Source organism: Chitinophaga oryziterrae, from assembly GCF_009758125.1.
Taxonomy (GTDB): Bacteria; Bacteroidota; Bacteroidia; order Chitinophagales; family Chitinophagaceae; genus Chitinophaga; species Chitinophaga oryziterrae.
The window spans coordinates 57,672-115,342 of sequence record NZ_WRXO01000006.1 but is presented as its reverse complement, the minus strand read 5'-3'; the positions used below and the strand labels follow the sequence as shown (position 1 = coordinate 115,342).

Genomic DNA, 57,671 nt, shown 5'->3' with positions numbered 1-57,671 from the left:
CCTATCCCGCTCATACCCATTCCCATCAGAAACCACAAGCCGAAAAACAGCCATAGGTTACCCGCCCCTACGCCGGTAACCATCAGTACATACGGCACAAAATATAAGGCCAGCATCACAATTGTCTTTACCCACATCTCCGTATTAGCATAAGGAGAAACCTGATGAACTTCAAAGTAAGCAGCAACTTTTGTTACTACTGCGTCGTAAAAGCTGTCTTCCCCTTTAGGTGCAAAACGAACAATATTCAATTTATCCGCTTTCATAAGAAATAATATATCAATGAATAAAATATCTCTTAAAAAAGCCGGCAAAAATCCTGCAAACGAGCTCTTATTTGATTAACGGCGCGGTTTCCATTATATCATTTATGCCTAGTAGCTTCTGTAAAGCAATAGCAGAATCACGGTGTTTGCGTAACATTGCCAGGCTGTTATTAGCGAAAGTCATTACTTGCGGATCAGCTCCCTTTTTCCCTTCTTTTTCGAATTCATTAATGTCCTTTTTATGATTGCTGACCATTATGCGGATATAAGTCTTATCGAATTCTGCCCCCTTTTTCTTCTGCAGATTGTCTATTACTTTCTGTTGACGATTGGATACAGTAGCCGGAAGGGTCACCCTCTTCGCAGCAGCAAGGTCTTTCAATGTTATACTTCCTTCACCATGATCTTTAATCATCATGGTCCCAAATGCTTTTACCCCCTGATTAGTGGAATGACTTTGCGCCAGTTGGCCCAATTGCACATCCATCATTCCCCTACTGGCAGCATTCACCAGAAAATCAGCATCTGCTTTGGATGGAACTGCTGCAAGCGAATCTCCGGGGCTCTCTGCGCCTTTTCGACTTTCAATCTTTGCAGCGTTGGAATCTTTTGCATTTTTTACACTATCAGAAGAGGGGCTATTATTACAACTAATAAAGAGAAAGATAAATGCCAGGCCCAGATAAAAATCAAGTAACTTTTTCATAGTGCCATTTTTCAGAAGAGCACAAAACTTATGCCATCCGAATAATAAATATTTGCTCTCTTTTGACAATCAACGAGTCCAATAATTTGCCCATATAAACAGAGATTAATTTCCTCAAACTGCTTTTATTTTTCCTCACCTGGAAGAATATTCCTCTTAAAAAATCGCTAAGAAAGCGGGGAACAGAAATGGCACAATTTTTATGGTTTTATTGTTAGAAGTTTCTTATAGGGGTGGTCTTAAAACAAGATCTGAGAATATACCCAATTAACCTGATCTGGGTAATGCCAGCGTAGGAAAAAAAGAAACAGCTAAGGGCTCCGGATACAAACGGAGCCTTTTTTATTAAGTATATTAAGGAAGAGCCCTTTAGGAAGATTTGATCTAAATCTTATTGTTCAGTCTGTGTACAGGTACTCAGGAGCAATGGTGTAAAGCTGTGTAAGCGACTTTAAATCCTTATTTTTATAAGGTCACGTTATTATATTCATTACATTAAGCATTAACCTATGATCAAACCCATTAACCCATCTGTTAAGAAGGCAGCGGTGTGCCTACCCTTGCTTCTGTTATTCATCATGCCCTCAATGGCCCAGATAACATGGCCATCCGGTCAACTCCTTCCCTCCTTTCCTTCATCAGCGCAAACGCAGGACCTGATCATTCTTCGTGAAACGTCCTCCCGTTGGGAAGGCGAAGGCCCCTCTCTTGGTCATAAAACAGGACGGTTAGAGACTGATGGCTGGCTTTGCCAGACCGGCATCGATGCCCCAAATGACCATATGATTTATGGCCCCTATGACACTAATGTCCCGGCAGGACCAAATGTAGCTGAGTTCAGGATGAAAATAGACAACAATACAGCCAATAACGACCCTGTGGTGGACATAGATGTCAGAAATGCTACAAGCGGCCAGATTCTGGCCTCCCAGACGATTACACGTCAACAGTTCCCAATAGCTGCAGACTACACAAGTTTTACGTTGCCCTTTACCATGCCGGCAGATAATCAATCAATAGAGCTACGCGTATATTGGCGGGGTAGCGCTTATACGAAGGTGGATTGGGTCGGCGTACAGCAGAATAACTCCTCTCCCGAGATGTATCTGTTTGCATCGTTGAAAGGCATCGTTAACAGGACACAACCGCGCATCTTCTCTTATGAAGGGGATGCGTTTGCAGAAGGACAATATACCTGGTTGCAGTCGCTGGGATTGAACTGGTCTGAGCCTGCAGACAAGTGGGACCTTATCACTAAATATCGCAGTGAGATATCCGGTCTGATCGTTTACGACCCTGCTCAGATACATACCGTTAACCTGGCCACAATGCTTGCAAAAGACCGGAAAGCGCTCATTGCCTCTCCATCCCTGTTATCACGGTTAACGTCCGCTCCGTATAATTTACCTGTGCTGCTCGATTTACGCGGTCAGTTTACCAGTAAGTTGCAGGTATATCAGACGATATATAACTCTTATTGGCCCAACGTTGATCACCGTATATTAATAGGGTTAAACCCGGAAGTACATAAAGCGGCCCTACGTGAATATGCAACAGCATTGGGTGCCGCGGTTATATGGCTGGACCCTACGGTATCTGGTGAAAGTGAACTACTGAACAGCTTTTTATCGGCTATGCCAGCTGGTTCAAACTTCATGGGATGGTGGCCGGAAGAAGGAGCAGGCGTAGGAAGGGCGTCTACCTATGGCATTGCAACCGTTGCGAGCGACTGGGGTACAAACCTGACAATGCATAGTGGTATGCCCAGAACAGTAAATATTAAACCAACGCCTCCGAAACCGGCACTGCAAAACAAGATTTATGTGGCTTTCATATTAAGTGATGGAGACAACCTGCAGTATGTAGAACATCTGATGCGCAAGCTGTGGAATAACCCTGACCGTGGCTCTGTTCCAATGGGATGGACGCTTTCACCTGCCATGCTTGATGCAATGCCCGGAGCGCTCAACTATTACTGGCAGACATCCACCGCTAATGACAATCTGATTTCAGGTCCCTCTGGCTATGGTTACACTTATCCCAACAGTTGGCCCAATCAAAGTTTGCTGAACCAGTTCGTTGCTAAAACAGATGAATATAATCAGCGTGCCGGCTTCAGGGTTATTACCGTCTGGAATACTATTACTGGCGGGATTAATCAAAGTGTTGGACAAACCTATGCCAGCTATGCACCATCATTGCTGGGTGTAACGGCTCAGAATACCGGCGGTGGGCTTACGATCTACAATAATAAACTTCCCGGAATGGCGCTTTCCTGCAACTACTGCACAAATGAGCAGGCTATGAAGGACCACATTGCCTCTGCGGCTTCCGGATGGAATGGCACTTCACCACGGTTCATTATCATACAGGCTCAGCCCTGGCAGAATGTGACACCTACAAGTTTTAAGAATGTCGCCAATTCCCTTAACACAGATTATATAGTGGTGCGTCCTGATCATATTTTCCAGCTTATCCGCGAAGCAAATGGCCTTTCAGTGGATGCTGCTATGAGCAATTTATTGAAGTTATCACAAGCCATGAGGGGAGCAATACCCCCTGATCATCAAACACCTCCTTCCTGCCAGTAAATACGGCAAAAAAAGCCCGCAGACGTTGTGTCTGCGGGCTTTTTTTTACATATGCTCATTTCGCTGCAACAGGCGCCTTATGCTACAAAAGCAGCAATAAATATAAAAACGATATTTAACCCGATTACGGAAGCTTCTCTATGGCAGACGTTATCCAGCCAGTGATACCCCAATTAATTTACCTATTCCAAAAGTAATAGCTGCGGCTATCAGTCCAAATATTACCTGCCGGAAACCAGAATACCAGATGCTTTTCCCTGTAAATAATGTGATTGCGGACCCGATCAGAAATAATCCGGTAGCACTGGATGCCACACTTACTGCTATAGCCGTAGCACCTTTGGTAAAAAAGAAAGGCAACACCGGGATAACAGCTCCAATAGCAAATAGTATAAAGGAGTATACAGCCGCTTCTATTGCAGAACCTTTTAGTTCTTCAGGATTAATGCCCAACTCTTCTTTTACCAACATCTCATGTGCGTGTTCTGTATTCAGCATTAAATCCGATGCCATCTTATGTGCCTGCTCTTCCGGGATACCTTTTGCCATGTAAATAAGTGCCAACTCCCTTTCCTCTCCTTCCGGGTTAGTTTCTATTTCTTCCTTCTCCAGTTCCATCTGATTCTCATATAGTTCCTGCGAACTTTTCACGGATATCCATTCGCCCAAAGCCATAGATAAAGCTCCTGCAAGCAAACCCGCCACCCCCGCCAACAAAACCCCGCTTTGCCCTGAGGTAGCTCCTGCTATACCCATTACGAGGCTGAAATTAGATACTAATCCATCGTTCCCACCCAATACAGCAGCCCTTAACGCATTTCCTCCCACAGAACGATGCCTGCTCTCAAATTTGGCCAGATTTGCTCCGGTTACTTTAGATTCATTATCCAGTAGTGCGCGCAATATTTTAACGTGATTGGTTTCGCTGCCTGTTATAATGGCACCGCTCTGTTTCTTTGCATGGATCATCGCATTGGAGATGCTTTTTTCAGTATCCATCAATACTCCAAGTACATAATCGTAGCCAAATATCTTTCCTATCCGGTTCAGTATCCTGGCCCTGAAGGACGGCGGAGGTAAAATAGCGGACCCCGTATTCAGTTTCTTCAAAAATACTTCGGCATGTCCCTTTTCTATATCACTCATTTGCCTGAATACATCGGCAACGGTTTTGTCCTCCTCTGTTTCGGCCAGTCTTTTGTATAAGTAGCTGGCATCTACTTCCGTTTGAAGGTTTTTTGTTTGCAAAATTGGGGTGATTTTATGATACTTTAAGATACTACCTCTTTCATTAAAGGACCAATACTATAAGATGCCCATTGACAACGGGCATGCAGTTAGTCCTGCTCTTTCCCGCCATTTGCCGGCAGAGTAGTATTAGTCGTGCTGTTATCCAGCTCCGTATGCCTGATCTTCCCACCCAAATATCCGGTCCTGCTAACTAAGCCAAAACTAACCAGTGCGATCAGCAGTATAACAATTGAAACAATTCTGGTCAATGGGGATTTTTTGACGGTAAGAAATATCCCGATAAGTGAGGCGATACCCAGAACAATTAGTGAGACCAGCGCTATCATTGCAAAATCTTCATGTGCATCAATCCTGTTCTTTGCCACACCCTGAATATTTTTAACCGTCTCTTCTGCGGCTTCTCCCGTGAGATATGCGATTCCGGCACCAATAGCTGAAATGATAAAAACATTATATGCGGCTATTGTCGTCTGGTTACTTTTGGTCCAAATTCCATGCAGGAGAACCAACCCACCCAATATTGAACCGAAAATCGGAAGGTGGGTTATTAACAGGTGAATGTATGTCTGATCCATACTTGCGTGTTTTCGTACAAGATCACGATTACATTACTTATTTTAACTGATTTTAGTCATCACTACATATGATTTTCATATGGTATCCGCACTTACCAGCCTGAGCAAATATCCGGTAATAAGTTATACTCATGATTTGTCAATTCCGTTCAGATGGGCACAAAGTAGTCTTGCTTCCTCCATTACAGCTTCTATCCTGGCCGGACTTACTCTTGCCTCTTCCAGCAAATGCTTATTATTATTCAGTTCAAGACAGAGTACGATCTTTTTTTCAAGTAAGATTGTTTTTTCGTGCCCGGTCAATGATGTAAGACAAGTAATCGGGTAAAGCCCCAATGTGTCTATCATGTCTTTCAGGCTACCTTTTGCCGGATAATTCCAACCTATTAATTTCAAACCGGCACAAGTTCCATATTGAATGGCATCATCAGAAAATCTGGTGTTGGTCACCACCCATCCCTGGTAAGAAATAGCTTTATTCTTTGAGAATTTCAGCCACTGGGCCTCGATATCTTTAAACCTGGAATGTATATATAGCGGTATCTTGACGTCGCAAATTGTCCCGGGTGAATTATGGTATTTGCATTCGATCATTAGCTGCAAATGATCCACAATAGCCACGACATCCACCTCATGCTGCACACATTGACCTTGCACAATTTCACCAACTTTAACCCCATATCCCTGGTGACGAAGGATTTCACCAAAATATTTTTCAAACGGAAAGCCGGAAGGACCCAATTCCATTATTGCCGCTTTCAAACGATATTTTGCAGCCAGAGGTCTTGCACTTCCCTGCAATAGACCATATGCCATTTTGTATATTTTCTTTGTAGAAATACCCGGATATAGTTTCTTTGAAATTTCCTTTACTACATTGTCAATTTGCTCATTCGTGGCACCTGAATGCTGCAATGAACTCCGTAGTTTGCTTTCTGAAAATTTCGCGGCCTCACCCGATGCTTTTGTTATAATTAATTCTGAATCCATAGATAAACATATTGACGATATGACTGCTACTAATGTGACGTTGCTTATTCATCGGAATATCCTGCCAGAGGCATGTACAAATTTAAGTTGTCCTATGAAATATGGGGTTTTTATTTTACATTAGAGAAAACCCTCGAAATATGCTATCCCGCTTCCTTAATCATTAAAACTCCATATTATGAAAAAGCTGATATCCATTTTACTAGCCTGTTTTCCCTTGTTCGTTATTGCCCAGCACCACCAACTAGAAAAGATATGGCAAACGGATACCATTGTGGCCGTTCCTGAGTCTGTACTACCCGATTTCAAGAAAGGTATCCTGTATATTTCATTGATTGATGGCGGCGGATGGGATGCCGACGGCAAAGGTGGTGTAGGTAAACTGAACATGGATGGAACGAACTATACCGGCAATTGGGTATCTGGCCTGAATGCTCCCAAAGGGCTTGGCAGATATGGCAACAGGTTGTACGTTGCTGATATTACGGATGTGGTAGTAATAGATATCGCAACAGGAAAAGTAACAAAAAAAATTCCGGTAAATAGTGCAACTGCGCTTAATGACATCACTGTCACAGATAAGGGGATCGTATTTGTTTCAGATTCCAGGCAAGGGCGGATATGGCGCATTGAAAACGATGTACCCTCTCTTTACCTTGATAAAGTAAAAGGTGCTAATGGTTTAAAAGCCAGCGGGCAGGGCCTTGTTTATGCCGAAGGTAAACTGCTGAAAAAAGCAAATGCGCAAAAGCAAATCACGCAAATTGCGGAAGTACCGGAAAATATTGATGGTATAGAGCCAGTGGGTAACGGGGATTATATAGTTACCGCCTGGGTAGGTTATATTTTTTATGTTACTGCCAATGGCCAGGTTGAAACCTTGCTGGACAGTCATGCAGAAAAGATGAACACGGCCGATATCGGGTTTGACCCTGTCCGGCGAATAGTATTCGTACCTACTTTTAATGCAAAAAAAGTAGTAGCGTATCGATTAAAATAAATGGAAATCCTTAAACTATCTGATTTAATTGGACAGGAAATAGCCGAAGTACGTTATCGTTACATGAAGAAGAATTTTTGAAAGAAAAGCACAGGTTAGCTAAATTGAATATTGATATCTGTTCTTTTCTAAAGAACAAAGAAGAACTTCTTTAAACATGAAATGGCATAACTAAGTATTATCTGGGTTAAAATAGCCTTGTCGAATTCATTTTTAAAATGATATATCCTTCTTTATGAAAGATTAAAAATTTGTTTACTCAATTCAATTAAAAACAGCCAAAAATACAACACCAACACCAATCTTCTGGCACTTCACTGCAAGGGAAATTCAGCGTTAAAACATGCCGCTGTAATAAAGTGATTGATTCTTTTCAAGATAACCAGGAATACTGTCATTTTTTTTTGGTGTATTAAATTTGTTTACTAAATTACGTCGTCTGTAAATAAATACTATATTTTGTAATTAATCCTAATACTACCCATATAACAGTGAAGGTTATATTGAACAAAAAAAAAAGTTATCAGCCGGTAACATTATAGTAACCATGAGGTTACAGCCATTCTTTTATGATTTTGGAACCCGATCATCTTCTTTTATAATATATTATTGTTAGCCATGTACTTACATTAGCGATAGCTATATCTGCAGAACAAAACAAATTATCATTTACGTATTATCAGTTGCCAAATTATTTGCTTCCCCTACCCTTTCACAGCAGGGCTAAGCAAAAATTTTAAAAGATTATTTTCAGTTGGAAAAAACATTGATGTCCTGAAATCCCTCTACAGATTCTCCTTAATAATTAATCCTTTTTTGTCTGCCCATTGCGGGAGGTTTATGCCTTATCCGCAGGAAACTATCCAAATTATCACGAAAAACTAATTCCCCATTGGAAACCCAAATAAACAGATATGTCACTAGAACTGGTACCACTACATCCATCACAATATGATGTTTATATAGATCAGCTTATTAATACGGAAAGTACTTACTATAATATCGGCGGTTATACGAAAATACAAGGACCGCTTCAAATAGCGGTATTTACCACTGTTATCAATTCAATGCCTACCGTTTTTGACGCGTTCCGTATGCGGTTTGATGCCACTGCAGAACAAGCAGGCGTTTACTTTGACGATGATTACCACCACCTGGAACTTATCATCCTTGATTTTAGCCATCAGTCACAGGAAGCAGTCATTGATTGGATGAATGAAGTAGTTAATACTTCATTTGAAATGAAAAGGAACGTATTGCTATCCGAACACTATCTATTGAAAATATCTGCTACAGAACACTGGCACTTTTTCAAATATCATCATCTTATAACAGATGGCTTTGGCATTTCCGCCCAACAACAGTATATTTCCCAAAAGTATACTTCTTTAGTAACAGGAAATACGGTTTCTTTCCGTTTCCCCTCCTACCAGAAAGAATCCATTCAGGCCAATGCTTACCGGCAGAGTTCTATATATCAGCAGCATGCTATATATTGGCAACAACGGATCGCTCAGCGACCATCAAAATTATTTCAACCACGCTATCCTGCAGCTGGGAACAATAAGAAAAGCAATACTGTTATCATTGATCCTACACCTGCGCAACAGCATGTGCTGGAAGCATTGCTGGCACAAACAGGATATAGTCTGCAACAATTAACCATTGCAGCACTGACCTTATACTTCGCTCGTACCACCGGGCAATCCTCCTTCACGATTGGTACTCCTTTGCATAAGCGCCGCAATAAACAACTACGGGGCATTGTGGGTATGTTCACTGGTATTCTGCCCTTTCTGGGCAGTTATACCCCTCAGTTAACAGTGGCTGCATTGATGAAACAGACAGTTGTACAGGCAAGGGAAGATTATCGTCATCAGGCCTATCTGATAGGTGATTTAAGCAGACATTACAAAATAAATGCTGCTGAGGATCATCTTCTGGAAGTAGTTGTAAACTATGCAGCTTTAGACCTCTCTTTGTATCTTGGAGAAGGGCTCTCCGCTGTCACTTATGATATCCCTGCCCACTATGGCAGGTATCCGTTGGAATTATGGTGGCGGGATTATGGTGCACAACAACCTTTACAGCTGAGAATAGATTGGAATATGCGTTATTTTTCTGCTGTTGAAATAAATATGCTTGCACAAAGACTGTTCTTTATTTTTGAACAATTCCTGTACCGCCCGGATGCATTGTTGGAAGAGATAATGGTGATACCTCCTGCAGAGCAATCATTAATCCAGGCCTTCAACACTACCCCTACACCTTTTGATAATCATACGCTTATTGATTTATTTGAGGCACAGGTGCAAAAGACACCAGATGCAATAGCTGTACAATTTGAAGCAGAATCGCTTACCTATCAGCAGCTGTCAGATACCACTGCACAACTGGCACATCTGCTCAGGCAAAAAGGAGTGGCACCAGATGTAATGGTACCGGTGTGCCTGGAACGTTCCCTCAATATGATCATCAGCATACTGGGTATATTAAAAGCAGGTGGAGCCTATGTTCCTATAGATCCGGCATATCCGGTTTCCCGCATTGATTTCATGCTGGAAGACACACAGGCCGGCCTGTTAATTACAGAAAGGAAGTACGAAGATCGTTTCACTGCGGTAACGCCTGTACTTTTCTTCATGGATGAACAACAACAAATAATTGCACAGCAACCGATCATACCGCCGGTTGTTGATATACAGCCTCATCATCTGGCGTATGTTATCTATACTTCAGGGTCTACCGGAACTCCTAAAGGCGTCCTGAATGAGCATGGCGGAATAGTAAACCGTTTGCTATGGATGCAGAATTATTTCGGCATGAATAGCAACGATGCTATACTGCAAAAAACAACTTTCTGTTTTGATGTGTCTGCATGGGAATTACTGTGTCCATTGATGACAGGAGGGAGACTGGTATTTGCTTTACCGGAAGGACAAAAAGACACTGAATATCTGAAAACCGTCATCAACCACTTTCATATTACCACCCTGCATTTTGTCCCTTCCATGTTGAACATGTTCCTGGAAAATATTCTACCCGGAACAGTTCCCTCTCTGAAACGTGTTATCTGCAGCGGGGAGGCATTACAGCCACAACAGGTAATTTCATTCCGGAACACATTACCAGAAGCCGAACTATATAATTTATACGGGCCAACTGAAGCTGCGATTGAAGTTACCTGCTGGCACGCGGACAAGGGCTTACAGGAACTCCAGATAGTGCCGATAGGTAAACCCATAACCAATACACAACTTTATATACTGGACAAATCAGGAAACCCCAGCCCCATAGGAGTAGCCGGGGAATTACATATCGGAGGGGTACAGGTAGCCCGCGGGTATCTTAACCGCGCCGCCTTAACTGCAGAGAAATTTATCAATGATCCGTTTAATACGCTCCCTGGCAGCAGATTATATCGTACGGGCGACTTATGCCAGTGGCTGCCTGATGGCAATATTGAATACTTGGGAAGAATGGATGAACAGGTAAAGATCCGTGGCTTCCGGGTAGAATTAGGAGAGATTGAAAACCTGTTATTAAAGCATTCACAAATTCGCCAGGCAGCAGTGACAGTGAATCATGACAAGCAGGGAAACAAACGTCTGATAGCTTACGTAGTAACGGCAGATGTCTTTGATAAAGAAAATGTACTTCTTTTCCTGCGAGCGCAGCTGCCGGAATATATGATCCCCTCTTTATTAATGGAACTAAACGAACTTCCACTGACACCCAGCGGTAAAATCAATAAAAAAGCCTTGCCGGATCCTCAAATGGAAGTGACTGCCCGGCAAATATATGTAGCTCCCCGCAATGAAACAGAAGCAAGACTGATTGACATCTGGCAGGAACTGCTGGACATTCCCCGTATAGGTGTTTATGATAATTTCTTTGAGCTGGGTGGTGATTCTATCAATACTTTGCAGATTATCAGCCGCGTCCGCAAGTTTGGATATCAATTACAACCGAAAGATATTTTTACCTATCAGCACATTGCTGCACTTGCGAATATAATACATGATCAGACTGAAACACCAGTTATCGGAGAACAGGGAACGTTAACAGGTAACTGTGGATGGCTGCCTGTACAACAGTGGTACCTGGAGCATGCACAATCCGGACAGGCAATGCTTACCCAGTATGCCACGATAGATATAAACAGGACTATCACTGCACCTGTCATTTCCCTGGCACTAGACCAACTGCTGCTGCAACATGATTCCCTGCGTTTCTATTACGCCGCCAATGAACAATACTACGGAACCCCCACTAAAACAGAAGTGGTCACCTTTATTCCGGAAAACAACACGGAAGACGCCATTCAGGATACTGTTGCTACCTATGCCAGCTTATTGTCAGATCAGCTGGATATTCAACATGGACAACTGCTTTCTGCTATTCTATTCATTACAGGAACCAGCCGGAACAAATTACTGCTGGTAATTCATCACCTGGCGGTAGATGGCATATCATGGCGGATTCTGACAGAAGACCTGTTTGCTATCCTGTCGCAATCTACTTCTACTATCGCCGGCACTCCAAAGACGGCCTCCTACCGCCAGTGGCAGCAGGCTCTGACAGCCGCACCGCTGCAACCACGCTTCCTGTCACAACTGCCCTGGTGGGAGTTGGTGATGGCAAAATATCAGCCATTACCTACCGACAGGATTTATTCACCAGAACTAACAGCAAAGGATACACACAAAATAACCACCCGGTTAAATCCGGCCATTACCCGGCTTCTGTCACAGGAAGCTCCACTGGCCTATCACACGAATATCAGCGACGTCCTTCTTACCGCCTTACTATTGGCCCTCTCCGACTGGAAACAAATAAACCAGGTTGTAATCGGGTTAGAAGGTCATGGCCGCGAGGACAGCATAACAGAACTGAATGTGAGCCGTACCACAGGTTGGTTTACCTCTATGTTTCCCGTAGCGCTGTCTCTTCCTCCTAATATTACACCAGGTAAGGCTGTCAGAGAGATAAAAGAACAATTACGGAAGACTCCAGATAAAGGCATCGGCTACGGTCTGCTCCGTTATACATATCAACAACCTTCCCTGCAGGCATCCACTCCATGGGATATTGTGTTTAACTACCTGGGACAAATGGATAAGGCCGTCGCCCTGGGAGCATATACACACGAAGACTTTATTATAAAAGAGAAGATCAGCATCAATAGCATTATAGCCGGTGATACACTTCAATTACAATGGCAATACAGCACTAAACACTTCCATGAAGCCAGCATCCGGTCACTTACAACACTGTTTGAACAAAAACTTACAACACTTATCCATCATTGTGCAGAACAGGCCGGCATAAGCGCCGTATATACACCGGCAGATTTCGATCTTGGTGATGTACTAACCAACGAAGAACTGGATCAATTTCTGGACAGCACCTGGATGAACAGCACCAGACGACAGCATGTAACAGGGCTTTACCGGTTGAGTGCCTTACAGGAGGGCATGTTATTTCATAGCCTATACCATCAGAATGCCGGAACTTATATAGATCAACTATCAGCCAGCATTCCAAAGCTTCAGCAGGATATCTTTCTGCAAAGCTGGGAACTCCTCCTGCAAAAACATAGCGCACTTCGTACGACATTTCATCATGACTTCACCAGTATCCCACTGCAGGTTGTTCATGATAAAATAAACCTGCCTGTTTTCTTTGAAGACTTCCGCCAGCTTGATCCGGAGGCACAGGATACCGCTATAACCACCTACACTGCAAAAGACCGTCAAAAGGGCTTTATGCTGCAGGAGGCATTACCCATGCGCATAACGCTTATCCGTACCAGCGACAGCAGCTATCATCTGCTGTGGACCTTCCATCATATCTTATTGGATGGCTGGTCTGTAGCTGTTTTGTTGCAGGAACTCCTGCAAACATATGAGCTGCTCTTCAGACAGCAGCCACTTATACCACAAATGCCGGACAATCATGCAGACTTCCTCCGATACCTGCAGCATCGTCCGATACAGCAAGAATGGCAGTATTGGAAGACAACCCTGCAAAATTTCAGTACCCCGGTTTTATTACCTTTTATCCCGGCATCGGCCAGCCGCAACATGGGTACCGGCCAATACTATGTACACACGCTGGATATAAACGCACAAACAACAGCACACATTCAGCAATATATTCAGCAAAAGCACATCACTCTCAATACGCTCGTACAAGGCATATGGGCATATCTGTTATACCGCTATACCGGCAATAAGGAAGTGATATATGGTATCACAGTTTCCGGCAGACCAGCACAACTGACACAAGTAGAACAAAGAGCCGGGCTTTTTATCAACACCATTCCCTTCTGTATCACGGTGGATGAGCAAAGCTCGACTGATACCTGGTTACAGGGTATTCAACAGCAGCAGCTGCAGCATTATAAATATCAGCATATCTCCCTCTCCGACGTTCAGCGTATCACCGGTATACAGGGAGAAATCTTTGACACCCTCCTGGTATTTGAAAATTATCCGGTAAATAAAATTATTACTGCAAAAGACTGGCAGCTGTCTTTACAACAAATTGCAGTAACAGAGCAAAGTAATTACCCTCTCACCATCAATGTGACTGCAGGTAACAGCTTGCAGTTTCAATTCAGTTATAATGCATCTCTGCTAAGGGATGAATATATACAGGCTATAGCAGGGCATCTGCAGGAAATGCTTAACCAGTTTGCCATAGCACCTGCGCAACAATTAAAAGACATCTCCTGGATAACCACACAGGAACAGCAACTGATCGTGGAAAGCTTCAACAATACTGATGTTGATTATGAAGCAACTACTTTACCTGACTTGTTCCAGGCACAGGTAGCACTTACTCCCGATGCTCCTGCTGTTCTTTTTGAAGAGGAGGTACTGACCTATGCGCAGTTACAGGAAAAAGTCTCGCATCTTGCGTTATATCTGCAACATAAAGGAGTAGGGCCTGATGTCCTTGTTCCCTTATGTCTGGAACGGTCTCCTGATATGATTATCAGCATTCTTGCCATTCTCCAGGCAGGAGGAGCTTATGTACCTGTAGATCCGGATTTTCCGGCGGCCCGTATTATCTTCATGCTGAAAGATACACAGGCCCGTCTACTGATCACTCATACAAAACATCTGCCGGCATTAGGTTATCTGACAGAAGATATTGAAATAGTTCTTCCACAGGAGTTGCCTCCAGCCAACACCCTTCTTCCACAGGCTCCCGCCAACGTGCAGGCACATCACCTGGCATATGTTATCTATACCTCCGGTTCCACCGGCCAGCCCAAAGGAGTCATGAATGAACATCGTGGTATTGTAAACAGGTTGCGCTGGATGCAGGATTATTTTGGTCTGGAAGCTACTGACAGCGTACTACAAAAAACAACATACAGCTTTGACGTATCCGTATGGGAATTGCTATGGCCCTTAGTTACAGGCGCACAGTTGGTATTTGCCAAGCCACAGGGGCATAAAGATGCAGCATATTTAAAAGCGGCTATCCTTTACTATAATATTACAACCATCCATTTTGTACCTTCCATGCTGCAAGTTTTTCTGGAAACTGTTGCCCCGGAAGACAAGCTCCCACTGCAACGCATCATATGCAGCGGAGAAGCCTTAAGAGCGCAGCAGGTACTGGATGTACATTATAATATTCCTGCAGCAACATTATATAATCTCTATGGCCCTACTGAAGCGGCCATAGATGTTACCTGCTGGTGTGCACCAAAACAGGTCGCCATTGACCTGGTGCCGATCGGCAAACCAATCAGCAATACCCGGCTTTATATCCTGGACAAAGCCGGCAAAGTATTGCCGGTAGGCGTTACAGGCGAACTCCATATAGGCGGCGTTCAGGTATCCAGAGGATATCTGAACAGAGCAGCACTCAATATAGAGAAATTCATAACAGATAGCTTCCGGCCTGATATAGCCGGCAGATTATATAAAACCGGTGACTATGCCAGATGGATGCCGGATGGAAATATTGAATACCTCGGAAGAATTGATGACCAGGTAAAAATACGGGGATTCAGAATAGAGATCGGTGAAATTGAAAGTGTACTGCTACGCAGTCCTCTCGTAAAAGAAGCTGTTGTTATAGCAGATAAAGACACACAAAACAATCCACGGCTGCTGGCTTACCTCGTACCGGAAGGAATATTTAACAGGGAAGCCTTACTAACCGATCTGCAATCTGCACTACCTGAATATATGGTGCCTTCCCTGTTGATTGCGCTGGATCAGCTACCCCTTACTTCAAATGGTAAAATAGACAGAAAGGAATTGCCTGCTCCTACCCTGGCCTTATCTGACCAACCCTGGGTAGCAGCACGGAATCAGACTGAAATGACAATAGCCGCCATATGGACCGGACTTTTAGGCATCAAACAGCCAGGAATATACGATGATTTCTTCGCAACAGGTGGCAATAGCCTGCTCTCCATGCGGCTGGTAGCCGCTTTCCGCAAAACCTTTGCCATAGAAGTACCAATAAAGGCAATATTTGAACAACGAACTATTTCCCAACAGGCCTTGTTTATTCAGCAAAAAGCAACTACAGACCTGCTGCCTCCGCTAACTGTACAAACAAGACCATCACATATTCCATTATCCTTTGGACAGGAACGTTTGTGGTTTATCGATCAAATGGAAGGAAGTACCCATTATCATATCACCGGAGCTGTCAGATTATCCGGAAACCTCGATAAACCAGCACTGTTGGCTGCATTCCGTACTATCGTGAACAGACACGAAGTATTACGCACGGTCATTGCAGAAAAAGACGGCAACGCTTATCAACAGATATTACCAAAAGATCTGTGGGAATGGGAGGAATACGAATACCCCGCTGATGAAATTACGATCCAGGCATGGGCAGATCGTCCTTTCAATCTAAAAGAAGATCATATGCTGCGGGTACAACTCACCCGGCAGGATACTGCACAATATCTGCTATTACTTACGATTCATCATATTGCAGGAGACGGATGGTCCACCGGGATCCTGATCCAGGAACTGACTGTCTTATACAATGCATTCAGTACCGGTCAGCTTCCTGCATTAAAAGACCCTGTAATTCAATATGCCGACTATGCAATCTGGCAACGGTCTTACCTGTCTGGAGATCTGAAAGATAAGCAACTTCAATACTGGAAACAGCAATTGGCTGCGGTGGCACCTTTGGAATTACCAACAGATTATCCGCGGCCCCCCATACAGAGTACCCGTGGAGCAACGCATACAACCAGATTGTCTCCTGTTATATCAGACGCACTCCGTACCCTGGGGCGTCAGGAAGGCGTTACTATTTTCACCACCCTGCTCACTGCCTTCAAAGTATTGTTATACCGTTATTCCGGCCAGACAGATATTTGCGTGGGGACGCCTGTTGCCGGCAGAACAAGTGATGAAGCGGCTGCGCTAATCGGTTTCTTTACCAATACCGTAGCCTTGCGGACATCATTACAGGCATCATCATCTTTTATAAACAATCTGCGGCAGGTAAATCATACGATCCTATCCGCCTTCGACCATCAGGATATTTCTTTTGAAAAAGTAGTAGAAGCGTTGGCTGCAGGCAAACAAACAGGCCGCCATCCATTATTCCAGGTAATGTTTACGCTGGAGAATACCCCGGAATTGGACCACCTTCAGATAGGTCAGATGAAAGCCTTCTCTGAACCGCTGCAAAATAAAACGTCTAAATTTGATCTGACATTCTCGCTCAGAGAAACCGCAAGCGGCCTTCAGTTAGCCATAGAATATTGCACTGATCTGTTTACGGCTGTTGCCATAGAACAAATGAGCTGTTACTATGAGCAATTACTGCGCGCCATCATTGATGATCCTCAAGTTAATATCGGCCAGTTATCCTTATCTGATCAGGAAAACCGCCATGTATTGATTCATTCCTTTAATGATACACAAAGAGATTACCCCGTCAATTCCTCTATTATTGACCTTTTTCTGCAACAGGTAGCGATATATCCGGATGCCATTGCCGTAGTAGCAGGCGACAACACGCTCAGTTACAGAGCATTGGATATGCAGTCTTCCCGGCTGGCAGCCTGTTTAATACAACAGGGGATAAAACCGGGTACCCTCATTCCGATTATCATACCCCGCTCCCTGGATATGATGATCGCATTGCTCGCGGTACTTAAAGCGGGAGCTGCCTATGCCCCCATTGATGCAGCTTATCCGGATGAAAGAATCACCTTTATGCTGGAGGATTTAGGCAGTACTGTCATCCTCACCAGCAACAGATTTGCAGAAAGAATAAGCGCTAAACATACATCTGTCCGGATTATTAATGTTGATGAATTAAAGGAATTGACTGATGCTGCGACTCTTCACCATCCTGTGCAACCTGCAGACCTTGCGTATGTGATGTACACTTCAGGATCCACAGGGCGCCCCAAAGGAGTGCTGGTAACACACCGCAATGTAACCAGCCTGGTCTGCGAACCGGGTTATATGAGCTTTCATCCGGAAGATGCGGTATTGTCCGCAGGGTCTGTAGCTTTTGACGCCACAACATTTGAATACTGGGGCATGCTGCTGAATGGTGGTAAACTGGTGCTGAGTGAAGAACAGGAATTACTGGACGTGAACGTATTGAAAACAATTCTCCAAAAGAATACTATCACCAAAATGTTCTTTACTACCAGCTGGTTTAATCAACTGATAGATACTGACATTACTGTATTCTCCACATTAAAGAATATTTTATCCGGAGGGGAAAAATTATCCGAAAAACATGTCAAACAACTAATTGCAGCATATCCCCATATTGAAGTCCGTAATATTTACGGTCCTACGGAAAACACCACCTTCTCCTTAAGCTATCTTATAAAACCGGAAAATCTTCCGGTACAAATACCTATAGGTAAACCATTACATAACCGGACTGCGTACATTCTTGATAGTTATTTACAGCCGGTACCCATTGGTATTCCGGGAGAATTATATGTAGGTGGCGCAGGTGTTGCCAGCGGCTATCTCAATAGACCGGAACTAACGGCGCAGGTCTTTATTCCGCATCCCTTCCGGGCTGGAGAACGGTTATACAAAACCGGCGACCTTGCAAGATGGGAAGCAGATGGAAACATCCTCTTCGCAGGCCGTACAGATGATCAGATCAAGATCCGTGGCTATCGTATTGAACCCGGTGAAATAGAACAGGTATTGCATGGTTATGCCGGCATTATACAAGTATATGTTACAATTCACCTCCATCCGGCAGCAGGCAAACAACTGGTTGCCTATATTGTGCCCGCAGCAGATTACGATCACGATACCTTCCAACTATTCATGCATCAGCAGTTGCCTGAATATATGATCCCATCGTATATAGTCCCGCTGGCTAATCTGCCGCTGAATGCAAATGGTAAAATTGACAGAGCCGCACTGCCACCAGTAACTGGTATGTCTACACGGCAGAGTTATGCAGCACCTTCCGGCACTATAGAAAAGACATTGGAAAACATATGGACAACATTACTGCATATCGACAGGATCAGTGCAACAGATAGCTTTTTTGAGTTGGGAGGACATTCTCTTCTGGCAATGAGGGCTACAGCGGCCATCCGGAAAGGATTGTCAGTAGAACTATCTGTAAAAGACCTGTTCCACAACCCTACGATACAACAACTGGCCGCTTTCATTCACGAGAAGGCACCCCTAACGGCAATGCCAGCCATCACGGCTACTATGCGCCCTGCGCTGATCCCATTATCCTTTAATCAGGAACGGCTATGGTTCCTGGATCAACTAACCGGCAGCACACAGTTCCATATGCCAGCCATTCTGGAATTGAATGGAGCATTGAATGTAACAGCGTTGGAAGATGCATTACGCAGCATTGTTGCAAGGCATGAAGCATTACGAACCATCATTCATACAACTGACGGCATTCCCTTTCAACAGGTGCAACCGGCTGACAACTGGAAAATATCCCATTTAGGTAACATCCCCGACCAGACAGCAATATATCAATTCATCAATCAACCGTTTGATCTTGCCCGTGACTATCTGCTGCGTGCACAATTAAGCCGACATGCACCTGACCGGCACACACTGGTACTTACCTTGCATCACATCGCAGCAGATGGATGGTCAGTAAGCATACTGGTGAAAGAACTCATTGCCTTGTATGAAGCGGGCATTAACCAGCAGGCCGTTCAGCTGCCTACGCTATCTGTACAATACCCCGATTATGCCATCTGGCAGCGAAACCAGTTAGCCGCTGATCATATCAGTAACGGGTTAACCTACTGGCAACAAAAACTCACCGGCGTAGCTGTACTGGAATTGCCTACAGACTACCCCCGCCCCGCCGAACAAAGTTCCCGTGGCGCCATGTATCATTTTACCCTCGACAAGGCATCACTGGATGCATTACACCGTTTTTCACTGGCGCATGACAGTACCTTATTCATGACCTTGCTCAGTGCATTTAAAATACTACTACACCGGTATAGCGGAGAAACAGACATCTGTATAGGCACACCTGTAGCTGGCAGAACACACCAGGAAACAGAAAGCCTGATTGGATTCTTTGTCAATACCCTGGCATTAAGGAGCAATCTGTCAGGCAATCTATCTTTTGAACAACTGCTGCAACAAGTAAAACAAACTACACTAGATGCCTGGGAGCATCAGGATATTCCATTTGAAAAAATTGTTGACAAAGTGGTGACTGCGCGCAACATGAGTCACAGCCCCATCTTTCAGGTGCTTTTCGCCTTACAAAATACACCTCCGGTACCCACCATACAATTAGGTACAATAGCATTAAAAGAACAACCTGTTTTACGGAATACGACACAATACGACCTTACCTTATCTCTAAATGAAACATCAGACGGGTTAAATGGCAGTATTGAATATTGCACAGACCTGTTCCGGCCTGCTACCATTCGCCGTATGGCACTACACTTCAAAATATTGCTGCAAGCCATATTACAACAACCTGTTGCAGATATTGCCTCCTTAAACCTATTACCACAGGAAGAAATAAAGCTGCTGACACAACACTTCAATAACACAACAGTATCTTACCCGCTGTCGCAAAGTATCCCTGATAAATTTGCACAACAGGTGCTCCTTACACCGGATGACATTGCATTGGTGTTTGCAAAAGAGACGATGACCTACCTGGAACTGGATAAACGCTCTACACAATTGGCCCGTTACCTGTGCAGCCAGGGGATTACTTCAGAAACGCTTGTTCCACTATGTATAGAACGTTCCACAGGCATGATTGTAGCTATATTGGCTATTCTGAAGGCAGGAGGAGCTTATGTACCTATAGATCCGGATTATCCGGATGAAAGAATCCGGTACATGCTTTCGGATACAGCTGCAACCATTGCAGTCTGCAGCGATCATTGTGCGGACCGCTTACCAGCTGATATCTCGCGTATCTGTTTAGATCAGGACTGGCCACACATTGCCGATGCTTCGTCTCCTTTACCCGCTACCGCTGCTACACAACTTGCTTACGTCATCTATACCTCGGGATCGACAGGCCAGCCTAAAGGCGTATTGGTGCCACACAGAGGTATCGTAAATCTGGCTTACTCACAGAAAGATCTTCTGCAGATCAATACCGGCACCCCTGTTTTACAATTTGCTTCCTTTGGATTTGATGGCAGTTGTTACGAAATATTCAACACTCTCTTAAATGGAGGTTTGCTGGTACTTGCCACCAAAGAAACATTATTATCTGCTGAACTACTGACCACACTTATTCATCAACACAAGGTAGAAGTGGCGGCCCTTCCCCCATCTTACCTGCATACCATCAGGGATGTACTGGGTTCGTTGAAAACTGTTCTTTCAGTTGGAGAAGTCTTTAACCGGGAGGATGGACGCTATATCCTCAGCAAAGGTATTCGTATACTGAATGGGTATGGCCCTACCGAAAACACAGTGACGGTGAGCATTGCACAGCAACCGGTATTGGAGGATAATACGGTGGTGATAGGTAAACCCATTCCCAATGTAAAAATTCATATCATTGATACACACGGTAACTTATCTCCTATTGGCGTACCCGGCGAAATCTGTATCAGCGGCGCTGCTCTGGCGCGTGGCTATCTGAACAGACCTGCATTGACAGCCGAACGTTTTGTGCATAATCCTTTTGACGGGACATGGGGAGAACGAATGTACAAAACCGGAGATGTAGGCCGGTGGCTTGATAGCGGAGATATTGAATATACAGGAAGAATAGATGATCAGGTAAAAGTACGTGGATTCAGAATAGAGTTGGGTGAAATTGAGAACATCTTATCTGAACATACCCATATTGCTCAGGCAACAGTTGCTGTAAAAACAGATCATTCCTTGAATAAACGGTTGATTGGATATATCGTTCCCTTACCGGATTTCGATAAAGCAGCAGTATTCGAATACCTGAAACAGCGGCTGCCTGCATATATGCTGCCTGCGGACCTGATTACACTGGATCAATTGCCCGTTACCGTTAATGGAAAAGTGGATCGCAAAGCATTACCGTCACCTGATGGCGAATACTACTCCGGCAACAGTTACACAGCCCCCCGGAATACTATTGAAACGACCCTTGCCAGCATCTGGCAGGAATTGCTGGGCAGGCAGCAAATAGGGATCTACGACAATTTCTTCGAACTTGGTGGCGATTCCATTATTACCATTCAGGTAGTAAGCAGAGCAAACCGTGCGGGTTATACGTTTTTTCCCCGCGACCTTTTCAGATACCAGACCGTAGCCGCCCTGGCCGAATTACTGCAAACAAATATTTCTGTTCCGGCAGTAACCGGAGAACAAGGGAGGCTAACAGGAATTGCAGGTCTGCTGCCTATTCAGCAATGGTACGTATCAACCAATATGGATCAGGACGCACACTTCAATCAGCAGTTGCTGTTAGCAACAGATAAAAAGATAAGGCATGAAATACTATTTCAGGCCATCAGAGATCTATTTGATTATCATGATGCACTGCGATTCTTCTATACGAAGCAGGCTTCTTCCTGGCAGCAGCATTACGGTGATGCCACAATAACACCTGAAATAGTTGACTTAACGCAATCCGCTACCTGGGTAACTGCTTTATCAAGTGCAGGAGAAAATTATCAGCAGTCCCCGAACCCGGCGCAGGGCAGATTGTTCCGTGCAGTATTATTCCTTACACCGGCAGACGAACAATCAAATCGTTTACTGTTCATTATTCATCACCTGGTCGTAGACGGCGTATCATGGCGGATTTTACTGGAAGATTTACAACTCCTCCTTAATAACGGAAGCGCCAAAACACCAGAACAGGTATTGGGCGCCAAAACAAGCTCCTACCGGCAATTCCAGGAAGCGCTACAGTACTGGTCTGCCACACCGGCATTATTACAACAACAGCCATACTGGCAACAAATTTCTTCACAGCAGGCAGTGTTAAAAACAGATAAAATACATGCAGGCCCGGTACTCATGCGCGATACAGGAAACTACGAAATCTGCCTGAACAGCGAACATACACGGGCGCTTCTACAGGATGTGCAACAAGCTTATCATACAGACATCAATGATATACTGTTAACCGCGCTCGCGGTTACGCTCACCCGCTGGAATGCCTCAGATACTGTTACCATTGGACTTGAAGGACACGGCCGGACAAACCTGTTTAACAACATAGATACCTCCCGTACGGTAGGTTGGTTTACCAATATGTATCCTGTTCTTTTAAAACCTGGCAATAATAACGATACCGGAGACTACATAAAATCAATAAAAGAACAACTACGTAGTATTCCTGATGGAGGATTAGGTTATGGTGCATTGAAATACCTCCGGCAGTCACAGGCCCTGCAAGGGCGCGACCCATGGGAAGTGGGCTTCAATTACTTAGGTCAGACAGATCATCTGGTAGCCGGCAACGGTCGTATACAACTGGCCGGCGAAAATACAGGACACCCTGTGGGTGGACAATTCCGGGTGTTTGATAAAATTTTCATCAACGGCGCAATACAACATAATGAACTGATCTTACATTGGGGTTACAGCCGGCTCCATTTTGAAGAGGCCACTATCATCGAATTAGCAAAGGCTTTTCAGGCACAACTACTGACGATTATTGACCATTGCAGACAACAGCCGCCAGCTTTCACTCCTGCCGACTACGACCTTCATAAATGGATCACCTACCAGGAACTGGACCAATTTCTGGATACCCCTCACAATAACCGTAGCAGACGAAACCAGGTAGCTGGTATCTATCGTCTGAGCGGGTTACAGGAAGGCATGCTCTTTCATAGCCTGTACGATGAATCCGCAGGCACTTACACAGAACAATTCAGATGCACACTCAACCAGGTACAGGAAGAAGTGTTTACCCGCTGCTGGGATTATTTGCTGCAAAAACACACCATCCTGCGTAGTGCCTTTTATTATGATGCCTTCAACATACCGGTTCAGGTAGTGTATCAGCAGGTACGGCTCCCGGTAACTATACTGGATTACAGTTCTCTTTCGGAAGAAATAAAGTCACGGCAATTAAACGCATTTGAAACAGCGGACCGTTACCGGCACTTTGCATTTGAAGAAGCGCCACTGATGCGGGTAACCCTAATCAAATGGAACGCCACTCAATATCGCTTCTACTGGACTTCTCATCACATACTGCTCGATGGCTGGTCCTTCCCGCTACTGGTGCAGGAACTGCTGGAATTATATGCAGGTCTGCTGAAAGGGAATCTCCCTTCCATCCAGCAGGAAGATAAATATGAAGATTATATCAGATTTATTTATCAGCAGGATAAAACTGCAACAGATCAATATTGGAGCAGCTACCTTCAATCCGTAACAGAAAGCTGCCTGCTTCCATTTGTTGAAAGTGAAAGTAGCACAAAAAGCACCAGATCATTTAAAGAGACAGCCGTAACACTCGATACTGCGGTAACCAGCAAATTAACCCGGTGGGCACAACAGCAGCATCTCACTATGAATACCGTAATGCAGGGTGTTTGGGCATTATTGCTGCACAAGTATCTGGGTAAAGATCAGGTAATGTTTGGCATCACTGTTTCAGGCAGACCTGAAACGCTCCCTGGCATCGAAAAAAGGGTAGGATTGTACATCAATACAATACCACTTACCACCAGCCTCCATGGTGAATTACTACTGACAGATTTATTCCGCCAGATACAAACAGATCAACTGAACAGCCGTTCATGGCAGTATACAGCATTGAATGATATTCAGCGTCTGACCGGGATTACAGGCGATCTGTTTAATACCACACTTGCATTCCAGAATTATCCGGTGAGTGAAATATTACATGCAAAGGACTGGCCGATGCAAATCACGGAAGTACAGGCAGAACCAATATCCAACTATCCGTTGACGATCATCATCACCACGGGTGAAAAAATTAAATTGCTATTTAACTACAATAATGATCTGCTGCAGACGACTGATATCATGCGTATTGCAGAGCATTTCAAACGGGTATTGGGACAGATAGCCGACAAACAGGTCGCCAGCGTGAAAGAGATGAGTATCCTTACTCCTGCTGAACAGCTACTGGTTTTAACCACATTCAATAACACAACAGTATCTTATCCCTCAAAAGCGAGCATTATTGATCTGTTTTTGCAGCAGGTAGAAACAAGACCGGATGCTGTTGCAGTAGTGGCAGATGGTCAGTCGCTGAGTTTCCTGGAGCTGCATACATCTTCTTCTATGCTTTCAGGATACCTTGCACAGCAAGGTGTAACCACTGGCACCCTGGTTCCACTATGTATGCACCGGTCGCTGAACATGATAGTGTCAATCATAGCTATACTTAAAGCTGGAGGTGCATATGTACCAATCGACCCCGCTTACCCGGATGAGCGTATTGCTTATGTATTATCTGATTTAGACAGTCCGGTAGCAATAACCAGCAATCGTTATAAAGACAGGCTGCAAAACATTCGTTCAACCCTACACGTTATTTGTGCAGACATGCTGACAGCAGACCTGTTAACGGCTCCTGCACCGGAGATAATACTTCAGGCAGATAGCCTGGCATATGTAATGTATACCTCCGGTTCAACAGGGCGGCCCAAGGGCGTATTGGTTACACATCAGAATGTCACCAGCCTGGTATCTGAACCAGGTTATATGGCCTTTGAGGAAACAGATGCGATCCTTTCTGCCGGCTCTGTATCTTTTGATGCTACCACCTTTGAATATTGGGGTACACTTTTAAATGGCGGTCGTCTTATCCTGAGCGGAGAACATGAGTTATTGGATGTTGCCATACTAAAAACAGCACTGGAAAATAACCAGGTAACAAAAATGTTCTTTACTACCAGTTGGTTCAATCAATTAGTTGATACGGATATAACGGTATTTGCCCATTTAAAATCGGTATTGACAGGAGGAGAAAAAATGTCTGAACGCCATGTGGCTTTACTGACAGCAACCTATCCCGATATCGCAATAAGTAATATATACGGCCCTACCGAAAACACCACGTTCTCTCTGAGTTACAGGATTGACCAGCGGGGATTGAGCACCCCAACGCCTATAGGCCGTCCGCTTAACAATCGTACTGCATATATTCTTGACCGTTATTTACAACCAGTACCAATTGGTATTGCAGGTGAATTGTATGTAGGCGGCGCTGGTATTACCAGGGGTTATCTTAACCGGCCTGAATTAACGGCCCTCGCATTTATTCCACATCCTTTCCTTCCTGGTGGACGTTTGTACAAAACAGGGGATCTTGCCCGATGGGATGAAAATGGCAATGTTATTTTTATTGGCCGTGCGGATGACCAGGTAAAAATACGTGGTTACCGTATCGAGCCGGGTGAGGTAGAAGGCGTGCTGCAACAAGCACCACAGGTAAAACAGGTGATCGTAACCGTAGTGGCAGATGAGCAAAGACATAGCAAGCAACTGGCGGCCTATATTGTACCGGAAACAACTTTCGATAAAGAAGGTATTCAACAGTACATCCGCGAACGTGTGCCAGAATACATGATCCCCGCCTTCCTGATTCCGATGGAACAATTGCCTCTCAATGCCAACGGGAAAATAGACAGGAAAGCCCTGCCGGCACCAGAAAAAGTAGTTGCGCATGCTGACAACAAAGTAACTGCGGAAGCTGAAAATCCACTTGAGAAAGAGTTGGTAAGCATCTGGCAGGATTTATTGAATATTGCTATCGTGGGAATTCACGACAATTTCTTTGAGCTGGGAGGTGATTCCATCATCGTCATACAAATGGTTAGCAGAGCCAGACGCGCCGGATTTGACCTGAAAGTAGGCCACATCTTTGATCAGCAGACCATTGCAAAAATAGCCGCGCACTTTTACGCACAGGTACAAAGTACCAATATCTCAGAGCAGGGGTTACTGAGCAACGACAGCGGCTTATTACCAGTACAGCAATGGTATTTTGAAAATTACACAGATGTATCCATTCCGTTTACACAAAGTATATCCCTGATGATAGACAAGCGGTTCGGCGCTGAGGAAATTACGGGGATATTGCATCAGCTATTCCGGTATCATGACGCATTACGTTTTGTTTATCAATGGGCAGAAGATGTCTGGAAGCAGTCGTATGGTACCTTTGAAGGAGAACTAACCATTAAAGATATACGCAATACAAATGACGATCTTCTACCAATACTGGCCGGCCTGCAGGAACAATGCGAGCGAAAGCTTGATATCAGAAAAGGTCTCCTGGGTGCTGCAGCATGGGTACAAACCCCTGATGCCGTAATGCATAACAGGTTACTGCTCGTTATACATCACCTGGTAATAGACGGGGTATCCTGGAGAATCCTGTTGGAAGATTTGAAAACATTGTTAGCAGGAGAACTACTGCAACCTAAAACCAGTTCCTACCGGGATTGGTATCAGGCATTGATCAGTTATGGAACAGGCGATGGATTATTGCAGCAACAACATTACTGGGAGCAGATAAAAGCACTCCGCTATCCCTTACGTACGGATAATGTCGCAGTCAAACCTTTGCACATGGCAGACATATCCCAGCTTACCACGATATTAGACGTCTCCCATACCCGCCAGTTATTACAGGAAGCACCGGCAGCTTATCATACCAATATAAATGACTTACTGCTGACAGCTCTTACACTGACGCTCACACGATGGAACCACCATGAACAGATAATGATCGGGCTGGAAGGCCATGGCAGAGAAGATCTGCTGACAGGTGCGGACATCAGCCGCACGGTGGGCTGGTTCACCAGCTTATATCCGATAGTATTATCAGTACCCAGCCAGATATCTTATGATACAGCCATTAAAAATGTGAAAGAGCAATTAAGGAAAATAAAGGATAAGGGAATTGGATATGGCGTATTAAAGTATCTGAATAAGGCGGAACAACTGCAGGGAAAAGATCCATGGGAAGTGATATTTAATTATCTCGGGCAAACAGATAACATGGTACAGCGGGATGCGCTGATCCAGGCAGGAGAACCGGTACCATCTGTTATCCCACAGAACTTACCGGTACATTATTTACTGGCGGTCAATGCAGTGGTAACAGGCGGCACATTAACCCTGCAATGGAACTATAGTATGCTTCATTTTAAGGATACCAGTATCCGGCATATTGCCAATGCCTTTATGCAACACCTGCAGGGAATAATTGATCAATGTCTTTCTGTCTCAAAACCGGTATTTACGCCTTCTGATTATGGTGTCGGAGATGTTATCAGCATTACGGAACTGGATCAGTTTATGGCAACATCTTATCGCGGCAGGCCACGTCACCAGCAAATAACGGGACTTTCCAGATTAAGTAATTTACAGGAGGGCATCCTCTTCCACTATGCATTTGATCAGCGGTCAGGTGCTTACATCGACCAGTTTGCATGTGAACTGACGGGGGTAAATCCGGCACGACTGGAACAAAGCTGGAATGAAGTATTACGCCATTACAGCATTTTACGTACCGGGTTTTATAATGATGTATTTGCAATTCCCGTACAATGCGCGTACAATGAAACGCCATTGAAAATTGCGGTTATTGATTATCGCGATCTTTCGCATCATCAGCAACAGGAAGCTATTAAAGCATTTGAAATAGCCGACAGAGTACGTGGGTTTGATCTCACACAGCCACCACTCATGCACATCACTCTTTTGCAACTGGAAGACAAGCTATACCGGTTACAATGGACCTTTCATCATATTGTACTGGATGGCTGGTCTATTCCTGTTGTCATGCAGGCATTGCTGGAAACATATGAATCCCTTTCCGGAAAACAACCTTTACCAGTATTTGTGGAAGATCGTTATGAAGACTATATTCATTACCTGCTTCGCAGAGATATGGTGGCAGAAAAAACCTGGTGGCAAAGCTATCTGGCCGGAATACAGGAAGGTTGTCTGCTTCCCTTCATTGCTGCCACAGAAGCAAGGAACAAAGGAGAGGGCATCTACAGGGAGCATATTATTCAGATCGATGCTACACTTATTGAGACATATGTACAGGAACATCATCTTACTCAAAATACCTTAATGCAGGGAGTGTGGTCATTACTGTTATATCGCTATACCAACAATCCGCATGTAACTTTCGGTATAACGGTATCCGGCCGCCCTGCTGAATTACCCGGTGTAGAACAAAGAGTAGGTCTTTATATCAACACGCTTCCGTTACACGCAGAAATTACAGAAGAAGAAAAGCTTGTGCAATGGTTACAGGACGTGCAAAACAAACAAAGCCAGGGTCGTAACTGGCAATATACTTCTCTGATAGACATACAGCGCTGGACGGGTATTAGTGGAGACCTGTTTGATACGCTGCTTGTATTTGAGAACTATCCGGTAAACAACCTGCTGACAGCACAGCAATGGCAATTAAAAGCCGGCAATGTGCAGATGAATGAACAAACTAACTACCCTCTCAGCCTTGCTATCTCTTCCGGGCAAAAAATCACTGTACGGTTCAGCTATAACGCATCATTATTACAGGAGGCATATGTGAACGCTATTGCAGCACATTTTGAACATGTTCTGCTGCAGATATCTTCACAAAAGGCAACAACTGCCATGGACATCCGGTTGTTAACCCCTGCGGAAGAAAAGCAACTCCTCCATACCTTTAATAATACACAGGTAAGCTATCCGGCAACTCTCACTATACTGGACCTGATAGCGCTGCAGGGCAAACATATACCGGCAGGTATTGCTATTCAGATGGAAGCCAGACAGCTATCATACAACGAACTTGAGGAGCAATCCAATCGTTTAGCCAACTACCTCCATCAGCAAGGTGTAACCAATGGCACGTTAGTGTTGCTGAGTATGGAACGCTCTATCAATATGATAGTATCTATACTCGCCATTATGAAAGCGGGTGGCGCCTATGTTCCTATGGACATCAATTATCCGGCAGACAGAGTAGAATACCTGGTGAATGATACCGGTGCTACCATTGCCATAGTAAGTCCTTTGGGCAAACAACATTTACAGTCCATTCCGGCATTACTTGTTATGGATGTGGTGGAACTAAAAGAAACGATCGGCAGGCAGGCTATTACGCGCCCACAGGTAATCGTTACGCCAGAAGATATTGCCTATGTTATTTATACATCAGGTTCTACCGGCCAGCCCAAAGGTGTTATGGTAACACATGCAGGGATGCTGAACCATCTCTTTGCCAAAGTAAATGATTTAAAACTGACATATGGCAGTAATGTAGCTTATACTGCATCTCCCACTTTTGATATCTCCGTATGGCAGATGCTGGTGGCGCTTCTTGTAGGGGGAACTACCAGTATTTACAGCGAAGAACTGGTATTGCAGCCAACAGCCTTAATGCAGCTAATCCAGGACAATCAGGTAACCATCTGGGAGGTAGTACCCTCCTATATGGCCACATTGCTGCAGGAGGAAAGAACCATCCCTTTATCTCATCTGCAATATCTGGTGGTAACAGGCGAAGTACTGCCGCGCAACCTGGTGGCCCAATGGTTTGAACATCCTCTCTACCAAAGGATTCCACTGGTTAATGCTTACGGGCCTACGGAGGCCTCTGATGATATCTGTCATCATATTATGCATACTACTCCGGAAAGTACACATATCCCATTGGGCAAGCCTTTGCAAAATATGAGTATCTATATACTGGACGGGAAAGACAGATTATGTGGAATAGGTATCACAGGAGAGTTGTGCGTAGCGGGAATCTGCGTAGCCAATGGTTATCTGAAGAGGCCAACGCTTACCGCCGCCCGTTTTGTCAACGATCCATTTCAGCCGGGTGTACGCATGTACCGCACAGGAGATCTGGCGAGATGGCTGCCGGATGGTACCATCGAATATCGCGGACGGATAGATGATCAGGTGAAGATCCGGGGATATCGTATAGAACCCGGAGAAATAGAACATCTGCTGGTACAGCATGAAGATATCCTGCAAGCAGTAGTACTGGCTAAAGATACCAGTAGCGGAAAGCAACTGGTCGTTTATCTCTCTGTCCGCCGGACATTTGATCGTGAGCGGATCATTTCCTGGCTGACACCCCAATTGCCTCCATACATGATTCCTGCTATGTGGATAGAAATGGATAACTTCCCTTTGACGTCCAATGGAAAAATCGACAAACAGGCATTACCAGCGCCAGACAGGAACTGGCAGACAACCAGCTACCAGGCACCCAGAAACCTGCAGGAGACTGCGCTCGCTGAAATATGGAGTAGTCTGTTAGACATACCACAGATAGGTATACACGATAATTTTTTTGCGCTTGGTGGTCATTCCCTGCTTGCAATGCGGTTAACCGCAGCACTGCGCAAACAGGAACAGGTAGAAGTGCCCGTTAAACAGATCTTTCAGCATCCTACCATCGCGGCACAGGCACAGTATATACTTGCTAATAACAATGCTCCATTGTCGCCGGTTACAACAACAGATCATTACCCCGATCGTATCCCACTTTCGTATAGCCAGGAACGCTTATGGTTCATTGATCAACTGGAAGGGACCATTGCGTATCATATGCCTGCCATCCTGCGGCTGGAAGGAGAATTAGATAAGTCCGCACTGAAACAGGCTTTACAAACCATCATCAACCGCCATGCAATATTGCGTACCACGATCCGCACACATGATGGCCAGCCCCACCAGCACATCCTGCCTGCCAACAGCTGGAACTGGAAAGAACTGGATAGCCAGGCCGATATAACTTCGTTGATACATGCGCCATTTGATCTGGAGAATTCACATATGCTGCGTGCTGAACTGATTCGCCTGTCTCATACAACGCACGTGCTGGTACTCACGATGCATCATATTGCTGTGGATGGATGGTCTATCAGCATTATTGTAGACGAACTCACCAGACTTTACAAATCCTACAATAACCAGGAAACACCGTCTTTAAGCACACCTGCTATTCAATATGCGGATTATGCCATCTGGCAACGCCTGCATCTGAGTGGTAAAGTACTGGAAAGGAAACTAAACTACTGGCAACAGCAACTATCCGGAATCCTTCCGCTGCAATTACCAGTAGATTATCCAAGACCAATGGTACAAACAACCAATGGAGCCGTCTGCAAAAGAATTATTCCGGTTTCATTGACAGCCTCATTGCATGCATTTTCACTACAGGAAGGTGTAACCCTTTACATGACCTTCCTCACTGCATTCAATGTTTTATTATACCATTATAGCGGACAGGAAGATATATGTGTAGGCTGCCCCATTGCCGGTAGAAATCAACAGGAAACAGAAGGATTGATCGGCTTCTTCGTCAATACATTGGCTTTACGTACAGATTTATCCGGCAATCCTGACTTCCGTACTTTACTACACCGGGTAAAGCAGACCACCCTAGATGCCTACGAACACCAGGATGCACCATTTGAGAAAGTAGTGGAGGTAGCAGGCAAAGAACGTGATTTAAGCAGAAGTCCTCTGTTCCAGGTAATGCTGGTATTACAGAATACCCCTGAAACGCCTGCACTGGAGTTAGATCAGCTGCAACTATTACCTGTGGCTGCCACACAAACTACGGCCAGATTTGATTTCACGTTCATTCTTGCAATAACCGGAACCAACATAGAAGTAAGTGTAGAATACAATGCAGACCTGTTCAAAGAAGCAACTATCAACCGTATCATTACCCACTTTGAACAGATCCTGCAGGCGGCAATAACCACACCGCAAACAGCTATTGCCTTACTTCCAATATTAACTACAACAGAAACGGAACAACTAACAACAACCTTTAACAATACTCCCGCAGGCTATAAGCTCAATGACACCGATACCATTATCGATCTGTTCTCGGCACAGGTAACATTAACGCCGGCAGCAGCAGCATTGATGTTCCGGGAAGATGTTTTGTCATACCAGGAACTGGATACAAGATCCAATCAGCTGGCCCACTATCTTCAACAAAGGGGTGTCAACAAAGAATCGTTAGTGCCTGTCTGTATTAACCGCACACCAGAGATGGTCATTGCAATACTGGCCATTTTAAAAGCAGGTGCTGCATTTGTGCCGGTAGATCCTTCATATCCTGCTGAACGCATCAATTATATGCTGTCTGATACCCAGGCTACGCTTATTATTACTAATTCCGTCACATTGCAACAATTACAGGGAGTTCATTTGCCGGAAACAATACTATTGGAATCTGCCGCCACAGCTATCGCAGCATTGCCTGTAACTGCACCACTGCAACTGCCGGCAGCAACACAACTGGCGTATGTAATTTATACCTCTGGTTCCACCGGCAAACCTAAAGGTGTAATGATAGAACATCGCGGCATTGTAAATCTTGCCCGGAGTCAGCGCGAAGCCCTGCAATTAACACCTGGTATGCGCACTTTACAGTTTGCATCGTTTAGTTTCGATGCTTCCTGTTATGAGATATTTAATACATTGTTAAGTGGTGGCACACTGGTATTACCACAGGAAGAACAACTACTCACAGTGGAAGGCTTTGCATCGCTGGTGCAGCATTACGGGATTTCACTGGTCACCTTGCCCCCTTCCTATCAAAGAATAGTCAGGGAAGTACTCGGACCGATAAAAACAATTGTATCTGCTGGAGAAACACTCCGGATTGAAGACGCAAAATACATGATGAGTAAAGGTATACGCGTCATTAATGCTTACGGACCTACGGAAAATTCAGTTTGTACATCTCTCACGGATGCACCTGTTTTACAGGACAATACCGTGGTCATTGGTAAACCCATCGCATATGTAAAGGTGTTCATATTAAATGCCTGGGGCGGACTTTGTCCTCCGGGAGTAAAAGGGGAAATATGTGTGGCCGGTCCGGGACTGGCGCGTGGATACCTGCATCGATCCGCATTAACAGATGAACGATTTGTAACCATGAATACTGGCGAACGGATATATAAAACCGGAGACACCGGCAGATGGCTGGAAGACGGGAATATTGAATATTCAGGCAGAATAGACGAGCAGGTAAAAATCCGTGGATACAGAATTGAACCTGAAGAAATCGCAAACGTGTTACAGGAACATCCTGCTGTCAGTCAGGCCGTAGTATTAGCCACATCCGACGAAAATGGTGATAAACGCCTGGTAGGGCTGATTGTACCCTCCACACATCCGGACCTCGAAGAAGTATTCACCTGGTTACGTAGTAAACTGCCACATTACATGGTACCGGCTACGCTCATCATCATTGATACATTACCTGTTACTCCAAGTGGAAAAACAGATAAGAAAGCGCTCCTGAGTATTATACCAAACCGCAAAATAGGACAATCATCTGTAGCGCCTACTAATCAAACGGAACAGGAACTTGTTAATATCTGGTTGCAATTACTTTCTCTCAAAGAAATTGGTATTCATGATAATTTCTTTGAAGCCGGCGGTCATTCCCTCCTGGCTATGCGGGTAATAGCTGCGATACAGGAGAAATTTGACATCGCCATTCCTGTGAGCACCTTCTTCAAATTGCCAACCGTTCATGCATTAGCACTGCATATTCAGGTAAATAGGCCGTCTGTAAAATCAGACGAAACAAATATCAGAACATTCAACTTATAAGTTAAAAAGCCAAGCCCATGAACGATCATCAATTAACCGATACTATCAATTTACTCAACAGGGCTAACAATAGTGGTATTAGTATTGTGTATGAAAAAGAGGAACTGCTGGTACAGGTCCATAAGGATCTGATCATTGATCCAACACTGCTGGAAGAGCTACGTTCTCACAAAGCCTCACTCCTGACATATTTCCGGGAATCAGGTATGTCCGGCAACAACATTCCGGCTCAGCCCCGTAACCAGGATAGCAGGTTACCGTTATCTTTCAATCAGGAAAGGCTATGGTTTATAGACCAACTGGAAGGAAGTGTACCCTATCATATTCCTGTTGTACTAAGGCTCAATGGAATCCTGGATGCAGCAATACTGGCTGCATCTCTACAGCAAATTATAGTCAGGCATGAGATATTAAGAACTGTGATTAAGGAAAATGCAGGTTTGCCCTATCAGCACATCCTGCCGCCGACAACCTCGTTGCTACGGTCTATCACGGCACCCGCCGGAAATGACAGCGAATGGTTGCAGCAAGAGATCACACAGCTCACCTCCACCCCATTTGACCTGGCCATTGAGCAGCCAATTAGAGCCGGACTTATCAGACTTAGCGATACAGAACATATACTCGTCATTACACTGCACCATATCGCAGCTGATGCTTGGTCCGCTGCTATCATTGTGAATGAGTTGGTTACACTTTACAACGCCGGCATACATGGTACTGCGGTGGAATTACCCATATCAGGTATCCAGTATGCAGATTTTTCCCTGTGGCAAAGGAAAAAACTAACAGATGAAGTATTAGCGGAGAAACTATCCTACTGGAAAAAAAAGCTGATGGGAACAGCTACACTGCAACTACCTGTGGACTTCGCAAGACCTGCTGTACAGCAGTTCAACGGTACTGTGCATCATTTTACAATAGACAATGATACTACCGCACAATTGAAACAGCTATCCCGGCAACAGGGAACTACTTTATTCATGACCATGCTGGCTGCATTCAATGTATTACTGTACCGTTATACCCATCAGGAAGATATTTGTGTAGGCAGCCCTATTGCCGGAAGGCAGCACCGCCAATTAGAAGGACTGGTGGGTTTTTTCGTCAATACACTTGTATTACGCAACACTGTAAATCCCGATCAGTCATTTAATCAATTACTACAGGATGTAAAACTCAGCACACTTGCCGCATTTGATCACCAGGATGTACCAGTGGAAAAAATTGTAGAAGCAGTGGTTAAAGAACGTGATATCAGCAGAAGTCCGCTTTTCCAGGTAATGTTTGCCCTTCAGAATACTCCTGCAGTGGAGACTATTCAGTTAGGTGACGTGACACTAACCCATGAAAACGGTGATCCTGCAACTGCCAAATTTGACCTTACCTGTTCTCTTCAGGAAGCCGAAAATATTATCAACGGAAGTTTCGAATACGCTACCGATCTGTTCAGAGCATCCACAATTTCAAGGATGGCATTGCATTATCAACAGCTGCTGCGCTCAATCATTGAAAACCCAGAAATGCCCATAGACCGGTTAATTATGATAAGCTGCGATGAACAGAGAATCCTGCTCTACGATTTCAATAATACAGCTGTTCCTTATCCGGCCGATTCCACCATTATTGATCTGTTACAGTTGCAGGTATCGCGGTACCCGGATAATATTGCTGTAGCTGAAGGCGAAAAATTACTCAGTTACCGGCAGCTGGATAACCGGTCCTCACAACTGGCTGTCTACCTGCAACAGCGAGGTGTCCGGACCGGCCATTTTATTCCTGTGTGCATGCCCAGGTCGCTGGATATGATAGTAGCGCTAATAGCCATACTTAAGGCAGGTGGGGCATATGCACCAATAGATCCCAATTGGCCGGATGACCGCATCCGCTTTGTATTATCGGATTTAAACAATACAATGAGTATTACCCATAGTAATTATGCAAACAGATTTAAAACAATTGCGGAAACCACTACTATTATTTGTACAGATGAAATTGATTTTTCTCCATTACAACAAACAAATCTGTCTGTCTTAATACAGCCCGAAGACCTGGCATATGTCATGTATACATCCGGTTCCACAGGCCGTCCCAAAGGGGTACAGGTGGAACACCGTAATGTAACCAGTTTGATTTATGCACCCAATTATATTACCCTCACTCCTGCCGATGCCATTTTATCCGCAGGTTCCGTTGCTTTTGATGCTACCACGTTTGAATACTGGGGCACTTTACTAAATGGTGGCAAACTTGTGCTGAGCGGAGAAGATGAGCTGCTGGATATTAATGTTCTGAAAACTACATTACAGGTACATCATGTAAATAAAATGTTTTTCACAACAGGATGGTTCAATCAATTGGCAGACACAGATATCAGCATTTTTTCCGGGTTGGATGCTGTGTTGACTGGTGGTGAAAAAATGTCGGAAAAACATGTGGCCAAAGTAATTGCCTCTTGTCCCGGGATCGCCATCAGCAACATTTATGGCCCAACTGAAAATACCACATTTTCTTTAAGTTACCGCATAGATATTCATGGATTAACAGATCATACCCCCATAGGAATCCCTTTAAATAACCGGACTGCGTATATTCTTGATCATTATCTACAGCTGGTACCCCCAGGGATAACAGGCGAACTATATGTAGGTGGAGCAGGGACTACCCGCGGGTATCTGAACCGTCCGGAGCTGACAGCAAAATCATTTATTCCCCATCCATTTATACCAGGCGAACGGCTTTATAAAACCGGTGATCTTGCACGATGGAATGAAGCAGGTCATGTTGTCTTTCTTGGGCGTGCGGATGATCAGGTGAAAATAAGAGGCCATCGTATTGAACCCGGAGAAATAGAAAGTGTGTTAAGGGAATTTCCTGCTGTTGAAAAAGCACTGGTCATCGTACACGATCACCCCAATGCAGGAAAACAACTCCTGGGTTATGTGGTACCCAAACCAGATTATGACAGCATACAACTGCAGTCGTTTCTGCAACAGCGTCTTCCGGCATATATGATTCCAGCCGTTATTATCACCATGGACCAGTTTCCGCTTAATGCCAATGGTAAAGTAGATAAATCCGCATTGCCCGTTAATACGACAAACATAAATAGCCATGAGTATGTAGCTCCCAGCGGCAGCATTGCCGTAACACTTACAGCAATCTGGCAGCATTTACTGGGAGTGGATCGTATAGGCATCCATGATAACTTCTTTGAACTGGGAGGGCATTCTTTACTGGCCATGCGTGTGACCGCCGCTGTTCGTACAGAATTATCCATTACTTTGTCTGTAAAGGAATTATTTCTTCATCCTACTGTTGAACAACTGACTGCTGTTATATCGGAGAAAGTACCTGGGGAAATTGTACCATTGATTTCCGCCAGCACGCGGCCTGTAAATATTCCCCTTTCCTTCAACCAGGAAAGGTTGTGGTTTATTGATAAACTGAGCGGCAGCGTACAATTCCATATGCCTGCCATTTTGAAGTTGAAAGGATCATTAGATCTGATTGTACTGGAAAATGCAATACGTACCGTTATATCCCGGCATGAGGTATTACGTACTGTTATCAGATCAGTAAACGGGCAGGCAACACAGGTAATCCGGACAACTGCAGAGTGGCAGCTGATTACTATCAATGGCCCGTTATCTGAAGAAAATATCCGGACGCTTATCAACCAACCCTTTGATCTGTCTGCCGATTATATGTTACGTGCCCACCTGGTAATAAATGAAGCGGAAAGTTTTACGCTGATACTTACCCTACATCATATTGCGGCAGACGGGTGGTCTGCCGGCATCCTGGTACAGGAGCTTACTACCTTATATGCAACATTAGCAGAAGGTAATCCTTCCCCCTTACCGAATTTGCCATTACAATATGCAGATTTTGCTTTGTGGCAGCGTTCCTGTCTCACCGCTGAAAAGCTGGCATCACAACTAGCATACTGGCAGGATCAATTAAAAACATGCAGCACGTTACAGTTGCCCATCGATTTCAGTCGTCCTGCGATACAAAGCAATGCCGGTGCTGCCTGTACCTGTCTTTTACCTGCAACATTAACCACCGCTATCAAAGAATTATCACAATCGCAGGGGGCCTCTGTGTTCATGACTTTACTGGCTGCATTTAAAGTACTCCTATATCGTTATTCCGGACAAACGGATATTTGTGTGGGTACATCCGCTGCCGGACGTCAGCAACAGGAACTGGAAGGCCTGATCGGCTTTTTCATCAATACCCTTCCATTAAGAACAAAGCTGGACAATCATCTTACTTTTACAGCATTGCTGCAACAGGTAAAACAGGTTACTTTATCAGCATTTGAGCACCAGGATGTGCCATTTGAGAAAATAGTAGAAGCAGTAGTAGAGGAACGAAATACAGTACAGCACCCACTGTTCCAGGTTATTTTCGGAATGCCTAATTTGCCTGTGGCCCCAGACTTGCAGCTAGGCAACGTTGCATTGGAAGGTTTGCCGGTATTGCGGGATACCACACAGTTTGACATTAACTGGTCTGTACTCGAAACCCGGGAAGGACTCGTATTTAGTGTAGAATACCGCAGTGATTTATGGCTCGCTGATACTATGGAACGCATGATGCAGCACTACCAGGTATTGCTGACAGGCATAGTTCAGGACCCAATAATGCCTGTCGGCAACCTGCCGTTGTTAACTGCTGCAGAAAAGAAACAGTTACTCGCTGAAAAGAATTACACAGACACTAACTCAAACAACCATACGGTATTATCACTATTAGCTGTTCAGGTACAACAAACACCCGGGGCAACGGCCCTGATTGCAAAAGATACTTCGCTAACCTATGCTGAATTCTATGAACAGGTAAATTATCTGGCTGCACACCTCCGCCAACAGGGAATTCAAACAGGCGATATGGTACCCTTGTATCTGGAGAGAAGCATAGATATGGTGATAGCAATATGGGCAGTATTGAAAGCAGGTGCTGCATTTGTGCCTATAGACACCACCTTTCCTGCCGCGCGCATCACACATATACTGCAGGAAACTGCTGCCAGATTGATACTCTGCAACAACAGCTCCGCCAGGCAGCTTCCTGTAACAATAAAATATATTACAGTGGAAGAAGGTATAGTATCACATGAGCATATAAACGAAAACCCGGGACCTGCAGATATGGCTTATGTGATCTATACATCCGGTAGTACAGGTATCCCCAAGGGTGTTATGCTCAGCCATGCTAATCTGTTACACTATATCACTAACGAAAAAACCAGTTACATCAACCGGGAAAGCAGTGATAATGGCAGTTTCATACATCTATCCTATACATTTGACGCAGCTATCACAGCCTTGTTTATGCCCTTGCTGGCAGGTAAAGCTGTTGCGATCAGCAATTATCCGCAGTCTACCGTATTTGAAGATCCCTTGTTTTGGGAATATGCGCCTTATGACTTTATTAAACTGACTCCAGCGCATTTGCCATTGCTGCACACTGCTATGCAACAGCGAAAAGAAAAATGCCCTGCTGCTACATTGGTTATAGGAGGAGAAGCATTGTTGCCTGCGCATGTAAACTTTCTGATCAATTCACCCACAACAATTGTAAATGAATATGGGCCAACAGAAGCCTCGGTAGGCTGTACAACGTATGTCTTCCAGGTCACGGACAATACGGTCATTCATATTGGTCAACCTATTGATCAGATCAATATCTATATCCTGGATAGCAACGGGCAACCAGTTCCCCCCGGCATACCCGGAGAAATCTGCATTGCAGGCGCTGGCCTTGCACAAGGATACCTGCATCGCCCGGAACTTACCTCTGACAAGTTCATCACAGCATCTTTCCGGCAGCAAAGACAGGAAAAAATATATCGCACAGGTGATCTTGGTAAATGGTTACCAGATGGCAATCTTGCCTACTTAGGACGTATCGATGAACAATTGAAGATACGGGGCTATCGCATTGAACCAGCGGAAATTGTTCATGTATTGCAGCAATCGCCTGACATTCACCAGGCGGTGGTAATAGCGGCGCAGCAAAAACTCATCGCATATGTTACATGCTCCGGTGTTTTTGCAGAAGAAAAACTCCTGGATCATCTAAAAAAACATTTGCCTAACTATATGGTTCCGGATCATATTATCTTACTGGAAGCCATCCCATTGACCAATAACGGCAAAGTAGACAGGAAGGCACTTCCAGGCCCGGATCAGCTGCAGCAGGATCAATACACTCCACCACAAACTATGCTGCAGGCTGCTTTGGCAAAAATCTGGAAACAGGTGCTGGAAGTAGAATGGATAGGCATATACGACAACTTCTTTACACTTGGAGGTCACTCTCTGCTGACCATATCATTAATTGGAGCTATCAAAAAAAGTCTGGGGCTTAACATCGCTGTCAGCGATATATTTGATCATCCTACGATTAAAGCATTATCAGATTTCCTGGGAGATAATAGTATACCTGTAATAACCCAAACTTCTCCACATATACTGCCGCTTGCAAGCGGCGCTGCTGCCCCTGTCTTCCTCTTGCCCGGATCAGGTGGTGCAAGCGAAGGATATGCAGCGCTGGCAAAAGGATTCAGTAAAATGGGAACAGTATATGGATTACAGATGATGGGGATATATGAAAACGAACAACCAATGAATGAGATGCAGGCTATCGCACAACAGCATATTACCTGGATTAAAACACAGCAGCCTGCAGGTCCGTATCGCTTCATAGCTCATTCATTCGGGTGTTTTGTAGCTTATGAAATTATTCAGCAACTAGAGGCGGCCGGGGAAATAGTTCAATGGGCCGTTTTTATAGATACCCCTCCGGATGCACGCAAATCTTTGCAGCAGCTGCAACCGCTGGCAGATCAATTAATTGATGGCATGTTGTTTTATCTATCAGAACATCAACTGATTCCTTCTCCGGCACCTGCATGGATAAGTGTACTACGCAATATTGACAAAGGAATATCCCTTACAGCAGCAGCAGATTTAATCAGGAGCACTATCACTACCCATATAGCAGAAAGCAGTCAGTCCTTGTCTTTGGCATTACGCGTACTTGACCTGGAATTGGCGAGCATAATGATTCCTTACCAGGTACATGGAAATATTCAGGCAACTTTGTTACTGATTCAGGCCTCGTCAGGTGAATATAGCGAAGAGGATATCCGGAAATGGAAGCAGTATGCTCACAGCAGTATATCCTTTACAATACCCGGAGATCACAACAGTATTGTAAAATCACCGGGCGCAGCGTTACTGGCTGCTGCTATACTACCTTATGTAACTAAATAGTATACAAAACATCATCCTATGCAATATAGACTTTCCCTTTCCCTTTGTTTACTTTGTTTGCAGGTAGTTGCACAGTCCCCGACGGATGCCAGAAAGGTGTATTCGCCGCGGCATGCGGACATTCTGTGGGATACCTTCGGGGTGCCACATATCTACGGAAAAGATATCAGCAGCATGTATTATGCATTTGGATGGTCGCAGATGCATAACCACGGTAATCTTATACTTCAGCTCTATGGCATAGCACGTGGCCGTGCTGCCGAATACTGGGGCTCCGCTTATAAGGACGGTGCGAAAATAATAACCCAGTTCAGGATTCCGGCATTGGCAGCGGAAAGTTATCAGCAACAGGAACCGGAAATGAAAGAATACCTGGATGCTTTTGTAGCCGGTATCAATGACTATGCCGCCGCCTGGCCACAGCATATCGGTCCGGCCCTGAAACAGGTGCTTCCAATAACAGGGCAGGATGTGCTTGCACATGGATTTCATGTACTTTTCCTGGAATTTTTAGCGGCTGGAGATATGGGTAACCCCAATATACTCAAGCCAGGCTCCAATGCTTATGCCATTGGCAAATCCAGGTCTGCAACCCGGAATGCTTTACTGTTAGCCAATCCTCACCTGCCCTGGAGCAGTTTTTACACTTTCATGGAAGCACATCTGCAGGCGCCGGGTTTTAACGCTTATGGTGCTACGTTAATTGGTATGCCAGTACTCACTATTGCCTTTAATAAACATTTAGGCTGGACACATACCGTAAATACCATTGATGCAGTGGATACCTATGCTTATCCTTTAAAAGACGGAGGTTATGTAAAAGACAGCGTTATCATGCCATTCCGTTACGACACCCTGCTGTTGCAGGTATTACAGCCCGATTGCATTATAAAAACCGACACTACGCTGTTGGCATATGCGGGCAATGAACCTGTACTGGCAACAAAAGATAATAAAGCCTACACAATGAAGATAGCGGGAATGAACCATACCCGCTTTTTTTTCGAATGGCATCTGATGGCACAAGCACAAAATTACCGGGAATTTGGGTTGGCTTTGCGGCGCATGCAATTACCATTGTTTAATGTAATTTATGCAGATAAGGCCGGCAATGTCGGATACTTCTTTGGGGGTAATGTACCTTCCAGAGATACGGGCAACTGGGACTACTGGCATGGTGTTGTTGATGGCAGCACATCGAAAAATAACTGGGATACCACGTTGGGATATAATGAAATGCCCAAACTATTTAATCCGCCGACAGGCTTTATTCAGAATGCGAATGATCCGCCATGGTATTGTACCTATCCGCCGATACTGTCGCCAGGAGATTTCCCTTCCTACATTTCACCTGTTGGTATGGAGTTCCGGCCACAAAGAGCGATAAATATGATCAAAAATAATTTCGCGGTTACCCTGGATGATCTGCAGCAATACAAATTCAATACTGGCCTGGAAGTAGCAGACAGATTTCTGGACACATTGCTTGCCGCTGTACAACAATACCCGGAACCCGCAGCGCTGGCTGCAGCAGATGTTTTACGACGCTGGGACCGTAAAACGGATAGTTCCAGCACAGGTGCCTTATTATACATCTACTGGTTCAGTAAATTAAGCCTCACTATGTTTAATGTTCCCTGGGACCCTTCGAACCCCGTAGAAACCCCGGCTGGCTTGAGCGACAAGCCTATGGCAGTGAAACTGCTTTCTGCCGCCGCCAGGGAAGTATACCAATCATTCGGTACACTGGAAATTCCATGGGGATTGTTGTTCCGTTTCCGCGGAGGTACATATGATTTTGCCGGTAATGGAGGCCCTGCAGCCGCAGGTATCTATAGAACAATCGAATATGGCCAGGACCCTGACGGGCACATGCGGGCGGTTTATGGAGATAGCTATATGGCGTTGGTTGAATTTGGAAGAAAAATAAAAGCCAGGGTATTATTGAGTTATGGTAATGCATCCCAACCTGACAGCAAGCATATCGGAGATCAGTTATACCTGATGTCTCAAAAGAAGATGCGGACGCCCTGGCTGGAAAAACAGGAAATATTACAACACCTTGAAAAACGGGAAACAGTAGGACATTAACAACTATTCATTAACCCGGGTGTCATCGCTACAAACCGTTGACACCCATTGGATAAAACATTGCTGGATACTATAAAATTATGGTCCGGGAAATATATATGTCAATACATTTTCACTTAGCCGGCACCGATGATTTCCTCACCTTTAACTTCGTCTTCAGCACAATCTCCTTCGGCGCTGCTGCATTATCCCCTTCCTCCAGCCTTTCCAGCAAAATGCTGATCACCTTATGCGCTATCTTATCAATCGGCTGGGCAATCGCTGTTACCGGTGTAGAAAAAAGTTCGAAAATATCATGATCATCAAATGAGATTACAGCCAGGTCCTGGGGGACTTTCAGCTTTAGCTGGGTAATGGCCTTTAATCCACAGGAGCCGGCCTGTATGGCCCCAAACAGCACCGCATCCAGTTTGGGATTGGCGGCAAGGAATTCGCGTACCCCCTGCACCATCACTTTTTCTTCCGGTGTGAAATCAATTTCCATCACATAAGGCTTCAGTCCTTCCTCTTTAAGTGCGGTACGATATCCTTTCATCCGCCCTTTCATTTGTGTAAGAGAAGAAGAAAAGGTGATAAAGGCAATATTCCTGTACCCCTGGTGGATCAGGTACCGTGTAGCATTTTCTGCGCTAAACTCATTATCAATGACCACATAATCCGTTTTTACCTTTGGGAGATAGCGGTCGAACATCACCACCGGCAGACCCGCCCTGATCAATTCATTGATCTCCTTCTCCACTCCGGGAGGGGGAGAAATAATATAACCGTCCACGTTCCTCTCCCGCAATACATTGATCAGTTCTTTTGTTTTCTCCGTATCATTATCTGTACTGCAATATATGATCCTGTATCCCTGTTTGTACGCCATGTTCTCAATCAGGCGGGCTATAGTGGCAAAGAAGGGGTCAGAAATACTTTCCACCATCAAACCGATAATATTCGACTTGCCTGTCCTTAAGCCACGGGCAATAGGGCTTGGCCGGAAGCCCACTTCCCGGATATACCTCTCCACCCGTTCCACCAGTTCCTCACTGATCCTTTTCTCCTGGGCCACTCCGTTCAGGATAAACGATACAGCGGTCTTTGATATATTCAGATCGTTAGCAATATCTTTGATTCTTAATTTCTTCACAAATACTTATTTAAGATCAAAATAAATTAAAATTTAGTGTGCCGTTTTAACCAGCCTTGGATAATTATAACCAAACAGCATGATCACCACATAACAAATAATAGGCAGGTAGTAAGCTGTTGCCACGCTATGGTTAGCGATAAGCCCCATCAGCGGTGGAAAGATCCCTCCTCCTACCACTCCCATTACGATAAATGAAGAAGCCTGCTGCGTATGCTTTCCCAGATCTTTAAGCCCCAGGCTAAAAATGGTGGGGAACATTATGCTGAAAAAGAAATTTATCATTATCAGTGCGATAAACGAGATCCAGCCAAAATGCAGGGCTACGATGATGCACATCAATATGTTCATACCGGCAAAAACCGCCAGTAGTTTATAAGGAGCAATGAAGCGCATCAGCGCCGTACCCGCAAAGCGGCCGATCATTACCATCATCATACTTAATGAAAAGAAATAGCCCGATTTTTCATCACTCAGCTCCATCACATCATGTCCGTAATTAATAAAATAAGCCCATGTTCCTCCCTGCGCTGCTACGTTGAAGAACTGAGCAACTGCCGCAAATATGAAATGTTTCTGTTGCGCAAGCGGTTTTACTTCAATAACATCTTTCTTGTCCTGCGACTGATTCATAACGGGCAATTTGATAAACAGGAAAGCCACCGCCAGCAGGGTGATGAAAAGCCCGATAGCTATATAGAGATCACGTACGGCCACCAGGTCTTCCGAATGCTCCTGTCCTGCTTTCAGGATGAAATAACTCCCGATGGCAGGTCCTATTACCCCTCCCAGCCCATTAAAGGACTGTGAAAAATTGATCCGCTGATCGCTGGTACGCTGATCTCCTAACGCCGCCACCAGAGGATGCGCCGCTGTTTCCAGCGTAGCCAGTCCACAGGCAAGTACAAATAATGCAAAGCGGAAAAAATTAAATGAAGCTGATTCCGCTGCGGGGATGAACAGGAATGCACCAAGTGCATATAGTAAAAGTCCGAGCAATATCCCTCTTTTGTAACCAAACCTTTTTATGAACATCCCTGCCGGTATGCCGATTACTGCATAGGCCCCGAACAGGGATAACTGCACCAGTCCCGACCGTGATTTCGAGATATGTAATACGTTCTGGAAATGCCTGTTCAATACATCTCCCAGCGTTAGCGCCACTCCCCAGCAAAAGAACAGGGAGGTCACAAATAAAAAAACAGCAAGGTATTTTCTTTCCGTGAAATTTGGCTTGGCGCTCATCATGATCTCAATTTACTTTATTGGCCACTACTACCGCTACTCTTGAATCTGCGCAGCCATAATAGAGAAACCATTTATTCCTGAACAGCACCAGTCCTTCTAAAAACACGGTACCGGCAGGATATTGTCCGCTCTTTTCAAAGGCATCCTGTGGTACCAGGAAAGGCTCATCAAGACGTGCCAGCACCTTTTCAGGATCATTATTATCAAATAATACCTGTCCGGCGCAGTAAGCAGCGGGAGGATAACGTTTATCTCCCCGGGACTCGTCATTTTTACCGTTATACAATAATACTATTCCTTTATCTGTCTTCACAGCCGGAGGACCACATTCCGTCAGCCGGCTATCGAAGTACCCTTTCCGCGGCGACATCAGTTCTTTCAGCTTTCCATCAGGCGTTGTCAATGGCGTCCAGTCAGTCAGGTTAGCGGAAGTAGCAGCGTATACATGTTCTTCGCCCCAGTACATCCAGTATTTCCCTTTTATCCTGGCGATTACAAGTTTCCCGTTAGCTACTTCGGTAACAACAGAGGCTGATTTGGAGGCCATCTCTCTGAATTTACCCTTAAAAACAGGTCCATACTTTTTCCAGTGGATAAGATCTGTGGACAATGCAGCTCCCAGCCGGGGCACTTTATTATTCCATTCCGTATATAATACCAGGTAAGTACCGTCAGGTGTCATGGCCACACGGGGATCTTCGCAACCTCCCCTCCATTCAAACTCCTGCTGTGCATCTGTATCAGGGTACAGCACCGGCACGGGGGAACGATGTTCAATATGTATCCCATCATCGCTGGTAGCAAGCCCTATCCGGGAGGTACGCATGCCGATACCTTTCCCTGAACGGTCTTCCGCCCGGTAAAGTACACAGATTTTTCCATCCTTTAACACTGCTGCCGGGTTAAAGGTATCATTGGACTCCCACCCTACCATGGTTTTAGTCATAGGGTCTTTGAACTGTGTGGTGGTATCAGGCCGGATAATCGGATTGACACCTGGCGGCCTGTTAAAAGGGCCCAGTGTCCAATCGGGTAGCTGTGCATACAGGCTGCCCGAAAACAGGCTGATGATGAGGGTAATATTGAATATTCTCATGTTATTGTTTTATTGCGGAGAGTGAAAAAGGACGGTCTGCTATGGCGGTCCCCCTGTTTAAAGCCGGCTGTGGCCCCATTACCAGGTGCAGGGTTCCCCCATTCATGATATCTGCATGGGATATCCAGTTATGCGTGTAAGGCTGCCCATTCAGGCTGGCAGATTGAATATACATATTCTCCGCGGTGTTATTCTCCGCTTCTATAACAAATTGCTTTCTATTCTCTAATGTAATGGTCATTTTAGGGAACAGGGGACTACCGATCACGTATTGGTCGGTACCCGGACAAACACTGTAAAATCCGGCTGCACTTAGTACATACCAGGAAGACATCTGCCCTTCATCTTCATCACCAGGATAACCATTCTCTGTAGCGTTGTACATGGTCTTCATAATCTGCCGGACATGCTGCTGTGCCTTCCACGGCTGTCCTGCATAATTGTACAGGTACACGAGATGATGGACAGGCTCATTCCCCTGCGCATACTGTCCCATATTAAATGCCGCCATTTCTGTCATTTCGTGGATCACCTGACCATATCCACCCACCTTAATGGTACCGGGTATACTGAATACGGAATCTATTTTAGCGGTAAACTTTTCTTCTCCCCCCATCAGGTTGATCAGTCCCTGCACATCATGAAAGACAGACCAGGTCCAGTGCCATGCATTTCCTTCTGTATAAGGGCCTCCCCAGTCGAGCGGATCAAAGGGAGTGATCCAGTTCCCCCCGGCATCTTTGGCCCGCATGAAACCTGTTATGGAATCATACAGGTTTTTGTAGTTATACATCTGCCTGCTGAATACATTTTCGTAAAATGGCTGCTGCGTCATTTTTGCCAGCTGGTACCCGCAAAAGTCGTCATAGGCAAACTCCAGTGTCCATGCAGTAGCGCCCTGCGTCTGTTGAGTAAAAGGTACATACCCCATTTCATAATACTCCTTCCATCCCGGACGACCATTGGCACTTCCCCAGGGCCCTTTGTTGGTGGCTTCATGGAAATATGCCTGCAGGGCTTTTTGCGGGTCAAAGGTGCGGATACCTTTTACCCATGCATCCGTTAACAGGGAAATGGCATGATTGCCAAGCATACCGCCCGTCTCTGAAGGGAATGACCAGGAAGGCAGCCAGCCACACTGCTGCTGTGCATCCAGCAGGGCCTGTACATATCTTCCTTCCATGGTGGGATGCAGAATGGTATTCAACGGGAACTGCCCCCTGAACGTATCCCAGAAACCATTATCAGTATACATATATCCCTGGTGTACTTTACCATCATAAGGACTGTAATAATAAGGCTGTCCGTCCTTTCCATATTCAAAGAACTGGTGAGAGAACAGGTTGGCATGGTACAGGCAGGAATAAAAGGTCGCTTTTTCTTCTGCTGTTCCGCCTTCTGTCTTCATGCTGCCCAGCAGTGTATTCCATACTTTATCGGCAGCCCGGTGAGTATCTTCAAATTTCCTGTATTGACCCAGTTCATGTTGTAAAGTCAATGCAGCCTGCTCCGGACTGATATAGGAAGAAGTTACTTTAGCTTCCACCTGTTCTGCTGAAAATTCAATATAAACACCTGCACCTTCACCTTCTGCTTCGGCATTGCCCGCATTTACCACATTATGGTGGTTCTCCCAGGTACCATAACTTTTGAATGATTTATCAAAGATGATTTCGAAATAATTGCGGAAGTTCTGCGGCGCCCAGCGGCAGTTGTTGACATATCCGGTGATCTTACGTTCAGCCGGAATAATTTTAACTTTACTGAATTTCGTGTAGCCATCAAGGATTATTATAGATTTCTTATTTGCCGGATAAGTAAACCTTAAGTGTGCCCCTCTTTCTGTAGGAGATATTTCCGTTTTAATCCCATTATCGAATGTTACTTTATAGTATCCCGGTTGTGCAATTTCCTGTTCATGCTTAAATGAAGCAGCACGTTCATCTTCATTCACTACCAACTGCCCGGATTCCGGCATCAGCGAAAAAACAGCATAATCATTTACCCAGGAACTACATTGATGCGATTGCTGGAAACCACGGATAGTATGCACGAAATACTGGTACTTCCAGCCATCTCCGTTCTTCCCTGTCTGTGGTGTCCAGGAGTGCATGCCAAACGGCAATGCCGTAGCAGGATACGTATTGCCATATGAAAATTCGTATTTGCTATTGGTCCCCTGCCTTGTATTAACATACTTCACCAGATCGTCCTGGGCATAGCCGGTGATGATCGTTACAATCGAAAGTAACAAGGCTGATAATAAATGCTTCATTAATTAAATTTCAGTTTTATAAACCGTGGCCGGTATAAATGAGGGTGCTTTGGCAAATCCGTAAAGAATTCCAGAGAATTCACATTATAGCTGATCAGCAGCTCTCCCGGTGCAGAAAGTGCGGGATGTGCCTTGGCGTTATACATGACATAGGTTTTCTCTTCCGCATCGCGACTGCAATCCCAAAGGCGGATAACAGGTCCGAAAGGCCCTATAGGACTGGCTCCTATCCGCATACCGATAGTCATGCCCATCCCTCCTTCCTGGAAGATCAGCACATAGCGCCCGTCCGGCAGCGGAGACAGGCTCAGTTCATTGGATACTTTACTGGTAACATCTGCCACTTTGTTCATGTCTTTATTCCACTTCGTACCATCCCAGAAACGCCATTGATTGAAATGGTCAAAGACAGCCGGTTTTACCCTTGCCACTACCATCTGTTTGTCCATCCCATGTACACCGTATATGTACACATAACCATCCGGTGCAGGAGCGCCGGCTTTAGCGGTATTTACAAAGATGCCGGCGCCAAAAGAACCAATCTGTCCTCCTTTGTCTGTAAAAAAGAAAGGCGTATCCATCTGTTCATATCCGGTAAAAGGAGGCGGTGTGCCTGCCGGGATTTTGATCAGCGTATTCCCTACTTCCCTGAAGCCAAAGGCTTCTTCAGATACATTCCGTACACGGTAACCAAATATATAAAGCGTATTATGCTGTTCCTGATTCACAAACCCGTCGCCCAGCCAGTAGTAATCCGTCTTTTCAGTACGTGGGGTATTCGGTTCAAAAACAGAGACAGATTCGTCCTGCTCATTATGTCCCCATGCAAAGTCAATATTTTTTCCTTTCATGATGGCAACAGAATTATGCACCATACGGAAACCCGGCTGCAGTGAGTCGTTTGAGATAGTACCGATCATGGAATCGCTGAATATGAAAAGCAGGCTGTCTGCCGGCTTATTCTCCACCCCATTAAAAGGAATGGTATAAATTCCGTCGCCTCCAAACCAGCCATTGTTCCTGATGAAAAGTGCAGACCATTCAGGCGCTTCTTCCACTTTAAAATGCAGCTGTGTAAGGTCCTGCGCCTGCATATGGCAAAAAAGCAATATCCCTGTGAGAGTAAGAATCATTCTTTTCATAACCTTGAAATTTTGGCAGGGTTTCGTCCTGCACCCGAAAAATAAGGTATCATAGTTAACCAAACAAATCCGGCCAGTCCACCAGCTATTAATAACAACGCAATCATCTGTGCCTGGCTTAGTTGCAGGAAATATTTGGGTGTGATGCGCAACTGCTCAATAAAAAAGCGTTCAACACCATTTAAGATAAGGAATAAACAGAACATCGCCCCTTGCGTTCTTAATCTTTTCCTGATCATCCACATGAAGGAAAATAACAGGATACATAGCACCGATTCATATAACGGTGTGGGATAAACTCCCATCGGCAACTGATGACAATGCTGCAGGGTACAGCCAGGTATATATACGCCGGCATCTATTGCATTATGCGGATAGGTAGAAGCCCAGGCCCATTGCGGTATCCATCCGGGTTTCACATACCGGTTGACAATGCCCCAGTCTCCATCGCCCGACAGTTGACATCCAATACGGCCAATGCCATATGCCAGCATCATACCCGGAGAACCAATATCCGCCATATCGATCAGCCTGATCTTATTTTTGTACCCGATGTACAGACAAGTCAGTCCACCGAATATAAGTCCACCGTAATAAGTAAATCCGCTGCGAGCCAGCAGTACCTGTAGCGGCACATAGCGCAGCTCCTGGATGTGTTCCACAGCATCAAACAGCTTGGCTCCTGTAAATCCCCAGCAAGCTGCCATAAACACGATAAAAGGCATTAGCTGGTATGGATGTTTGTAACGCTCCACTTCCTTTGATTCAGGCAGCTTGTCTTTATACACCCATATGCCCCAGACAAGCGCAAATACCCCCCCTGCTATCAGGTTCCCTTGCAGGGATAAAAAACCAGGCGCGGGATCAGCCCCGCGAAACAGTGCCAGCAGCACATCTATCCCCTTATACCCCAACAGGAAACCCAGGGTGACATTTAACAACAATTCCAGCGGAGAAGGTGGTAGTCCTACCGTTTCCTTCACCATCATTCCCCGGATAGTACCATCAGCTTCCTTCCTTTTGAACTCAGCCACAAATACCACGTAGGCCCCGGCAAAAGCCAGGGCCATAAAAGTACCGAATGTCTGTAAGTTGATCTTTACAGGAATATGGAACAAATAACTGATGAGATCTCCGATAGTCGGGAACATGTTTGATATTTTAAAGACTTATCTGCAAACCCACATTCAGCACACGCTGGTTGATATAAGCATCCCCCGCTGTGTTGGTACTGATTTCAGGGTCCTGCTGATATTTCCGGTAATTATCCCAGGTGAACAGGTTATATGCACTCATATAAACACGCGCACTGTTCAGTTTGAAAGGCAGCATCCTGGTCGGGAACTGGTACCCGATATCCACTGTTTTCAAACGAATATAATGCGCATTTACCAACCAGTAATCAGAAGGGTAATAAGTTGGACTATTCACCGAAGATTTATTGGTCGTCAGCCTCGGATACATTGCACTGTTAGCATTCTCAGGTGTCCATGCTTCCAGGTGAATGGGCTGGAACTGCCCGATGAATGGTTCTATACCAGTACCTGTAATGATAAAGCTGTAATTAAAAGAGCCCTGTAACAGTATACTCGCACTGAACCCTTTGTAGGATGCCTGCAAGTTGAGACCCAGGTTGGTATTAGGCAGGTTAGGATGTCCGATAGCACGCTGATCGAAGACATTGATAAAACCATCTCCGTTCAGGTCCTGGTATTTGAGATCTCCCGGATGCAAAGGCAACCCGTTATCAGGCGCAGCAATAGTCTTATTACCGGCATTACTGCCACCATTAGATGCCTGATAGGCTTCTATCCTGTTAATATCTTCCTGTGTATAATAGCCTAAAGAATGATAACCGAATGGCTGGTTAAGAGGTTGGCCGGTACGGGCCAGCCAGGGGTATGCCGGAGAAGCCTCGCTCTGGTATAATATTTTGTTCTTTGCATAGGAGAAGACAAAGTTAGCACCCCACTGCACATCACCAGTACTGCCGTGATACCCGATCTGTCCGTCAAAACCCTGGTTAAGTGTACGTCCCACATTCACTGCCGGCAGACCAATACCAATGATATCCGGTACGTTGTTCGGTACGATCAGCTGATCATAGCGGATATTACGGAACAACTCGATGGTGGCAGAAAGCCGGTTATCCTTCAGCATGTTCAGGTCAATGGCGATATTCGTCTCTTTCTGTTTCTCCCATACCACGTTGCTATTGGCAAGACTGCCCTCGTAATACATCCTGTAGCTGGTAGGCGATTCTCCGAAAGAATAAGTAGCATTGTTCTGTACATAGTTCTGTGCATAAATGTACCTGTTGTTAGGCGCCACATCCGATCCCACAATTCCATAGGAACCACGGACCTTGAATAACCCGAACACAGGGAAAGCTTCTTTGAAGAACTTTTCGCCAGACAGGTTATACCCCAGTCCGATTGCCGGAAACAGGCCAAAACGATGGTTAGAAGCAAACCTGTCTGTACCGTTATACGCCGCTTTCAGGTCTAACAGATATTTCCCGTCATACTCATAATTACCGGAAAATGATACCCCCTGAAATTTAGCCGGTACTCCTACAGATGCCGGGTCCAGCTGATCATACGCATCAAATGTCTGGGACTGCTGATTTAACAGTATGAGGCCGCTTACATGATGTTTCTGGTTGAAAGTACGGTCATAGTTGGAAAAGAGTTGCAGATTGACATTATTCGTATAGATGTTGGTGTTACCAGTATAGTAGATGTTCGAAAACACATAGGTACCTGCGGGATTCAACTGGTAAGACTTATCAGCAGGATCGTAATGATAAGATGGAATGGGACCGTAGTTACCCGTTCCCCTGGTATACTGTTCCTGGCTGGAATAGGCCACACGTGCGGTCAGAGAAAGACCTCTCGTAATCACGTCCAGTTGCTGGGTAGTATTGAATACGATGTTGTAATCCGTTCTCTTCGAATTCTGATATCCGCCGGTAGCCAGCCTTGCATTCAATGTAGGCAGATGTCCGCTGTTGAAATGCGAGTAGGCATAGGCGTAAGTACCATCAGGATTAATGAGCGGGGCCGTAAAAGGTGTTAAGCGGCTGAAGTCAAATACCTCAGACAGTGCACTGGTCGCATTCAGGTTAGGCGAATTGGTGGTGGAGAAACGGGTCGTAACGTCCAGGCGCATTGATAATGTCTTATTAGCCCTGAGATCGAGGTTAGACCTGAAATTATATCTTTTGAAATTGTAGTTGGTATTAACGGTGCCGCGGGGATCAGGGAAAGAACGTACCAGTCCGTTCTGGTTCAATGCTCCGCCGGAAATAAAGTACTTCAACGTTTCATTACCACCGGAAATATCCAGGTTGGTATTCTCCTGGAAGCTGTACCGTTTAAAGATAGCATCATACCAGTTTACATCAGGATGACCATAAGGGTCCTGTTTATTCTTAAACAGGTCAAGGTCCTGCTGAGTAAATTCAGGGGTCAGGCCATCATTGGTCTCTGCCTGGTTGATCAGTGTAGCTGATTGATAAGCGTTCAGGAATTTAGGGATCTTCGTAGGCGTTTGAGCGCCACTTTCCACACGTACATTGATCTGGGGCTTACCCAGCTTACCACGGCGGGTAGTCACTACCAGTACACCATTCGCCCCTTTAATACCATATATGGCTGTAGTAGAAGCATCCTTCAATACAGAGATGGAAGCGATCTCATTTACATTGATCTGTTGTAGCTGATCATAGGTATATTCCACATCATCCACGATGATCAGGGGTTTATTACCAGCAGGGTTCAGTGAACTGACACCACGGATATAAAAATCTGAGGCATCTTTACCCGGCTGACCGGACCCCTGTTGCGAGAAGAAGCCAGGCAATCTGCCCGACAGGGCATTTTGTACGTTCGCTGTTGGAACGTTCCTGATCTCTGCGGCGTTGATCGTGCTCACAGATCCTGTATTGGTGATACGGGTCGTTTTACCATACCCCACTATCACCACTTCATCCAGGGCCTGGTTATCCGATGCCATCGTAACATCGATCCCCTCATGCCTGCCAGTCACATTCAACTCACGGGTCACATACCCCAAAAAACGGAATATGAGCACATTGGACGCCCCTTTTAATGTTAGTTTAAATTTACCTTCGGAATCAGTAATAGCCCCGTTTCCCGGCATACCTTTCTCGAAAACAGACACTCCCGGTAACGGGCTCTGAATATCCCGCACGGAGCCGGTGATCACCCGGGACTGCGCCAGCAACATGCCGGGAAGTATATTTATAATAACACAAATCAGCAGTATTATTTTCCGCATATCTGTTCGTTTATATTTTTTAATAATTGAGAAGACTACCATCCCGGATTTTGTTTCATATTCGGGTTCTTTGCCACCTCATTGTAAGGGATGGGATACAGATATTGATTTTTCTTAAACACTGTATTGAGTATAGTAATCGGATTATAAGTATAGAAGTTGCCGTTCTTTACCACGGATACTCCTGTACGCGGCTGGTTCATGACCGTTTCTGCTATCTTCCATCTGCGTATATCAAAATACCGGTGCTCTTCGAATGCGAACTCTATTCTCCATTCATTCTGTATCGCGGCCCTCATCTCTGCCTGTGTCATATTGGGTGCAAGACCATAGTTCCCACCTGCTCCCGCATCGATGCCAGCGCGTGCCCTGAGCGCATACAACTGATCATACACATCTGCCTGTGGCGCTGCTTCCACCTCATTGCGGGCTTCCGCATATTCCAGCAGTATTTCAGCGTAGCGCATCACGATCCAGTCGGAAGAGTGATTGCTGTAAGTGCCCGCACTTTCGAAATCTCCCATGAACTTGCGCATGTAGAAACCACTGACTGTTTGCTGTAAAGAGGTATTAGGTTTGCTCTGACCGCCTTCATAGGTTTGTACGGTGCTGTTAAGCCAGTTAGCGCCATTATAAAAGATGGTGGCAGTAAAGCGTGGGTCCCGTTTAACAGCAGACAATACGCTGTATGGATCAGATGCCAGGTAACCGGATGCAGGGTCTGTAACAGGCAAACCGTTCTGCATAGGAAAGGCATTCACCAGTTCCTGTGTAGGACTGGTATTACCAGAGCCACCTGCCTGAAAACCTACAGGGCCATTATTTGTTTCGATATTGGTGCTATTGTTGCCCGGACGGATAAAGATGCGTTCTCTGTTATTCTGGTCGAGGAAGATATGTGTAAATACAGGATTCAGGGAATAAGCATTCAGGTCCATCACGTCCTTAGCCGCCTGTGCTGCCAGCGTCCAGCGATTTACATCATAATCGGTGTAGCCGGTGAGCGGGTTGGCTTTATCAATATTATCGCCATTAAAGAGCGGACTGGCAGCCAGCAATAATGTCTTTGCTTTCAGTGCCATAGCGGCCCCCCTGGTGGCGCGGTAATTATCTGCATCTGCTACCGGCGCCATGAGCAGGCTGTCTTTGATCGCATCACATTCACTGACGATATAGTTGATGCAATCCGCAAAGTTGCTGCGGGGTAAGTCGAGTTTATCTGAAATATCGTATACCTTATTTCCCAGTAAGGGTACGCCGCCATAGCGTCTTACCAGCTCAAAATAAAAATATGCCCGCAGGAACCTGGCTTCACTCCTCCACAACTGCGCAGTAGTTGTACCATTGCTCAATCCTCCTTTTACGGGTACCACACCGATGTTATTGATAAAGATATTGGCATTACGGACCCCTGCCCAGAAAGCATCCGGCACACCGGAAGAAGTGGGCGCCTGGGAAAGACTGGTACCTTCCCAAAAGTTCTCCGCTCCCGGAAAGCTGAAGGAAGTCACGGCATTCGTAGTGATCAGCGTTACCGGGATATTACCACCTGTCCGGGAAGAAACAGCATCGTCCGACGCTGCATCCAGGTAATCGTTACCGACACGGTTATGGCCATTTTTGACGATGGCATAAACGCCATACAGGAAAGATTGTGCATTCACGCCCGCAGAATCCAGCGGATCGAAAACATAATTACCGGTCACCTTATCTACGGGAAACTGCTCATACTTTTTACATCCGCCAAGTATGGCAGCTATCAGCAGTATCGTGGATATTTTATTGATATAATTTTTCATGGCTCAATCTCATTTATAGCTTAATACTTACCCCTGCACTTACAACTCTCTGTATAGGATAATTGTATGGCATAACTTCTGTGTCCATTCCTTTAAATCCTGCGATAGTAAAGATGTTCTCTCCATCCACGAATATTTTCAGTCCGGAGATACGTAGTCTTTTCAACAGGCTGTATGGAAGTGAATACCCGATTTCAGCATTGCGCAGCCTGACGTAGTTACCACTCTTCAGATAAAAAGTGGAGAACATCGAGTTATTATTGGCGGCTGATACTGCCAGTCGGGGAAGTGTAGCCTTGTCTGCTGTTTCCGGTGTCCATCTGCCTGTCGCACTTTCATATGCCTGTCCGCTGGTAGTGGAGAAATCCAGTCCAAAATGATCGATCACATTATTCTGGACGTTGATCTGCCTGTTGGCCACACCCTGTAAAACAAAACTAACATTGAAACCTTTGTAATTGGCCCCCATTGTGAGTCCGAAGAAAGCCAGCGGTTTTTTGCCACCGATGGTTGACTGATCAAAGTCGTCGATCACTCCATCGCCATTGAGGTCTTTGTATTTAATATCTCCCGGCTGTGGCGTATATCCTGCGATATGTGCACTGCTGGCAGCATCTTCAGTATTCTGATAAAGTCCAAGGGCCGTATAGCCATAGAAGGTACCTGTTACGGGTAAACCTGTCCTTCTGTTCCATGCATAAGGAGTAGCCAGTTCATCGCTGAAAAGGATCTTTGAATAAGCCAGGTTACCATTTGCTGTTACGAAGTAATTGAAGTTACCCACGTGATTGTTATAGGTGAGGGACAGTTCTACACCCTGATAAAGGTTTTTGCCAATATTCTCCAGCGGCCAGGCAGTACCCAA

Annotated in this window: 19 protein-coding genes and 1 riboswitch (2 of these 20 cut by a window edge); of the genes, 5 read left to right on the top strand and 14 right to left on the bottom strand. The window is 45.1% G+C overall.

What is annotated here, in order from left to right:
- On the bottom strand, positions 1-266 hold the start of the coding sequence (locus GO495_RS20215; RefSeq protein ID WP_205691296.1) for a fatty acid desaturase family protein. The gene continues 844 nt to the left of window position 1, outside the view; the window shows 266 of its 1,110 coding nt (coding positions 1-266); it begins with the start codon at positions 264-266; the stop codon falls past the left edge of the window.
- A gap of 67 nt (positions 267-333) precedes the next feature.
- Positions 334-972: a DUF4142 domain-containing protein gene (locus GO495_RS20210; protein WP_157301540.1), complete on the bottom strand. Its 639-nt coding sequence runs from the start codon at positions 970-972 to the stop codon at positions 334-336.
- Between the two features lie 219 nt (positions 973-1,191).
- Positions 1,192-1,289: riboswitch (TPP riboswitch) on the top strand.
- A 192-nt stretch (positions 1,290-1,481) separates the two neighbouring features.
- Here GO495_RS20210 and GO495_RS20205 point away from each other — a divergent pair.
- Positions 1,482-3,563, top strand: a complete 2,082-nt coding sequence (locus GO495_RS20205) for a GxGYxYP domain-containing protein (protein WP_157301539.1) — start codon at positions 1,482-1,484, stop codon at positions 3,561-3,563.
- 150 nt (positions 3,564-3,713) lie between these two features.
- On the opposite strand, the gene GO495_RS20200 is transcribed toward GO495_RS20205, so the two are convergent.
- The 3 genes from GO495_RS20200 to GO495_RS20190 all read right to left on the bottom strand — a co-directional run bounded on the left by GO495_RS20200 (position 3,714) and on the right by GO495_RS20190 (position 6,379).
- Entirely contained in the window at positions 3,714-4,811 is a 1,098-nt protein-coding gene (locus GO495_RS20200) for a VIT1/CCC1 transporter family protein (protein ID WP_157301538.1), read from the bottom strand.
- Positions 4,812-4,900: 89 nt separating this feature from the next.
- On the bottom strand, positions 4,901-5,389 hold the full coding sequence (locus GO495_RS20195) for a DUF2231 domain-containing protein (RefSeq protein WP_157301537.1): 489 nt from the start codon (positions 5,387-5,389) through the stop codon (positions 4,901-4,903).
- A gap of 129 nt (positions 5,390-5,518) precedes the next feature.
- A complete protein-coding gene (locus tag GO495_RS20190) occupies positions 5,519-6,379 on the bottom strand; it encodes an ATPase (RefSeq protein WP_157301536.1) in 861 nt (286 codons plus the stop codon).
- A 178-nt stretch (positions 6,380-6,557) separates the two neighbouring features.
- On the opposite strand from GO495_RS20190, the gene GO495_RS20185 reads away from it, so the two are divergent.
- The 4 genes from GO495_RS20185 to GO495_RS20170 all read left to right on the top strand — a co-directional run bounded on the left by GO495_RS20185 (position 6,558) and on the right by GO495_RS20170 (position 43,812).
- Positions 6,558-7,379 (top strand): SMP-30/gluconolactonase/LRE family protein, encoded by an 822-nt coding sequence (locus tag GO495_RS20185; RefSeq protein WP_157301535.1) that lies wholly within the window; start codon positions 6,558-6,560, stop codon positions 7,377-7,379.
- 914 nt (positions 7,380-8,293) lie between these two features.
- Complete coding sequence (locus GO495_RS20180; RefSeq protein WP_157301534.1) at positions 8,294-34,432, top strand: non-ribosomal peptide synthase/polyketide synthase; 26,139 nt, start codon at positions 8,294-8,296, stop codon at positions 34,430-34,432.
- Positions 34,433-34,449: 17 nt separating this feature from the next.
- Positions 34,450-41,721 (top strand): non-ribosomal peptide synthetase, encoded by a 7,272-nt coding sequence (locus GO495_RS20175; protein WP_157301533.1) that lies wholly within the window; start codon positions 34,450-34,452, stop codon positions 41,719-41,721.
- An 18-nt stretch (positions 41,722-41,739) separates the two neighbouring features.
- A complete protein-coding gene (locus GO495_RS20170; protein ID WP_157301532.1) occupies positions 41,740-43,812 on the top strand; it encodes a penicillin acylase family protein in 2,073 nt (690 codons plus the stop codon).
- Between the two features lie 112 nt (positions 43,813-43,924).
- Here the strand turns inward: GO495_RS20170 and GO495_RS20165 are convergent, their stop codons facing one another.
- The 9 genes in view from GO495_RS20165 to GO495_RS20125 are tightly spaced (at most 35 nt apart) and all read right to left on the bottom strand, a layout consistent with a single transcriptional unit that may run on beyond the window.
- A complete protein-coding gene (locus GO495_RS20165) occupies positions 43,925-44,944 on the bottom strand; it encodes a substrate-binding domain-containing protein (RefSeq protein WP_205691295.1) in 1,020 nt (339 codons plus the stop codon).
- 33 nt (positions 44,945-44,977) lie between these two features.
- Entirely contained in the window at positions 44,978-46,189 is a 1,212-nt protein-coding gene (fucP, locus tag GO495_RS20160; protein ID WP_157301804.1) for an L-fucose:H+ symporter permease, read from the bottom strand.
- Between the two features lie 7 nt (positions 46,190-46,196).
- Positions 46,197-47,288: a glycoside hydrolase family 130 protein gene (locus GO495_RS20155; RefSeq protein WP_157301531.1), complete on the bottom strand. Its 1,092-nt coding sequence runs from the start codon at positions 47,286-47,288 to the stop codon at positions 46,197-46,199.
- A 1-nt stretch (position 47,289) separates the two neighbouring features.
- A complete protein-coding gene (locus tag GO495_RS20150; protein ID WP_157301530.1) occupies positions 47,290-49,563 on the bottom strand; it encodes a GH92 family glycosyl hydrolase in 2,274 nt (757 codons plus the stop codon).
- Positions 49,563-50,705: a DUF4185 domain-containing protein gene (locus tag GO495_RS20145; protein WP_157301529.1), complete on the bottom strand. Its 1,143-nt coding sequence runs from the start codon at positions 50,703-50,705 to the stop codon at positions 49,563-49,565. Before GO495_RS20145 ends, GO495_RS20150 begins: the two co-directional genes overlap by 1 nt.
- Complete coding sequence (locus tag GO495_RS20140; protein WP_157301528.1) at positions 50,702-51,856, bottom strand: prolipoprotein diacylglyceryl transferase; 1,155 nt, start codon at positions 51,854-51,856, stop codon at positions 50,702-50,704. The genes GO495_RS20145 and GO495_RS20140 overlap by 4 nt, the downstream gene beginning before the upstream one ends.
- 10 nt (positions 51,857-51,866) lie before the next feature.
- Positions 51,867-55,007, bottom strand: coding sequence for a SusC/RagA family TonB-linked outer membrane protein (locus tag GO495_RS20135; RefSeq protein WP_157301527.1), 3,141 nt, complete (start codon positions 55,005-55,007; stop codon positions 51,867-51,869).
- A gap of 35 nt (positions 55,008-55,042) precedes the next feature.
- The gene (locus GO495_RS20130; RefSeq protein ID WP_157301526.1) at positions 55,043-56,806 is read right to left on the bottom strand and encodes a RagB/SusD family nutrient uptake outer membrane protein; all 1,764 of its coding nucleotides are present in this window, start codon (positions 56,804-56,806) and stop codon (positions 55,043-55,045) included.
- Between the two features lie 13 nt (positions 56,807-56,819).
- On the bottom strand, positions 56,820-57,671 hold the 3' end of the coding sequence (locus tag GO495_RS20125; RefSeq protein WP_157301525.1) for a SusC/RagA family TonB-linked outer membrane protein. The gene runs 2,259 nt beyond the window's last position; the window shows 852 of its 3,111 coding nt (coding positions 2,260-3,111); the start codon falls outside the window, past its right edge; it ends in the stop codon at positions 56,820-56,822.

Bases quoted from the DNA above. Each gene is read 5' to 3' on its own strand.
- GO495_RS20210 (WP_157301540.1), bottom strand. From the start codon at position 972: ATGAAAAAGTTACTTGATTTTTATCTGGGCCTGGCATTTATCTTTCTC.
- GO495_RS20205 (WP_157301539.1), top strand. From the start codon at position 1,482: ATGATCAAACCCATTAACCCATCTGTTAAGAAGGCAGCGGTGTGCCTA.
- GO495_RS20195 (WP_157301537.1), bottom strand. From the start codon at position 5,389: ATGGATCAGACATACATTCACCTGTTAATAACCCACCTTCCGATTTTC.
- GO495_RS20190 (WP_157301536.1), bottom strand. From the start codon at position 6,379: ATGGATTCAGAATTAATTATAACAAAAGCATCGGGTGAGGCCGCGAAA.
- GO495_RS20185 (WP_157301535.1), top strand. From the start codon at position 6,558: ATGAAAAAGCTGATATCCATTTTACTAGCCTGTTTTCCCTTGTTCGTT.
- GO495_RS20180 (WP_157301534.1), top strand. From the start codon at position 8,294: ATGTCACTAGAACTGGTACCACTACATCCATCACAATATGATGTTTAT.
- GO495_RS20175 (WP_157301533.1), top strand. From the start codon at position 34,450: ATGAACGATCATCAATTAACCGATACTATCAATTTACTCAACAGGGCT.
- GO495_RS20170 (WP_157301532.1), top strand. From the start codon at position 41,740: ATGCAATATAGACTTTCCCTTTCCCTTTGTTTACTTTGTTTGCAGGTA.
- fucP (WP_157301804.1), bottom strand. From the start codon at position 46,189: ATGAGCGCCAAGCCAAATTTCACGGAAAGAAAATACCTTGCTGTTTTT.
- GO495_RS20155 (WP_157301531.1), bottom strand. From the start codon at position 47,288: ATGAGAATATTCAATATTACCCTCATCATCAGCCTGTTTTCGGGCAGC.
- GO495_RS20150 (WP_157301530.1), bottom strand. From the start codon at position 49,563: ATGAAGCATTTATTATCAGCCTTGTTACTTTCGATTGTAACGATCATC.
- GO495_RS20145 (WP_157301529.1), bottom strand. From the start codon at position 50,705: ATGAAAAGAATGATTCTTACTCTCACAGGGATATTGCTTTTTTGCCAT.
- GO495_RS20140 (WP_157301528.1), bottom strand. From the start codon at position 51,856: ATGTTCCCGACTATCGGAGATCTCATCAGTTATTTGTTCCATATTCCT.
- GO495_RS20135 (WP_157301527.1), bottom strand. From the start codon at position 55,007: ATGCGGAAAATAATACTGCTGATTTGTGTTATTATAAATATACTTCCC.
- GO495_RS20130 (WP_157301526.1), bottom strand. From the start codon at position 56,806: ATGAAAAATTATATCAATAAAATATCCACGATACTGCTGATAGCTGCC.